The organism is Streptomyces sp. NPDC006140 (assembly GCF_040628815.1).
Classification (GTDB): Bacteria; Actinomycetota; Actinomycetes; order Streptomycetales; family Streptomycetaceae; genus Streptomyces.
In genome coordinates this window covers 225,875-278,811 of the sequence record NZ_JBEXTS010000011.1, presented here as the reverse complement: position 1 = coordinate 278,811, position 52,937 = coordinate 225,875, and the positions used below count along the sequence as shown (strand labels likewise).

At 70.7% G+C, this 52,937-nt stretch carries 68 protein-coding genes (2 of these 68 running past the window's edge); 12 read left to right on the top strand and 56 right to left on the bottom strand.

Features of this window, described 5'->3' with window-relative positions; genetic code table 11:
• Positions 1-549, bottom strand: partial view of a polysaccharide deacetylase family protein gene (locus tag ABZ386_RS27725; RefSeq protein ID WP_351337500.1) — the 5' portion only. It extends 168 nt beyond the left edge of the window; the window shows 549 of its 717 coding nt (coding positions 1-549); the start codon lies at positions 547-549; the stop codon falls past the left edge of the window.
• The gene (locus ABZ386_RS27720) at positions 546-1,424 is read right to left on the bottom strand and encodes a polysaccharide deacetylase family protein (protein ID WP_355715505.1); all 879 of its coding nucleotides are present in this window, start codon (positions 1,422-1,424) and stop codon (positions 546-548) included. Before ABZ386_RS27720 ends, ABZ386_RS27725 begins: the two co-directional genes overlap by 4 nt.
• Positions 1,425-1,587: 163 nt before the next feature.
• Between ABZ386_RS27720 and ABZ386_RS27715 the strand changes: the two genes are divergently transcribed.
• Positions 1,588-2,748 (top strand): SAM-dependent methyltransferase, encoded by a 1,161-nt coding sequence (locus ABZ386_RS27715; protein WP_356614475.1) that lies wholly within the window; start codon positions 1,588-1,590, stop codon positions 2,746-2,748.
• Positions 2,749-2,773: 25 nt separating this feature from the next.
• On the opposite strand, the gene ABZ386_RS27710 is transcribed toward ABZ386_RS27715, so the two are convergent.
• The 5 genes from ABZ386_RS27710 to ABZ386_RS27690 all read right to left on the bottom strand — a co-directional run bounded on the left by ABZ386_RS27710 (position 2,774) and on the right by ABZ386_RS27690 (position 8,375).
• Positions 2,774-3,997: an RNA polymerase sigma factor gene (locus ABZ386_RS27710; protein WP_358966322.1), complete on the bottom strand. Its 1,224-nt coding sequence runs from the start codon at positions 3,995-3,997 to the stop codon at positions 2,774-2,776.
• A gap of 260 nt (positions 3,998-4,257) precedes the next feature.
• Positions 4,258-4,614 (bottom strand): YciI family protein, encoded by a 357-nt coding sequence (locus tag ABZ386_RS27705; protein WP_351337509.1) that lies wholly within the window; start codon positions 4,612-4,614, stop codon positions 4,258-4,260.
• A 129-nt stretch (positions 4,615-4,743) separates the two neighbouring features.
• The gene (locus ABZ386_RS27700) at positions 4,744-5,799 is read right to left on the bottom strand and encodes an LCP family protein (RefSeq protein WP_356672955.1); all 1,056 of its coding nucleotides are present in this window, start codon (positions 5,797-5,799) and stop codon (positions 4,744-4,746) included.
• Positions 5,800-5,870: 71 nt separating this feature from the next.
• A complete protein-coding gene (locus ABZ386_RS27695; protein WP_358966270.1) occupies positions 5,871-7,223 on the bottom strand; it encodes an endo-1,4-beta-xylanase in 1,353 nt (450 codons plus the stop codon).
• Positions 7,224-7,316: 93 nt separating this feature from the next.
• Positions 7,317-8,375 (bottom strand): LacI family DNA-binding transcriptional regulator, encoded by a 1,059-nt coding sequence (locus ABZ386_RS27690; protein WP_351337518.1) that lies wholly within the window; start codon positions 8,373-8,375, stop codon positions 7,317-7,319.
• A 184-nt stretch (positions 8,376-8,559) separates the two neighbouring features.
• Here ABZ386_RS27690 and ABZ386_RS27685 point away from each other — a divergent pair, with 184 nt between their 5' ends.
• Together ABZ386_RS27685 and ABZ386_RS27680 are read left to right on the top strand one after the other, a co-directional pair.
• Positions 8,560-10,881 (top strand): glycoside hydrolase family 3 N-terminal domain-containing protein, encoded by a 2,322-nt coding sequence (locus tag ABZ386_RS27685; RefSeq protein WP_351337521.1) that lies wholly within the window; start codon positions 8,560-8,562, stop codon positions 10,879-10,881.
• Positions 10,882-10,891: 10 nt separating this feature from the next.
• Complete coding sequence (locus tag ABZ386_RS27680) at positions 10,892-11,428, top strand: hypothetical protein (protein WP_358966267.1); 537 nt, start codon at positions 10,892-10,894, stop codon at positions 11,426-11,428.
• On the opposite strand, the gene ABZ386_RS27675 is transcribed toward ABZ386_RS27680, so the two are convergent.
• Genes ABZ386_RS27675 through tsaB form a run of 4 tightly spaced genes read right to left on the bottom strand, consistent with a single transcriptional unit; the run spans position 11,379 to position 13,867 of the window.
• On the bottom strand, positions 11,379-11,636 hold the full coding sequence (locus ABZ386_RS27675; RefSeq protein WP_351337525.1) for a hypothetical protein: 258 nt from the start codon (positions 11,634-11,636) through the stop codon (positions 11,379-11,381). The genes ABZ386_RS27680 and ABZ386_RS27675 overlap by 50 nt on opposite strands.
• Entirely contained in the window at positions 11,633-12,718 is a 1,086-nt protein-coding gene (gene tsaD / locus ABZ386_RS27670) for a tRNA (adenosine(37)-N6)-threonylcarbamoyltransferase complex transferase subunit TsaD (protein WP_351337527.1), read from the bottom strand. Before tsaD ends, ABZ386_RS27675 begins: the two co-directional genes overlap by 4 nt.
• Entirely contained in the window at positions 12,711-13,184 is a 474-nt protein-coding gene (gene rimI / locus ABZ386_RS27665; RefSeq protein WP_114257557.1) for a ribosomal protein S18-alanine N-acetyltransferase, read from the bottom strand. The genes tsaD and rimI overlap by 8 nt, the downstream gene beginning before the upstream one ends.
• Before the next feature lie 29 nt (positions 13,185-13,213).
• The gene (tsaB, locus tag ABZ386_RS27660) at positions 13,214-13,867 is read right to left on the bottom strand and encodes a tRNA (adenosine(37)-N6)-threonylcarbamoyltransferase complex dimerization subunit type 1 TsaB (RefSeq protein WP_356501413.1); all 654 of its coding nucleotides are present in this window, start codon (positions 13,865-13,867) and stop codon (positions 13,214-13,216) included.
• 113 nt (positions 13,868-13,980) lie between these two features.
• Between tsaB and ABZ386_RS27655 the strand changes: the two genes are divergently transcribed.
• Positions 13,981-14,535 carry a hypothetical protein gene (locus ABZ386_RS27655; RefSeq protein WP_355715485.1) on the top strand — a complete coding sequence of 185 codons (555 nt, stop codon included), beginning with the start codon at positions 13,981-13,983 and terminating at the stop codon, positions 14,533-14,535.
• 30 nt (positions 14,536-14,565) lie between these two features.
• Here the strand turns inward: ABZ386_RS27655 and ABZ386_RS27650 are convergent, their stop codons facing one another.
• The 6 genes from ABZ386_RS27650 to ABZ386_RS27625 form a co-directional block, all read right to left on the bottom strand.
• Complete coding sequence (locus tag ABZ386_RS27650) at positions 14,566-14,763, bottom strand: hypothetical protein (protein WP_355715482.1); 198 nt, start codon at positions 14,761-14,763, stop codon at positions 14,566-14,568.
• Between the two features lie 164 nt (positions 14,764-14,927).
• The gene (gene tsaE, locus ABZ386_RS27645) at positions 14,928-15,446 is read right to left on the bottom strand and encodes a tRNA (adenosine(37)-N6)-threonylcarbamoyltransferase complex ATPase subunit type 1 TsaE (RefSeq protein WP_114254805.1); all 519 of its coding nucleotides are present in this window, start codon (positions 15,444-15,446) and stop codon (positions 14,928-14,930) included.
• Complete coding sequence (locus ABZ386_RS27640) at positions 15,415-16,671, bottom strand: alpha/beta hydrolase (protein WP_114254804.1); 1,257 nt, start codon at positions 16,669-16,671, stop codon at positions 15,415-15,417. Before ABZ386_RS27640 ends, tsaE begins: the two co-directional genes overlap by 32 nt.
• A gap of 129 nt (positions 16,672-16,800) precedes the next feature.
• Positions 16,801-17,967 carry an alanine racemase gene (alr, locus tag ABZ386_RS27635; protein WP_351337540.1) on the bottom strand — a complete coding sequence of 389 codons (1,167 nt, stop codon included), beginning with the start codon at positions 17,965-17,967 and terminating at the stop codon, positions 16,801-16,803.
• Positions 17,968-18,028: 61 nt separating this feature from the next.
• Entirely contained in the window at positions 18,029-18,916 is an 888-nt protein-coding gene (locus ABZ386_RS27630) for a L,D-transpeptidase family protein (RefSeq protein ID WP_356614487.1), read from the bottom strand.
• Between the two features lie 562 nt (positions 18,917-19,478).
• Positions 19,479-20,927 (bottom strand): NAD(P)H-hydrate dehydratase, encoded by a 1,449-nt coding sequence (locus tag ABZ386_RS27625; protein ID WP_358966262.1) that lies wholly within the window; start codon positions 20,925-20,927, stop codon positions 19,479-19,481.
• Between the two features lie 158 nt (positions 20,928-21,085).
• Here ABZ386_RS27625 and ABZ386_RS27620 point away from each other — a divergent pair, with 158 nt between their 5' ends.
• Both ABZ386_RS27620 and ABZ386_RS27615 read left to right on the top strand, forming a co-directional pair.
• Complete coding sequence (locus ABZ386_RS27620; protein WP_351337549.1) at positions 21,086-22,240, top strand: hypothetical protein; 1,155 nt, start codon at positions 21,086-21,088, stop codon at positions 22,238-22,240.
• 130 nt (positions 22,241-22,370) lie between these two features.
• The gene (locus ABZ386_RS27615; protein ID WP_351337552.1) at positions 22,371-22,643 is read left to right on the top strand and encodes a hypothetical protein; all 273 of its coding nucleotides are present in this window, start codon (positions 22,371-22,373) and stop codon (positions 22,641-22,643) included.
• A 41-nt stretch (positions 22,644-22,684) separates the two neighbouring features.
• Here the strand turns inward: ABZ386_RS27615 and ABZ386_RS27610 are convergent, their stop codons facing one another.
• On the bottom strand, positions 22,685-23,056 hold the full coding sequence (locus ABZ386_RS27610) for a holo-ACP synthase (RefSeq protein WP_114254800.1): 372 nt from the start codon (positions 23,054-23,056) through the stop codon (positions 22,685-22,687).
• Between the two features lie 75 nt (positions 23,057-23,131).
• Between ABZ386_RS27610 and ABZ386_RS27605 the strand changes: the two genes are divergently transcribed.
• Both ABZ386_RS27605 and ABZ386_RS27600 read left to right on the top strand, forming a co-directional pair.
• Positions 23,132-23,788, top strand: coding sequence for an ankyrin repeat domain-containing protein (locus ABZ386_RS27605; RefSeq protein WP_351337555.1), 657 nt, complete (start codon positions 23,132-23,134; stop codon positions 23,786-23,788).
• A 104-nt stretch (positions 23,789-23,892) separates the two neighbouring features.
• Positions 23,893-24,252: a hypothetical protein gene (locus ABZ386_RS27600; RefSeq protein ID WP_114254798.1), complete on the top strand. Its 360-nt coding sequence runs from the start codon at positions 23,893-23,895 to the stop codon at positions 24,250-24,252.
• Positions 24,253-24,358: 106 nt separating this feature from the next.
• On the opposite strand, the gene glmS is transcribed toward ABZ386_RS27600, so the two are convergent.
• The 3 genes from glmS to ABZ386_RS27585 form a co-directional block, all read right to left on the bottom strand.
• Positions 24,359-26,206, bottom strand: a complete 1,848-nt coding sequence (gene glmS / locus ABZ386_RS27595) for a glutamine--fructose-6-phosphate transaminase (isomerizing) (protein WP_351337559.1) — start codon at positions 26,204-26,206, stop codon at positions 24,359-24,361.
• A 98-nt stretch (positions 26,207-26,304) separates the two neighbouring features.
• Complete coding sequence (locus tag ABZ386_RS27590) at positions 26,305-27,114, bottom strand: ABC transporter permease (RefSeq protein WP_351337562.1); 810 nt, start codon at positions 27,112-27,114, stop codon at positions 26,305-26,307.
• Positions 27,111-28,124, bottom strand: coding sequence for an ATP-binding cassette domain-containing protein (locus ABZ386_RS27585; protein WP_351337564.1), 1,014 nt, complete (start codon positions 28,122-28,124; stop codon positions 27,111-27,113). The genes ABZ386_RS27590 and ABZ386_RS27585 overlap by 4 nt, the downstream gene beginning before the upstream one ends.
• Positions 28,125-28,296: 172 nt before the next feature.
• Between ABZ386_RS27585 and coaA the strand changes: the two genes are divergently transcribed.
• Both coaA and ABZ386_RS27575 read left to right on the top strand, forming a co-directional pair.
• Positions 28,297-29,286 carry a type I pantothenate kinase gene (gene coaA, locus ABZ386_RS27580; protein ID WP_351337567.1) on the top strand — a complete coding sequence of 330 codons (990 nt, stop codon included), beginning with the start codon at positions 28,297-28,299 and terminating at the stop codon, positions 29,284-29,286.
• 16 nt (positions 29,287-29,302) lie between these two features.
• Positions 29,303-30,235 carry a DUF389 domain-containing protein gene (locus ABZ386_RS27575; protein ID WP_358966260.1) on the top strand — a complete coding sequence of 311 codons (933 nt, stop codon included), beginning with the start codon at positions 29,303-29,305 and terminating at the stop codon, positions 30,233-30,235.
• Between the two features lie 101 nt (positions 30,236-30,336).
• On the opposite strand, the gene glmM is transcribed toward ABZ386_RS27575, so the two are convergent.
• The 4 genes from glmM to ABZ386_RS27555 form a co-directional block, all read right to left on the bottom strand.
• A complete protein-coding gene (gene glmM, locus ABZ386_RS27570; protein WP_351337573.1) occupies positions 30,337-31,695 on the bottom strand; it encodes a phosphoglucosamine mutase in 1,359 nt (452 codons plus the stop codon).
• Between the two features lie 165 nt (positions 31,696-31,860).
• Entirely contained in the window at positions 31,861-32,373 is a 513-nt protein-coding gene (gene rpsI, locus ABZ386_RS27565) for a 30S ribosomal protein S9 (protein ID WP_031118774.1), read from the bottom strand.
• 42 nt (positions 32,374-32,415) lie between these two features.
• The gene (rplM, locus tag ABZ386_RS27560) at positions 32,416-32,859 is read right to left on the bottom strand and encodes a 50S ribosomal protein L13 (RefSeq protein WP_019754543.1); all 444 of its coding nucleotides are present in this window, start codon (positions 32,857-32,859) and stop codon (positions 32,416-32,418) included.
• Positions 32,860-33,073: 214 nt separating this feature from the next.
• On the bottom strand, positions 33,074-33,385 hold the full coding sequence (locus tag ABZ386_RS27555) for a hypothetical protein (protein WP_358966257.1): 312 nt from the start codon (positions 33,383-33,385) through the stop codon (positions 33,074-33,076).
• Positions 33,386-33,459: 74 nt separating this feature from the next.
• Here ABZ386_RS27555 and ABZ386_RS27550 point away from each other — a divergent pair, with 74 nt between their 5' ends.
• On the top strand, positions 33,460-34,329 hold the full coding sequence (locus ABZ386_RS27550; RefSeq protein ID WP_358966254.1) for a hypothetical protein: 870 nt from the start codon (positions 33,460-33,462) through the stop codon (positions 34,327-34,329).
• A 25-nt stretch (positions 34,330-34,354) separates the two neighbouring features.
• On the opposite strand, the gene truA is transcribed toward ABZ386_RS27550, so the two are convergent.
• The 8 genes from truA to map all read right to left on the bottom strand — a co-directional run bounded on the left by truA (position 34,355) and on the right by map (position 39,769).
• Positions 34,355-35,209, bottom strand: a complete 855-nt coding sequence (truA, locus tag ABZ386_RS27545) for a tRNA pseudouridine(38-40) synthase TruA (protein ID WP_351337583.1) — start codon at positions 35,207-35,209, stop codon at positions 34,355-34,357.
• 141 nt (positions 35,210-35,350) lie between these two features.
• Positions 35,351-35,836, bottom strand: coding sequence for a 50S ribosomal protein L17 (gene rplQ / locus ABZ386_RS27540; RefSeq protein ID WP_351337586.1), 486 nt, complete (start codon positions 35,834-35,836; stop codon positions 35,351-35,353).
• 167 nt (positions 35,837-36,003) lie between these two features.
• On the bottom strand, positions 36,004-37,026 hold the full coding sequence (locus ABZ386_RS27535; protein ID WP_003966937.1) for a DNA-directed RNA polymerase subunit alpha: 1,023 nt from the start codon (positions 37,024-37,026) through the stop codon (positions 36,004-36,006).
• 254 nt (positions 37,027-37,280) lie between these two features.
• Positions 37,281-37,685: a 30S ribosomal protein S11 gene (gene rpsK, locus ABZ386_RS27530; protein WP_003956432.1), complete on the bottom strand. Its 405-nt coding sequence runs from the start codon at positions 37,683-37,685 to the stop codon at positions 37,281-37,283.
• Positions 37,686-37,749: 64 nt separating this feature from the next.
• On the bottom strand, positions 37,750-38,130 hold the full coding sequence (gene rpsM / locus ABZ386_RS27525; protein WP_010036675.1) for a 30S ribosomal protein S13: 381 nt from the start codon (positions 38,128-38,130) through the stop codon (positions 37,750-37,752).
• A gap of 194 nt (positions 38,131-38,324) precedes the next feature.
• A complete protein-coding gene (rpmJ, locus tag ABZ386_RS27520; RefSeq protein WP_003998809.1) occupies positions 38,325-38,438 on the bottom strand; it encodes a 50S ribosomal protein L36 in 114 nt (37 codons plus the stop codon).
• Between the two features lie 60 nt (positions 38,439-38,498).
• Positions 38,499-38,720 (bottom strand): translation initiation factor IF-1, encoded by a 222-nt coding sequence (gene infA / locus ABZ386_RS27515; RefSeq protein ID WP_003948620.1) that lies wholly within the window; start codon positions 38,718-38,720, stop codon positions 38,499-38,501.
• A 212-nt stretch (positions 38,721-38,932) separates the two neighbouring features.
• Positions 38,933-39,769: a type I methionyl aminopeptidase gene (map, locus tag ABZ386_RS27510; protein ID WP_351337590.1), complete on the bottom strand. Its 837-nt coding sequence runs from the start codon at positions 39,767-39,769 to the stop codon at positions 38,933-38,935.
• 290 nt (positions 39,770-40,059) lie between these two features.
• Here map and ABZ386_RS27505 point away from each other — a divergent pair, with 290 nt between their 5' ends.
• On the top strand, positions 40,060-40,446 hold the full coding sequence (locus ABZ386_RS27505) for a hypothetical protein (protein WP_351337592.1): 387 nt from the start codon (positions 40,060-40,062) through the stop codon (positions 40,444-40,446).
• 58 nt (positions 40,447-40,504) lie between these two features.
• On the opposite strand, the gene ABZ386_RS27500 is transcribed toward ABZ386_RS27505, so the two are convergent.
• The 23 genes from ABZ386_RS27500 to rplC all read right to left on the bottom strand — a co-directional run.
• Positions 40,505-41,596, bottom strand: coding sequence for a hypothetical protein (locus tag ABZ386_RS27500; RefSeq protein ID WP_358966251.1), 1,092 nt, complete (start codon positions 41,594-41,596; stop codon positions 40,505-40,507).
• 192 nt (positions 41,597-41,788) lie between these two features.
• Positions 41,789-42,439 carry an adenylate kinase gene (locus tag ABZ386_RS27495; RefSeq protein ID WP_114254784.1) on the bottom strand — a complete coding sequence of 217 codons (651 nt, stop codon included), beginning with the start codon at positions 42,437-42,439 and terminating at the stop codon, positions 41,789-41,791.
• Entirely contained in the window at positions 42,439-43,752 is a 1,314-nt protein-coding gene (gene secY, locus ABZ386_RS27490) for a preprotein translocase subunit SecY (RefSeq protein WP_114254783.1), read from the bottom strand. Before secY ends, ABZ386_RS27495 begins: the two co-directional genes overlap by 1 nt.
• Before the next feature lie 235 nt (positions 43,753-43,987).
• Complete coding sequence (rplO, locus tag ABZ386_RS27485; RefSeq protein WP_114254782.1) at positions 43,988-44,443, bottom strand: 50S ribosomal protein L15; 456 nt, start codon at positions 44,441-44,443, stop codon at positions 43,988-43,990.
• A gap of 2 nt (positions 44,444-44,445) precedes the next feature.
• The gene (rpmD, locus tag ABZ386_RS27480; RefSeq protein WP_003974250.1) at positions 44,446-44,628 is read right to left on the bottom strand and encodes a 50S ribosomal protein L30; all 183 of its coding nucleotides are present in this window, start codon (positions 44,626-44,628) and stop codon (positions 44,446-44,448) included.
• A gap of 2 nt (positions 44,629-44,630) precedes the next feature.
• Positions 44,631-45,236 carry a 30S ribosomal protein S5 gene (gene rpsE / locus ABZ386_RS27475; RefSeq protein ID WP_004984517.1) on the bottom strand — a complete coding sequence of 202 codons (606 nt, stop codon included), beginning with the start codon at positions 45,234-45,236 and terminating at the stop codon, positions 44,631-44,633.
• Between the two features lie 67 nt (positions 45,237-45,303).
• Positions 45,304-45,687, bottom strand: coding sequence for a 50S ribosomal protein L18 (rplR, locus tag ABZ386_RS27470; protein ID WP_031118787.1), 384 nt, complete (start codon positions 45,685-45,687; stop codon positions 45,304-45,306).
• Positions 45,688-45,690: 3 nt separating this feature from the next.
• Complete coding sequence (gene rplF, locus ABZ386_RS27465; protein ID WP_114254781.1) at positions 45,691-46,230, bottom strand: 50S ribosomal protein L6; 540 nt, start codon at positions 46,228-46,230, stop codon at positions 45,691-45,693.
• 23 nt (positions 46,231-46,253) lie between these two features.
• Positions 46,254-46,652 (bottom strand): 30S ribosomal protein S8, encoded by a 399-nt coding sequence (rpsH, locus tag ABZ386_RS27460; protein WP_003992367.1) that lies wholly within the window; start codon positions 46,650-46,652, stop codon positions 46,254-46,256.
• A 213-nt stretch (positions 46,653-46,865) separates the two neighbouring features.
• Entirely contained in the window at positions 46,866-47,051 is a 186-nt protein-coding gene (locus tag ABZ386_RS27455; RefSeq protein ID WP_003956452.1) for a type Z 30S ribosomal protein S14, read from the bottom strand.
• A gap of 5 nt (positions 47,052-47,056) precedes the next feature.
• Positions 47,057-47,614 carry a 50S ribosomal protein L5 gene (rplE, locus tag ABZ386_RS27450; RefSeq protein WP_114254780.1) on the bottom strand — a complete coding sequence of 186 codons (558 nt, stop codon included), beginning with the start codon at positions 47,612-47,614 and terminating at the stop codon, positions 47,057-47,059.
• Entirely contained in the window at positions 47,614-47,937 is a 324-nt protein-coding gene (gene rplX / locus ABZ386_RS27445) for a 50S ribosomal protein L24 (protein ID WP_010036713.1), read from the bottom strand. The genes rplE and rplX overlap by 1 nt, the downstream gene beginning before the upstream one ends.
• Positions 47,938-47,939: 2 nt before the next feature.
• Positions 47,940-48,308 (bottom strand): 50S ribosomal protein L14, encoded by a 369-nt coding sequence (gene rplN / locus ABZ386_RS27440; RefSeq protein WP_003998823.1) that lies wholly within the window; start codon positions 48,306-48,308, stop codon positions 47,940-47,942.
• A gap of 96 nt (positions 48,309-48,404) precedes the next feature.
• Entirely contained in the window at positions 48,405-48,692 is a 288-nt protein-coding gene (rpsQ, locus tag ABZ386_RS27435) for a 30S ribosomal protein S17 (RefSeq protein ID WP_010036717.1), read from the bottom strand.
• Positions 48,689-48,913, bottom strand: coding sequence for a 50S ribosomal protein L29 (gene rpmC / locus ABZ386_RS27430; RefSeq protein WP_003974259.1), 225 nt, complete (start codon positions 48,911-48,913; stop codon positions 48,689-48,691). The genes rpsQ and rpmC overlap by 4 nt, the downstream gene beginning before the upstream one ends.
• Positions 48,913-49,332 carry a 50S ribosomal protein L16 gene (gene rplP / locus ABZ386_RS27425; protein ID WP_004984526.1) on the bottom strand — a complete coding sequence of 140 codons (420 nt, stop codon included), beginning with the start codon at positions 49,330-49,332 and terminating at the stop codon, positions 48,913-48,915. The genes rpmC and rplP overlap by 1 nt, the downstream gene beginning before the upstream one ends.
• 5 nt (positions 49,333-49,337) lie before the next feature.
• A complete protein-coding gene (rpsC, locus tag ABZ386_RS27420) occupies positions 49,338-50,165 on the bottom strand; it encodes a 30S ribosomal protein S3 (protein ID WP_358966248.1) in 828 nt (275 codons plus the stop codon).
• On the bottom strand, positions 50,165-50,512 hold the full coding sequence (gene rplV / locus ABZ386_RS27415; RefSeq protein WP_010036727.1) for a 50S ribosomal protein L22: 348 nt from the start codon (positions 50,510-50,512) through the stop codon (positions 50,165-50,167). Before rplV ends, rpsC begins: the two co-directional genes overlap by 1 nt.
• A 44-nt stretch (positions 50,513-50,556) precedes the next feature.
• Positions 50,557-50,838: a 30S ribosomal protein S19 gene (gene rpsS, locus ABZ386_RS27410; RefSeq protein ID WP_004984529.1), complete on the bottom strand. Its 282-nt coding sequence runs from the start codon at positions 50,836-50,838 to the stop codon at positions 50,557-50,559.
• 12 nt (positions 50,839-50,850) lie between these two features.
• Positions 50,851-51,687, bottom strand: a complete 837-nt coding sequence (rplB, locus tag ABZ386_RS27405) for a 50S ribosomal protein L2 (RefSeq protein WP_037669203.1) — start codon at positions 51,685-51,687, stop codon at positions 50,851-50,853.
• Between the two features lie 38 nt (positions 51,688-51,725).
• Positions 51,726-52,145, bottom strand: a complete 420-nt coding sequence (gene rplW / locus ABZ386_RS27400) for a 50S ribosomal protein L23 (protein ID WP_031118791.1) — start codon at positions 52,143-52,145, stop codon at positions 51,726-51,728.
• On the bottom strand, positions 52,145-52,801 hold the full coding sequence (gene rplD, locus ABZ386_RS27395) for a 50S ribosomal protein L4 (RefSeq protein ID WP_031118792.1): 657 nt from the start codon (positions 52,799-52,801) through the stop codon (positions 52,145-52,147). Before rplD ends, rplW begins: the two co-directional genes overlap by 1 nt.
• Positions 52,802-52,805: 4 nt before the next feature.
• Positions 52,806-52,937: the 3' portion of a 50S ribosomal protein L3 gene (gene rplC, locus ABZ386_RS27390; RefSeq protein ID WP_010036739.1), read on the bottom strand. Its footprint extends 513 nt past the window's final position; only the last 132 of its 645 coding nucleotides appear in the window; its start codon lies off the right edge, out of view — the gene reads right to left on this strand; it ends in the stop codon at positions 52,806-52,808.

Here is a 52,937-nt window from a genome sequence, read left to right as displayed (position 1 = left end):
GGCGCCCAGGGACGCCCGCCAGAGCACGACCGCCGTGATGCCGCAGTCGGCCGCGGCGCGCAGGGTCGTCGTGTCGTAGGTGCCGTAGGGCGGGCGGAAGAGGCGGGGGCGGATGCCGAAGCGGGAGCGGAGCTTGTGCTGCTGGCCGCAGATCTCGGCGCGCTGGCCGGCGTAGGGCAGGCCGCGCAGGGCGGGGTGGTCCAGGGTGTGGTTCTGGATGGACGCGCCGACCGCGCGCAGCCGGGCGAAGTGGCCGTAGCCGGGCCCCACGACACTGTCGGTGAGGAACATGCTGACCGGGAGCCGCCGTTCGCGGACGAGGCCGACGAAGCGGGGGTCGCGTTCGGCGCCGTCGTCGTAGGTGAGGAAGACGACCGGGTCGCGGGTGGGGACGTGGTCGACGACGGGCGGGAGGGGGTGGCTCGCCGCGGGGACCGGGTCCTGGGCCCGGCCGTCGGCCGTGTCCGGGCGCCCGTCCGCCGCGCCGGCGCAGCCCGCCAGCAGGACGACGCCCGCGCACAGCGCTGCGGCGGCCGGTCGCCGCCTCACAGGTAGTCCTCCAGCCGCCCCACCGCGTACCCCTCGGCCGTGACCTTGTTCAGGAAGCGGCGGATCATGTCCGGCATCGTGCCCTTCCACTGGCCGGGGCCCCGGAAGTGGGTGAGGACGATGTCGCCGGGACGCAGCTCCCGGTCCGCCTCGCGGTACTCCCAGCGGTCGGCGAAGACCTCCTCGTTCCAGAGCGGGACGTACGCGATGCCGCAGGCCTTGGCGGCGCGCAGGGTCGCCCGGTTGTAGCTGCCGTAGGGCGGGCGGAAGAGGCGGGGGCGCTTGCCGAACCGCTTCTCCATGTAGCGCTGCATGCCGCAGATCTCGCGCTTCTGCGCCCGGTACGACAGCCCCGGCAGATAGGGGTGGTGGAGGGTGTGGTTGTTCAGCACCACGCCCCTGGCCTGCATCTTCCGGAAGTAGCGGGGGTTGTCCTTCACGAGGTAGCCGCTGAGGAACGCGCTGTAGGGGACGTCCAGGTCGCTCATCATCCGCAGGAACGCCCGGTCCTTCTCGGCACCGTCGTCGATGGTGAGGAAGACGACCTTGTCCCGGGTGGGGATCCTGGTGAAGACGGGCGGGAGGTCCGACTCCCGGTGACCCGGCACCTCGAAGCCCTCGCGGGTCCTGATCCTGGGCTTGTCCTCGGGGGCCGGCGGGGCGGCCGGCGGGATGTCCTTCAGCCCCCAGCGGTGCGCGGCGGCGACCCGGGCGGCGTGCGCGGCGCCCAGCTTGGAGGCGTACGAGTCGAGCGCGCGGGCCGGGGGCGCGTCGAGGGGCTGCTGCCCGCCGGCCGGGGTGACCTGGTCGCTGCCGCCCTGCGCGCAGCCCGGGGCGATGGCGGCGAGGGCGAGCAGGGCGAGGCCGACCCGCACACGGCCAGATGCCCGGCTTTTGTCATTTCGTACGACTGCTCGCATGGTGCCGGATCCTCGCAGCCGGGCCCCGCGAACCCGCCCCGACACCGCGGCCGGCGGCCCGCCATCCACCGACTGGCCCACACGCCTCCCCCGTGCCGCCGTGGCCGACAATGAACCGGTGAACGACCTCGCCCTCCTCCTCACCCCAGCAGGCCGCGCCCTCCTCGACGAGGTGCGCGACACCGACCCGGCGCGGGAGCTGGCCGTCGCGACCCGGCTGCGCCGGGAACACCCCGCCGAGCTGGTGTCGGCGGCGCTCGGCCAGGCCCGGCTGCGGCAGCGGGCGGCGGCGAAGTTCGGGGCCGAGGACGCGGGGCGGATGTTCTTCACGCCGAACGGGGTGGAGCAGTCGACCCGGGCGAGCGTGGCCGCCTACCGGGCCCGGCGTATGGCGGAGCTGGGCGTGACCTCGGTCGCCGACCTGTGCAGCGGCATCGGCGGGGACGCGATCGCGCTGGCCCGCGCCGGGATCCGGGTACTGGCCGTGGACCGGGACCCGCTCACGGCCGCGGCGGCCCGGGCGAACGCCGACGCGCTGGGGCTCGCGGACCTGATCGAGGTCCGGGAGGCGGACGTCACGGAGGTGGACACGGCCGGCTACGACGCCGTCTTCGTCGACCCGGCCCGGCGCGGCGGCCGCGGCCGGATCTTCGACCCGGAGGCCTACTCGCCCCCGCTGTCCTGGGCGGTGTCGGCCGCGCTCCGGGCTCCGCACGCCGCGCTGAAGATCGCCCCGGGCATCCCGCACGAGGCGGTCCCCGAGGAGGCCGAGGCCGAGTGGATCTCCGACGGCGGGGACGTGAAGGAGGCGGTGCTGTGGTTCGGCACCGAGCCGGGCGCCGTACGCGCCACCCTGCTGCCCGGCCCGCGCACCCTGCTCTCCCGCGCCCTGCCCGACCCCGGCGTCCGCCCGCCCGGCCGCTACCTCTACGAGCCCGACGGCGCCGTCATCCGCGCCCACCTGGTCTCCGAGGTCGCCGACCGGGTCGACGGCGGCCTGCTCGACACGACCATCGCGTACGTCACGGCCGACACGCTGCACCCGACGCCGTACGCCACGGCCTACGAGATCACCGACCACCTCCCCTTCAACGTCAAGAAGCTGAAGGCCCTGCTGCGGGAGCGGGAGGTCGGCACCCTGACGGTGAAGAAGCGGGGCTCGGCGGTCGAGCCGGAGGAACTGCGCAAGAAGGTCAAGCCGCAGGGCCCGAACGCGGCGACGGTGTTCCTGACCCGGGTGGCGGGCGCACCGGCGATGCTGGTCGGGCACCCGGCCTGATGTTGTCGGGCACCCGGCCTGACGTTCAGGGCTGTTCCGCGGCCCGCCGCAGCAACAGCTCCCGCTCCCGCTCGTTCCTCGTGAGCGACGCCGCCCGTCGGAACTCCGCGCGGGCCTCCGTCGTGCGGCCGAGGCGGGCGAGGAGGTCGCCGCGCACGCTGGGGAGCAGGTGGTAGTCGCGCAGGGCGGGTTCGGCGGTCAGGGCGTCGACGATCCTCAGGGCCGGGCCCGGGCCTTCGGACATGGAGACGGCGACCGCGCGGTTCAGTTCCACGACCGGGGACGGGGAGCGGGCGGCCAGGAGGCCGTAGAGGGTGGCGATGCGGGACCAGTCGGTCTCCTCGTACGTGTACGCGTGGGCGTGGCAGGCGGCGATGGCGGCCTGGAGGAGGTACGGGCCCGGGGCGCCGGAGGCAGTGGCCTCGGCCCGGCCCAGTGCGGCGATGCCGCGGGCGATGAGCATGCGGTTCCAGCGGGAGCGGTTCTGGTCCTTGAGGAGGACCGGTTCGCCGGAGGGGCCCGTGCGGGCGGCCGTGCGGGACGCCTGGAACTCCAGGAGGGCGGTCAGGCCGTGCACCTCGGGCTCCTTGGGCATCAGGGCCGAGAGCACCCGGGCCAGCCGCAGGGCGTCCTCGCACAGGCCCGGGCGGAGCCAGTCGTCGCCGGCCGTGGCCGCGTAACCCTCGTTGAAGACGAGGTAGATGACGTCGAGGACCGAGCCGAGACGGGCCTCGCGGTCGGGGCCGTAGGGCACCTCGAAGGCGGTGTTCTTCGTGGCCAGGGTGCGTTTCGCGCGGACGATGCGCTGCGCGACGGTCGGCTCGGGGACCAGGAAGGCGCGGGCGATCTCGGCCGTGCTCAGGCCGCCGAGGAGACGCAGGGTGAGCGCGGTACGGGCCTCGGTGGACAGCACCGGGTGGCAGGCGGTGAAGACCAGGCGGAGCAGGTCGTCGTCGATGTCGTCCGGGTCGGCGGGCTCCTGCGGCGGGGCCGCGTCCGGCAGGGCCCGGCCGATCTCCGCCAGCTTGCGGGCGTAGTTCTCGCGGCGGCGGACCAGGTCGACGGCCCGGTTCCGGGCGGTGGCCATGAGCCAGGCGCCCGGGTTGTCGGGCACCCCGTCCCGGGGCCACTGCTCCAGGGCGGCGACGAGGGCGTCCTGCGCGAGTTCCTCGGCGATTCCGACGTCCCGGACGACCCGGGTGACACCGGCGATGATCCGGGGCGACTCCATACGGAAGACGGTCTCGATGGCACGGGCGGTCTCGGCGGCCTGGGATGTCTCGACGGCCTGGGCGGTCTCGGTGGCCTGAGGGGTCCCGGTGGCCTGGGGCGTCTCGACGGCCTGAGGGGTCTCGACAACCTGTGCGGTCCCGGCGGCCTGGGCAGTCTCGACAACCTGCGGGGTCTCGACGGCCCGGGTGGCCCGGGAGGCGCCGGGTCCGGGGGTGGGCTGCGGTGTCACAGCCCACCATCAGACACCCGTGGCGCCGCCCCGCCAAGCAGGACCGGTCAGCCCTCGGCGATCTGCCGGACCTCCGCGGTGATCGTCCAGTAGTCCTCGTGCAGGGACAGGAACCGCTTGGTCCACTCGATCGCCTCGGCCTTGTCCTTGCACTGGCTGATCGAGTAGCCGCCGATGACCTCCTTGGTCTCGGTGAACGGCCCATCGGTGACGGCCAGCCGACCGCCCTCCCAGGTCACCCGCGTGCCGTCGGAGGTCGGCGTGAGCCCGGCCGTGTCGAGCATGACCCCGGCCTTGGTGATCTCCTCCAGCAGCTTGCCCATGCGCTCCTGGAGCTCGGGGCTCGGGCCCTCGGCGGGGGCGTTCTTCTCGTCGATGCGGATCAGGGTGAGAAAGCGCGGCATGGTGACTCCTCGGGGCTCTCCGGAGCGGGCTTCTCCCCGCTCTCACCCCTGCGTCGATCGGGAGGCCCCCGGCTCGACACGCTCGCCGGATTTTTCTCGGAAACTTTTCCCGGCGGGCGTCCGCGCAGGTCAGCGCAGTGACTCCCACAGCTTCCGGGCCTCCGGCTGTTCCGCCACCACCCGGTTGGGGTCCGACGGCGCCCGTACCACCGGCATGGTCACCGTCCGCACGCTGCTCGCGGACAGTCCCCGCAGGCTCTGGCCGAACCGGGTCAGCTCGCTCAGGGAGTCCAGGCCCGTGTCGGTGGTGAGGCCGGCGGTCGCCGCGTCCGCGACCCGGTACAGCTTCGCCGGGTCGGTGAGCAGGTCCTGGGAGGCGATCTGCTCCAGCAGGGCCTTCACCAGCTTCTGCTGGAGCCCTATGCGGCCGAGGTCGCTGCCGTCGCCTATGCCGTGCCGGGTGCGGGCCAGGGCGAGGGCCTGGGTGCCGTCGAGGTGGTGGGTGCCCGCCTTCAGACGGAGATGGCTGTCCTCGTCGGCGATGTCCTCGTCCGTGGTGACGGTGACGCCGCCGAGGGCGTCGACCAGCTGGGCGAAACCGGAGAAGTCGATCTCCAGGTAGTGGTCCATGCGGACGTTCGTCAGCGACTCGACCGTCTTCACCGCGCAGACCGGTCCGCCCACCGCGTACGCGCTGTTGAACATGGAGTCGTAGGCGACGGCGGTCGACCCGCCGGACGGGCGCGGGCAGGACGGGCGGGTGACCAGGGTGTCGCGCGGGATGCTCACCACCGTCGCGCTGGTCCGCCCGGCGTCGAGGTGGACGACCATCGCCGTGTCCGAGCGGGCACCGGCGCTGTCGCCGCCGCCGAGCCGCCGGTTCTCCTTGCCGCTGCGCGAGTCCGAGCCCAGGACCAGGATGTTGAGGGCTCCACTGGGCAGCGCCGCGGCCGAGGGCGACGGGGCGCTCAGCGGCCTCGGCGGGCGGTTGTCGCCCAGCGCGTTGTCGATGTCGACGCCGGTGATGTTGCTGTTCAGGTGCCAGTAGGCCCAGCCCGCCGCCCCGATGCCCAGCACCAGGGCAGCCGCCAGGGCGAGGCCGGCGATCCGCAGCGCTCTCGACCGCCGGCCCGCCTCCCTGCCCTCGTCCCCGTTCCCGTCGCGTCCCGTCACGGGCAGGAACATAAGTCCGAATTATTACGAGCAGGGTCCCCCGGCCGATTTTCTTCGGAAATTCTCAGACTTCCCGGCCTCGGCTATCCCAGGGTCACCGTGGGCACCGGGTTGCTCCCGCTCCACGAGCCGTTGAAGCCGAACGTCACCGAACCGCCGTCCGGCACCGACCCGTTGTACGGGGCGTTCGCGCAACTCACCGTCGCGCCGGTCTGGGTGCAGCTCGCGTTCCAGGCCTGGGTGATCCGCTGCCCGGCCCCGAACGTCCAGTTCGCCTTCCACGACGACAGCGAGGCCCCCGAGCAGGCGATCCGCACCTGCCCCGTGAAGCCGGTGCTCCACTGGCTGGTGACGCTGTAGACGGCCGTGCAGGCGCCCGTGGGCGGCGGGGTCGTCGTCCCGCCGAGGGCTTCCGCGATGGCGTGGTACGCCGGTTTCGGCTGGTAGTTCTCGTCGTACGGGGTCGCCGCGCCCTGGCCGGGGAAGGTGTCCGGGATCCAGGAGTCGGAGTCGGTGAAGCCCCAGACGGTGACGCCGGTGCAGCGCGCGACCGCGACACAGGCGTTCATGACCGCCTTGTAGTCGGCGGCCTGCTGGGTCAGCTTCGCCTGCGTCGCCGGCAGTTGCATCCGGATGTCCAGCTCCGTGATGGCCACGTCCACGCCCAGGTCGGCGAAGCGCTGGATGTTCTGCTGCATCGTCGAGGGCACCTGCCCGACGATGAGATGGGCCTGCAGCCCGACCCCGTCGATCGGAACCCCGCGCTCCTTCAGGGACTTGACCAGGTTGTACAGGGCGGTGCTCTTCGCGTTGACGCCCTCCACGTTGTAGTCGTTGATGTACAGCTTGGCGCTCGGGTCGGCGGCCCGGGCCCAGGTCAGCGCCTGCGCGATGTAGTCCTGGCCGAGGGTGTTGTAGAAGAGGGTCTGCCGGTAGCTGCCGTCCTCGTTGAAGGGCTCGTTGACCACGTCCCAGGCGGCCAGCCGGCCCTTGTAGCGGCCGACTTCGGTCGCGATGTGGTCCTGGACGATCGCGCTGAGCTGGTCCCGGGTCCAGCTGCCGTTCGCCAGCCAGCCCGGGTTCTGCTGGTGCCAGAGCAGGGTGTGGCCGCGCACCTGCTGGTCGTGGGCCTCGGCGAAGTTCACGATCTGGTCGGCCTCGGCCCAGTCGTAGGTGCCCCGGCTCGGCTCCACGGAGCCCCACTTCATGGCGTTGCCGGGCGTGAGCCAGTTGAACTCGCGGCCGGCGATCTCGCCGTAGGTGCCGGTGAGTTTGGAGCCGGTGACCGCCGTGCCCATGGCCTTGCCCTTGGCCGCGGCGAGGTCGCGCAGCGGGGCGTCGGCGGCGTGCGAGGCCGGGGCCGTGAACAGCAGGGAGCCGGCCGTGACGACGCCGGCCAGCAGGGTGGTGAGCAAGCCCGATCTCAGCGATCTCATCGCGGTGCCTCCGAAAGTTTCGGTGGTGCAACCGATTGGCTTCGGTGCAGTGTGGAGGCGCCCGCATCACCCGTCAATACAGCAACTGGCCTTTCAGGCCGGGGCCGCCGTACTGCTGCGCACCACCAGGCTCGTCGCCAGCTCCACCCGGGTCGCCGCCGGGGCGTCCTCGTCCCGCCCGAGGTCCAGGACCAGCCGGGCCGCCGCCTCGGCCATCTCGGTCAGCGGCTGCCGTACGGTCGTCAGCGGCGGCCCGACCAGGGGAGCCACCGGCAGGTCGTCGAAGCCGACCACGCTCAGGTCCTCGGGGATGCGCAGCCCCAGCTCGCGCGCGGCCTCGTACAGCCCGAGCGCCTGCAGGTCGTTCCCGGCGAAGACGGCGGTCGGCCGGTCCGGGCGGCGCAGCAGCTCCAGGCCCAGCCGGTAGCCGGCCTCGTGGTGGAAGTCGCCGCCCGCGATGAGCGCGGGATCCACCGGCAGCCCGGCCGTCTCCAGCGCGGCCCGGTAGCCGTCGATCCGGGCGCGGCTGCACATCATCTGCGACGGCCCGCTGATCGCGCCGATCCTGCGGTGCCCCAGCTCGACCAGGTGCCGGGTGGCGGCGAGACCGCCCTGCCAGTTGGTGGCGCCGATCGACGGCACGTCGGCCCCCGGGTCGCCGGCCGGGTCCATCACCACGAACGGGATGGAGCGGCTGGTCAGCAGCGCGCGCTGCGACTCGTCGAGCCCCGACAGGACCAGGACCACGCCGTGCGGCCGGCGCGCGGCCACCTGGTCGGCCCAGGTCCGGCCGGGGGTGAGGCGCCCGGCGCTCTCCGACAGCACGACGCTCAGCCCGGCGTCCCGGGCCACGTTCTCCACGCCCCGGATCACCTCCAGCGCCCAGGCGCTCTCCAGCTCGTGGAAGACCAGGTCGATCAGCGGCGAGCGGGTCGCCTCGGCGCGGCGGCGCCGGTAGCCGTGGGCGCGCAGCAGCTCCTCGACGCGGGCCCGGGTGGCGGGGGCGACGTCGGCCCGGCCGTTGAGGACCTTCGAAACAGTCGGCGCCGACACGCCGGCCTCGCGGGCGATCTCGGCGAGCGTCGCCGTCTGCGCGGTGCGCCCCTGCGTCCGGGTTTGCGTCCGGCTTTCAACCGGCTCCGGGGATGTCATGGCGGCGATCGTATCCCTGCGGGCCCCCTTGACGAAGTCCTCCGGGCCCCATAGGTTCCCGGAACATTCGACGTGTATATCGAAACATTCGTAGAAACGGGTGCGGGAAGCGGCCGTCAGCACGGTTCACGCGCTCGTCAGCACCGTTCGTGAGAGGGCCGTCCGTCCACCCGACAGGAGCTTCATGACCACCGCGCCCTGGCGTGACCCCGCCCTGCCCGCCGCCGCCCGCGTCGACGACCTGCTCTCCCGGATGACCCTGGAGGAGAAGACCGCCCAGCTGTACGGCGTGTGGGTGGGCGCCTCGGCGGACGGCGGCGGAGTCGCTCCGCACCAGCACGACATGACCGCCGACCACTCCGACGAAGCATGGGCCGAGCTGATCACCCACGGCCTGGGTCAGCTCACGCGCTCCTTCGGCACCGCCCCCGTGGACCCGGCGCTGGGCGCGCAGGCTCTGGCCCGCGCCCAGCGCCGTATCACCGAGGCCGGCCGCTTCGGCATCCCGGCGATCGCGCACGAGGAGTGCCTGGCCGGCTTCACCGCCTGGCAGGCCACGGCCTATCCGGTCCCGCTGGCCTGGGGCGCCGCCTGGGACCCCCCGCTGGTCGAGGAGATGGCCCGCCGCATCGGCGACGACCTGCGCGCGTCCGGCGTCCACCAGGGCCTCGCGCCGGTCCTGGACGTCGTGCGCGATCCGCGCTGGGGCCGGGTGGAGGAGACCATCGGCGAGGACCCGTACCTGGTCGGCACGATCGCCACGGCCTACGTGCGGGGCCTGGAGTCGGCCGGGATCGTGGCCACGCTCAAGCACTTCGCCGGGTACGCCTCCTCGGCCGGAGCCCGCAACCTCGCCCCCGTACGGGCCGGCCTGCGCGAGTTCGCGGACGTCACGCTGCCCCCGTTCGAGATGGCGGTGCGCGAGGCCGGGCCCCGCTCGGTGATGGCCGCGTACACCGAGACGGACGGCGTCCCGGCCTCCGCCGACCCCGAGCTGCTCACCCGGCTCCTGCGCGAGGAGTGGGGCTTCACCGGCACGGTCGTCTCCGACTACTTCGGCATCGGCTTCCTGCACACCCTGCACCGCGTCGCCGGCACCCCGGCCGAGGCGGCCCACGCGGCGCTCGCGGCCGGCATCGACGTCGAGCTGCCCACGGTCAACTGCTACGGCCGGCCGCTGCTGGACGCCGTCCGCTCCGGGCAGGTCCCCGAGGAACTCGTGGACCGGGCGGCCCGCCGCGTGCTGCTCCAGAAGTGCGAACTGGGCCTGCTCGACGAGGACTGGAGCCCGGAACCGGCCGCCCCGGTCGAACTGGACTCCACGGGCAACCGGATCCTGGCCCGCCGCCTGGCCGAGGAGTCGGTGGTCCTGCTCGACAACCCCGACGCCCTGCTCCCGCTGGCCCCCGACACCCGGATCGCGGTGGTCGGCCCGCGGGCGGCCGACGCCCTCGCCATGCTGGGCTGCTACTCCTTCCCGTCCCACGTCCTCACCCACCACCCCGGGGTCCCGACGGGCATCGAGATCCCGACCGTCCTGGACGCCCTGCGCACCGAACTCCCCGACGCCAAGGTGACGTTCGCGCCGGGCTGCGACGTGACGGACCCGGACACCTCCGGCTTCGAGGAGGCCATCGCCCGGACCGCCGAGGCGGACGTGTGCGTGGCGGTCCTCGGCGACCGGGCGGGCCTGTTCGGCCGGGGCACCTCGGGCGAGGGCTGCGACGCGAGCGACCTCGCGCTGCCGGGCGTCCAGGGCGAGCTGCTGGACGCGCTGGTCGCGACGGGCGTGCCCGTGGTGCTGGTGCTGCTGACCGGCCGGCCGTACGCCCTCGGCCGGTGGGACGGCCGGCTGGGCGCGGTCGTCCAGGCCTTCTTCCCCGGGGAGGAGGGCGGCCCGGCGGTCGCGGGAGTGCTGTCGGGCCGCGTGAACCCCTCGGGCCGTCTGCCCGTGAGCGTCCCCCGGGTGCCCGGCGGCCAGCCCTGGACGTACCTCCAGCCGCCCCTCGGCCTCGCGGGCGAGGTCAGCAACCTCGACCCGACCCCGCTGTACCCCTTCGGCCACGGCCGCTCGTACACGACGTTCGCGTGGGAGGACGGCACGGGCGGCGAGGAGCCGGCGGAGATCGGCACGGACGGCTCGTACGACGTCTCGGTAACCGTCCGCAACACGGGCGACCGCGAGGGCGCGGAGGTCGTGCAGCTGTACCTGCACGACCCGGTGGCCTCCGTCACCCGGCCCGACGTGCGCCTGATCGGCTACCAGCGCGTGGAGCTGGCGCCGGGTGAGGCGAGCCGGGTGACCTTCCGGTTCCACACGGACCTCTCGGCGTTCACCGACCGTTCAGGTCGCAAGGTGGTCGAACCGGGCGCCCTGGAACTACGGTTGGCCGCGTCCAGCACGGACGTACGCCACACGGCGCACCTCACGCTCACGGGCCCGGTCCGGGTCACCGGGGGCGACCGGCGGCTGCGGTGCGAGGCGGAGGTGTCGGGGGCGGGGTGACCCTCAGGGGGTGGCGGTGGACAGGCTGGTGCACCACGAGTTGCGGGCCGTGCTGTCGGTTTTCGCGGCCCTGGCCGTCGCCCTGACGGCACTGGGTCTCGTGCGCGGGTTCTCCGCACCGGACAGGCCCGGCGCACTCGCGGGGTACTTCGGCGCCCTGCTCGCCCTCCTGGTCCTGTGGACCCTCCTGAAGGCGACCAGGATCAAGTGGTTCAGCCACGTGCGGGACTTCGAGAAGGCGGTACCGGTCGAGGACCTCGACGTGGTCCTGCCCGCCGACCGCTTCCTGCGCGACCAGCCGATCAGCCCGGGGCTCTTCGGGATGTACCTGGTCCTCGCGCTGCCCCTGTCCTTCTGGGAACCCTGGACGCTGGGCGTGCTCCTGTGGTCGGCCCTGGACTGGCTGGGCCAGGCCGCGCTGGTCGCCCACTGGGAGCGCCGCAACGGCCTGCTGCTGTGGCGGGGCCACGTCGGCGGCAGGCCGTGGGAACTCTCGGTCAGCCGACGCCCACCGACTCGAACCGCCACCGGTGCACGGCCCGCGTGACCAGCTCCCCGTCCGGCTCCGGCAGCTCGGGCAGCTCCGCGTCGTAGGGGGCGTCCCACCAGGTGATGACGAGGACCCGGTCCTGGGGGGCGCGCAGGGTCTCGCGGCGCAGCGGCTCACCGGTGAGGTCCTGGGCGCGGGCCCAGGCGAGCAGGTCCTCGCCCCGGCCGGGCACCGCCCGCGCCTCCCACATCAGCGCGACGGTCACGAGTACAGGTTCTCCTTGCTGACCTCGTGCACGTGGTCGTGGCCCGGGACGTGCGGTTCCGTCACCGGCAGCGAGGAGTCCGCGGGCAGGTCCCAGCTCGACGCGGCCCGGTTGCGCGCGACCATCTCGGCGCCGAGCGCGGCGACCATCGCGCCGTTGTCCGTGCACAGCTTGGGCCGCGGCACCCGCAGCCGGATCCCGGCGGCCTCGCAGCGCTCCTGGGCGAGCGCGCGCAGCCGGGAGTTGGCGGCCACGCCGCCGCCGATCATCAGATGGTCGACGCCCTCGTCCTTGCAGGCCCGGACGGCCTTGCGGGTCAGCACGTCCACGACCGCCTCCTGGAAGGAGGCCGCCACGTCCCGCACCGGCACCTCCTCGCCCGCCGCCCGCTTGGCCTCGATCCAGCGGGCCACGGCCGTCTTCAGCCCGGAGAAGGAGAAGTCGTAGGCGGGGTCGCGGGGGCCGGTCAGGCCGCGCGGGAAGGCGATCGCGTCCGGGTCGCCCTCCTTGGCGTACCGGTCGATGACCGGGCCGCCGGGGAAGCCGAGGTTCAGCACCCGGGCGATCTTGTCGAAGGCCTCGCCGGCCGCGTCGTCGATGGTGGCGCCCATCGGGCGGACGTCGGAGGTGATGTCCGAGGACAGCAGCAGCGAGGAGTGGCCGCCGGAGACCAGCAGCGCCATCGTCGGCTCGGGCAGCGGGCCGTGCTCCAGCTGGTCCACGCAGATGTGCGAGGCGAGGTGGTTCACGCCGTAGAGGGGCTTGCCCAGCGCGTACGCGTACGCCTTCGCCGCGGAGACGCCGACCAGCAGGGCGCCGGCGAGTCCGGGCCCGGCCGTGACGGCGACGCCGTCGAGGTCGCGGGCGCTGACGCCCGCCTCCTTCAGCGCGCGGTCGATGGTCGGGACCATCGCCTCCAGGTGGGCGCGGCTCGCGACCTCCGGGACGACACCGCCGAAGCGGGCGTGCTCGTCGACGCTGGAGGCGACGGCGTCGGCCAGCAGGGTGGTGCCCCGGACGATGCCGACGCCGGTCTCGTCGCAGGAGGTCTCAATCCCCAGAACGAGGGGTTCGTCAGCCATGGATCTCGGTTCCTTGTACGGAGTTCTCGGGGGCGGTCAGGCGCATCACCAGGGCGTCCACGTTGCCCGGCTGGTAGTAACCCCGCCGGACACCGATGGGCTCGAACCCGAACCGCTCGTACAGTTTCTGCGCGCGGACGTTGTCCACGCGGCACTCCAGCATCACCTCGGCGCACTCGAAGGCGGTGGCCGCGCGCAGCAGTTCGGCGAGCAGCCGCGCGCCGAGGCCGGTGCCCCACAGGTCGCGGGCGACGGCGATGGTCTGCACGTCGGCCTGCTCACCGGAGGCGACCAGACCGGCGTAGCCGACGATCCGGGAGCCGGCCTCGGCGACCACGTACCGCCGGTTGGCCTCGGGCCCGCGGGCGTGGGCCAGCTCGGACCAGAACATGCCCCGCGACCAGGCGTCGTCGGGGAACAGGTCCCGCTCCAGCTCCAGCACGGGGTCGATGTCCCACCAGCGCATCTCACGCAGCACGCACGTCACGGCATCGGTCACTTGGGGGTGACCACCTTGTAGTTCTTGGGGACCTGGGCGTCGGGGCGGCGCAGGTAGAGCGGCCGGGGCGCGGGCAGCTCCTCGCCGGCCGCCAGTCGCTCCGCGGCCAGGCGGGCCAGGGCGGCGGCGGACACGTGCTCGGGTTCGTGCGCCTTGGGGAAGGTGTCCGGGTAGAGCAGCGCGCCCGCGCCGACCGCGGGCAGGCCCGCGACCTGCTCGGCGATGTCGGCCGGCCGGTCGACGGCCGGGTCGGTGAGGCGGGTGCGGGAGTCGGCGTAGCGGGCCCAGTACACCTCCTTGCGGCGGGCGTCGGTGGCGACGACGAACGGGCCCTCCAGGTCGGCGGCGTAGGCGAGGCCGTCCAGCGTGCACACGCCGTGCACGGGGACGCCGAGCGCGAGCCCGAAGGTGTCCGCGGTCATCAGGCCGACCCGCAGCCCGGTGTAGGGGCCCGGGCCGATCCCGGCGACGACGTCCGTGACGGCGTCCAGCTTCAGGCCTGCCTCGGCGAGGACCCGGTCGATCGCCGGCAGCAGCAGTTCCCCGTGCCGCCGGGCGTCCACCTGACTCGACGAGGCGATGACGTCCTCGCCGTCGTGCAGCGCGACGGTGACAGCGGGTGTGGCGGTATCCAGAGCGAGCAAGAGCACGCAAACAGCCTACGGCTCCCCGGGGCCCGTGTCGGACGTACCTGCCGGGCCGTCACCTGCTGCTACCGTCACCTTCCGTCACGACACGGACGTACGACGTGAGGTGGGTGCCGGTGGCAGTCAGCAGCTCGGGAATCGTGGCCGGGCTCACCGCCGCGGCCCTCGCGACGGTCGGCTACCTCGCCCACCGGGCCGCGGAGACCGTCCCGGCCGGTCTCGGCCGGGCGCAGGCGGACGTCTCACCGGCGGTCGGCGCCCCGAAGGCGCCCCGGGTGAAGCGGGACCCCGCCGCGCTGCCCGCGGAGTCCGGCAAGGGCGCGCGGGTCGTGTACTCGCTGCGCGGCGACCGCGTGTGGCTGGTCGGCGCGGACGAGACGGTCACCCGGACGTTCGAGGTCGACCCGAGCGTGGTGGACCCGGCCCCGGGCAGCTACACGGTCACGTCCCGCTCGAACGCGGTCACCGGTTCCGACGGCGTCCCGGTCGAGCACGTCGTGCGCTTCGCCAGCGTTGACGGCGTGGTCATCGGCTTCAGCGCGGCCGTGGACGGCTCGACCGCCGCGCCCGACCCGAAGGTGCGCACCGGCGGCATCCGCGAGTCCCGGGCGGACGGCGACGCGATGTGGACGTTCGCGACGATCGGCCGCAAGGTCGTGGTGGTGCGCTAGCGGCTCCGCGGTCGTGCGTCGGCGGCTCCGCTAGGCCGCCTCGCGGTGGTCCTCCACCGGTTCGGCGAAGTCCGGCCCGGCGAAGTCCGGTTCGGCGAGGTCCGGCTCGGGAGCGCGCGGCGGCGTGGAGATCAGCGCCGCGGCCTCGCCCGCCGCCAGCAGGTCCCGCATGGACACCCCGGCGACCGCGAACGACAGCGGCTGCCCCTTGCTCTCTGTAGCCGACATGGACGCCTCCTGAAAGGCCGGGGGCGGACGTAGTTAGGTACACCTAACTACGGACTGGGTACCATGTGACCACGCCCGCGACACCCAACGCAACATCTTGCCGACGTCTTGTCGGAACGTTCATCAAAAGACCGCACCGGGTGCCACCGTTCGGGCGGCAGGGCTCAGGCGGCGAGCACGCTCAGGTCCGCGGAGGCCCAGCGTTCCCCCAGACCGGTGACGGTCATGTGCCGGACCTCGTCGGTCGTGTCGCCCACCGCCCGGTGGATGACGACCTGGAGCCGCTCCTCGGTCAGCTCCTCGACCTTGCCCTCGCCCCACTCCACGACGACCACGGACTCGGGCAACGAGACGTCGAGATCGAGGTCCTCCATCTCGTCAAGACCGCCGGACAGCCGGTACGCGTCGACATGGACCAAGGGCGGCCCGTCACCGAGCGAGGGGTGCACCCGGGCGATCACGAACGTCGGCGAGGTGACGGCCCCGCGCACGCCGAGCCCCTCGCCCAGGCCGCGCGTCAGCGTCGTCTTGCCCGCGCCGAGCTCCCCGCTCAGCATCACCAGGTCGCCCGCGCGCAGCAGTTTCGCGAGCCGGCGGCCCAGCTCCCGCATCTGCTCGGGGGACGTGACGACGATCTGGACGGATCCGGGCTCAGCCGGGTTGTGCGGTGCTGCTGCTTCCATAGCCCTTCACGGTAGCCCCTGCGGGCACGGCACCCGTGCGGGTGAGCAGGTCGGCGAGCCGGTCGGTGACCACTTCCGGGTGTTCCAGCATCACCAGGTGCCCCGCGTCCGGCACCAGCACCAGCTCCGCGTCCGGCAGCAGATCGGCGATCGCCTCGCTGTGCTCACTCGGCGTGACCAGGTCCTGCACGCCGGCCAGGACGAGGACCGGCATGTCCGCGAAGTACGCGAGCGCCTCGGTCTTGTCGTGGTCGTTGAACGCCGGGTAGTACTCGGCGACCACGTCGATCGGCGTGCTCTCGATCATCCGCTCGGCGAACCGGGCCACGGCCGGGTCGACGTCCCGGGACGCGAAGGAGTACCGCTTGATGATCCCGGCGAACAGGTCCGCGGTGGCCCGGCGGCCCTTCTCCACCAGCTCGGCCCGCTGCCCCAGCGCCTTCAGCACCCCGGGCAGCACCCGCCGCACCGCGTTGACACCGGCGACGGGCAGCCCGTAGTTGACCTCGCCGAGCCGCCCCGAGGACGTCCCCACGAAGGCGACCCCGACGACCCGCTCGCGGACCAGCTCGGGGTACTGGTCGGCCAGCGCCATCACCGTCATGCCGCCCATGGAGTGCCCCACGAGCACGATGGGCCCCTCGGGCACGGCCGCGTCGATGACGGCCTTCAGGTCGCGGCCCAGCTGCTCGATGGTGACCGGCTCGTCGTCCCGGTTCTGGGCGACGCCCCGCCCGGAGCGGCCGTGGCTGCGCTGGTCCCAGTGCACGGTCCGCACGACGCCCCGCAGGGCCGCCCGCTGGAAGTGCCAGGAGTCCTGGCTGAGGCAGTAGCCGTGGCTGAAGACGACCGTGACGGGCGCGGGTGCCTTGCGGCCGAAGAGCCGCCGGCGGCGCGAGCCGATGGCCGGGGCGGCCTCCGGGTCGAGGTCGTCGACCTCGTAGTACAGCTCCGTGCCGTCGTCGGCGAACGCCTTGCCGGGCATGCCGCGCAGCGAGCCGTAGGGGCCCGCCGAGTCCAGCGCGAGCCGGGCCTTCTGGCGCATGCCCCGGCCGACGGTCATCCGCTCCAGGGCGACACCGGCGGCCGCGCCCGCGGCCACCACGCCTATCGCGACTCCGGCGATGCCGGTCGCCCGGCGCCAGCCTCCCGCGGCCGTCGCGGCGGAGGCCGCGACGGCCGCGGAGGCGACGTCCGCGACGACCTCCGCACTGCTCTCGCTCACGTACCGCTCCTCTTTCGCCGGGCTGCTGATCGGGTGACGCACTGGGTCGGATGATGCCGTGTGGCTGGTGTTGCCCGTGTTACCAGGGTGCCTGTCGTTCTTCTGGTGACCGGTTCTCCCCTGTGCGAGTTACCCGTCCTGTTCCTCATTCACATAGACGCGGGGAACGCGCGTTCCGATCCGGGTCACGATCTCGTAGGCGATGGTTCCGGCCGCCTGCGCCCAGTCCTCGGCGGTGGGCTCACCGCGGTCCCCGGGCCCGAAGAGGACCGCCTCGGCGCCCGGCGCGGGCTCGTCGCCGCCCAGGTCGACCACGAACTGGTCCATGGCGACCCGCCCGGCGATGGTGCGCCACTTGCCCTCGACCAGCACCGGGCCGGCCGAGGAGGCGTGCCGCGGGATGCCGTCGGCGTACCCCAGCGGGACGAGGCCGAGGGTGGTCGCGCCGGGCGTCACGTACCGGTGCCCGTAGCTGACGCCGTGCCCGCCCGGGACGTGCTTGACCAGGGCCAGCGAGGCGGACAGCGTCATCACCGGGCGCAGTCCGAAGTCGGCCGGGGTGCCCAGCTCGGGGCTGGGCGAGATGCCGTAGGTGGCGACGCCGGTGCGGACCAGGTCGAAGTGGCTCTCGGGGACGGTGAGCGTGGCCGGCGAGTTGGCGATGTGCCGGACCTCGGGGCGGACGCCCTGCCGCTCGGCGTACGCGACCATCTCGCGGAAGCGGTCGAGCTGGGCGGCGATGGAGGGGTGGCCGGGCTCGTCGGCACAGGCGAAGTGCGACCACAGTCCCGTGACGCGCAGCAGCCCCTCGGCCTCGGCGCGCAGCGCGGCGCGGACCAGCTCGGCCCAGTCGCCGGGCTGGCAGCCGCCCCGCCCGAGCCCCGTGTCGGCCTTGAGCTGCACGCGGGCGGGCCGGTCGGCTTCCCGGGCGGCCCGGGTGACCTCGTCCAGGGCCCACATCCCGCTGACGGACACGTCGAGGTCGGCCTCGATCGCCTCGCGCCAGGGCCCGCCGGGCGTCCACAGCCAGCACATGATGCGGCCCGGCAGCCCGGCGGCCCGCAGGGCGAGGGCCTCCTCGGGCGTGGCCGTGCCCAGCCAGCTCGCTCCCGCGGCGACGGCGGCGCGGGCGCACGGCACAGCCCCGTGGCCGTACGCCTCGGACTTCACCACGGCCATCAGGGCGGCGCCCGGCGCCTGGGCACGCAGGGCCCGCACATTGGCCCGCAGGGCGGCCAGGTCGATCTCGGCGCGGGCCCGCAGGGGCGCGGTCCGCGGGGCTGTTCTCTCGCTCATCGCGCCCAGTGTCTCAGAGGGCCCCGACAGCCCCGAGGCAGCGGGCCCGCCAGCAGGTCGCCTACGTCCCGGGCCGCCGCCCCCATACGAACACCCGGTCGCCTTTCTTCAGCACGCCCCACAGCCGCCGGGCGTCACCCACGGTGAGGTTGACGCAGCCCATCGAGCCGACGGCGGTGTGGAGGCTGCCGTAGACGCCGTGGAAGGCCTGCCCGCCGCTGAAGAACTGGGAGTAGGGCATCGGTGTGTTGTACAGCGTCGACCAGTGGTTCTTGTGCCGCCAGTAGATGGTGTGCCACCCGGCCCGCGTCCGGTACCCGGCCCGCCCGCTGCGGATCGGCACCGCCCCGAACACGACCGTCCTGCCCTTCTGCACCCACATCAGCTGCCGGCTGAGATCCACACAGGCCACGGGATGGTTCCGCACCGGGCACATCCCGGCGGCGTTCGGATTCGAGCGCGCCGACAGGTACCGCATCCGCGACCAGGTCACCGGCCCGGCGAACCCGATGGCCGGTTCGATCCCCTGCCGTACCTGGAACGCCCGGATGGCCCGGCAGTCCGCCGCCGACTGCCTCCCGTCCACCCGCAGCCCCAGCCACCGCTCGACCTGCCGCTGATACGGCCCGGCCTTCCGCGTACAGCTCACCCGCGCGACCGCCTCCCCCAACGGCACGTACTCGACGAGCGCGTACGTCCCCGGCACCGCGCTGCGCGGCTCGACGGCCTCCTCGTCGGCCGACGGCGTGTAGACGGCCGGCGGCAGCGCCTGGTCGGGCGTGTCCACGGACCAGGGCTGCGCCGGCCCCGGCGCGACCCCCGGGACCAGCTCACCCAGGGGCCCCGGAGCGGGCGGCACGGGAACGGCACCGGCGACCCCGACGGGCAGCGCGGCGACGAGGGCGAGCAGGACGGCGAGGCCACGGCTGGCGGTACGTCTACGGGTCATACGATCAGAAAAGCGCGGGCACCCAAAGCCGCCGGGTCGCCGCGCGGCGGGAGTCACCCGGAGGCATCAGCCACACACGAGCCCGCCCGTCGCCACGCCCGCCCGTCCCGCCCGGCGCCACGCTCTCCCGTCCCGCTCGGCCACATCCCTGCCCGTCCGGCGCCGCGCCCTCCCCGTCCCACTCAGCCACACGCGAGCCCGTCCGTCGCCGCGCTTCCCGTCCCATCTCAGCCACACGCGAGCCCGTCCGTCGCCGCGCTTCCCGTGCCACCCAGCCAAGCCACATCCCAGCCCACCCGACACCGCTGCGCTCCCGTCCCGCCCAGCCACACCCCAGCCCGTCCAGCGCCGCACCCTCCCGCCCCCGCTCAACCACAACCCACCCCGCCCGGCGCCGCACCCTCCCGCCCCGCCCAGCCAGATCCAGCCCGTCCGGCGCTTGAGGACGAGGCCGTTCAGGCCGAAGCGGGGGCCCGGGGGCGGCAGCCCCCGGACTCGGGACGGGAAGGGGCGGAGGGGGCGACCCACCCCCACAGCAACCCCCACCCACCCGCACGCGCACTCACCCCAGCACGTTCCGCCACGCCCGAGGAATCCCCTCCGCCACGTCATGCGCCCCCACCGGCGCCCCCTCCGCAGCCAACCGCCCCGCAAGCCCGTGCAGATACGCCCCCACACTCCCCGCGTCCACCGCCGACAGCCCCGCCGCCAGCAACGACCCGGCCAGCCCCGACAGCACGTCCCCGCTCCCCGCCGTGGCCAGCCAGGACGTCCCCGTCGGGTTCACCCGCACCGCCCCGCCCCCCGAGTCGGCGACCAGCGTCGTCGACCCCTTCAGCAGCACCGTCGCCCCGTACCGCCCCGCCAGCTCCCGCACCGCCGCCAGCCGGGCCCCCTCGACCTCCCCGCGCTCCACACCCAGCAGCGCCGCCGCCTCCCCGGCATGCGGCGTCATCAGCGTCGGCGCCCGGCGCCCCCGCACGGCTCCCGCGTCGGCGAGCCGCAACCCGTCCGCGTCGATCAGCACCGGCACCTCCGCCGCCAGCACCTCCCCCACCGTCGCCGCGTCGTCCCCGGCCCCCGGCCCGACGACCCACGCCTGCACCCGCCCCGCGTGCTTCGGCCCCTGTTCCGACACGAGCGTCTCGGGAAACCGCGCGATGACCGCGTCCGCGGCCGGCCCGACGTACCGCACGGCCCCGGCGCCGCCCCGCAGCGCCCCGGCGACCGCCAGCACCGCGGCCCCCGGGTACCGCGCCGACCCGGCGGCGATCCCGACGACCCCCCGCCGGTACTTGTCGCTCTCCGCCCGCGGCACCGGCAGCAGCCGGGCCACGTCCACGTGCTGCAACGCCTCCAGCTCCGGCTCGACGGGCAGCTCCAGCCCGATGTCGACCAGCCGGACCGAGCCCGCGTACTCCCGCGCCGGGTCGATGAGCAGCCCCGGCTTGTGCGTCCCGAACGTCACCGTCGCATCGGCCCGGACGGCGACGCCCCGCACCTCCCCGGTGTCGACGTCGACCCCGCTGGGCAGGTCGACGGCGACGACGGCGCCCCGCGTCCGCCCGGCGGCGGCGGCCAGCGGCACCGCGTCCGGCCGCAGCCCGCCCTTCCCGCCGATCCCGACGATGCCGTCGACGACGAGATCGGCCCCCTCGATCAACTCCTCGGCGCTCCGGCCGCCCGGGGCCTCACCGGCCGCCACGGCCCGCCCCCCGGCCCGCCGCAACGCCGCGAGCCCCGCCGCATGCGCCCGTTCCGGCGCGAGCAGCACCGCCGTGACCCCGGCACCGCGCCGGGCCAGCCGGGCCCCGGCGAACAGCGCGTCACCTCCGTTGTCCCCGCTGCCGACCAGCAGGACGACGCGGCTGCCGTACACCCGCCCCAGCAGATCGGCGCAGGCGGCGGCGAGCCCGGCGGCGGCGCGCTGCATCAGCGCCCCCTCCGGCAGCCGCGCCATCAGCTCCCGTTCGGCGGTCCTGACCGTCTCCACGCTGTACGCACTACGCATGCGGTCGAGTTTCCCGTACGACCGCCCGGCCACTCCCCCGCAGCTCGCGCAACTCCCGTCCGTGTCGCATCCATTGACGCTTTGCCGTCCCTTTGCCAGACTCCCGGCGCGCAGAAAGCGCTTGCACACCCCCCACGTTCGACGAAACCGAGGCCCCCATGGGACGCAGAGCCGCATTCCTCGCCGCCGCCGGTGCCACCGCCCTCCTCACCGCCGCCGGCACCCTGACCGCCCCCGCCACGGCCGCCCCGACGCGAGCGCTGGCCTGCGGGGACGGTTCGTACCAGGCCGAGGCCGTGCAGAGCGGCAGCAACTGGACCGCCCGGCGCGGCGGCAGCACGGTCTACACCGGCACCGACATGCGCGCCGCCGTCCAGGCGGCGGTCAACAGCCTCTCCGCCGGGCGCACGGCGAAGGAGCGGGTCGTGGTCCGCGGCTCGGGCTCGATCTCGGCGGGCTCCCGCATCTCGCTCCCGAGCTACACCGTCCTCGACGTCTGCGGCACCATCAACGTCACCGGCACCGGCTCGGGCGACCAGGCGCCGGTCTACTCGCGCGGCACGCGTGACGTCGAGGTCCAGAACCTCAAGCTGACCGGCACCCCGCTGTACGGCATCTTCCTGCGCAATGTCCAGAACGTCGTGCTCGGCCAGATCGACATGCGCCTCTCCCGCGGCCTGGGCGTCCGCATCGACAACCGCGGCGACACCAGCCAGTGGACGCGCAACGTCCGTATCGACAACGTCTACGTCTCCGGCGCGTCCAGCCACGCGGTCGAGACCTACGGCGTGGACGGCATCACCATCGGCACCGTCACCGCCCGCAACGTGGGCGAGTCGGGCCTCCTGCTCAACCAGACCATCAACGCGAACGTCACCAAGGTCGACGCGGAGAACGCGGGCACGGGCACCGGCTACGCCGCCTTCCGCATGGCCAACCGCAACGGCCGGGTGGGCAGCGGCTACCCCACCAACATCCGGGTCGGCGAGGTCATAGCGCGCGGCGGCGGACGCGGCGTGTTCTGCGTGTCGGAGAGCGGCGGGGCCGTCATCAACAAGGTGACGCTCTCCAACACCGGCAACAACTCGGTGCTGATCGAGAACTGCTACAACGTCAGCCTCGCGGCGCAGAGCGGCACGATCACGGGCGGCGGCGAACTGCGGCTGGCCGCGCGCTCGGAGTTCCCGAACAACAAGGACATCACCATCCAGAACCTGACGGTCACCAACTCGGCCATCAGGGAGAGCCCCTGCGGCGAGAACACGACGTTCCGCAACATCACCCGGGTGAACAGCAGCCAGTCGATCTGCTGACCCGGCTCCCCGAAGCCCCCGCCACCCGGCAACTACCCGCCCGGCGGGGGCCTCGGGCCCCTGGACCGCACCCCTGGGCGTATGATCGAGCCGTGTTTTGAACTCGTTCAAAAAGGGGGATCGGCAGAACATGACCAGCGCGACAGCACCCAAGGACACAGACAGCCCCGCCACCGCCCTCGGCCCCACGGCCCTCGTCCTCGGCGCCTTCTCCGCGGCCGGCACCTGGGCGTTCCTCATCCCCTGGACGGTGCTCGCCGGAGCGCTCGCCCTCACCTTCGGGACGATGGGCGTCCACTACGCCCGCCAGGGCACGGGCCGCATGTGGCCGGCGGCTGCCGGCGCGACCCTGGGCACGGCGGGCCTCCTCGGCACGATCCTGCTCGTGTGGGGCATGGCCTAGGGGGTGCCCGCCGGGCAGGCCCCACCCGCGGCGCGGGCCGCTCACCCCTCCGCGATCACGACGGCGGAGGCCACCCCCGCGTCATGGCTCAGCGACACGTGCCAGGACCGCACCCCCAGCTCGGCGGCCCGGGCTGCGACGGTTCCGCGCACCCGCAGCCGGGGCTGCCCGCTGTCCTCGACGAACACCTCGGCGTCCGTCCACAGCAACCCGGCGGGAGCGCCGAGCGCCTTGGCCAGCGCCTCCTTGGCGGCGAACCGCGCGGCCAGCGAGGCGACACCCCGCCGCTCCCCGCTGGGCAGCAGCAACTCCCGCTCCACGAACAGTCGCTCGGCCAGCGCGGGCGTACGCTCCAGTGACGCCGCGAACCGGTCGATCTCGGCGACGTCGATCCCGACCCCGATGATGCTCATGCCCAGCACCCTACGGTCCGACCGGGGCGTTCCCCGCCCGCACCACCTCCCCGCCTGCCGCCTAGCATGATCGGCATGGAATGGGACGGCCTCACCGACCGTGAGCGCTACAACGACTGGTACCTGAAGGAGCGCGACCGGTTCGCGGACCTGGCCCGGGACGCCGACTGGGACGGCGTGTTCGCGGAGCTGGCGGAGCATCCCGAGCGGGTCAACCTCGCCCGCCCCGGCAACCGCAGCGGATTCGCGCCGCTGCACCAGGCCGCCTGGCACGGCGCCGGCATCGGGGTCGTCTCCCGGCTGATCGCGCACGGCGCCTGGCGCACACAGCGCACCCGGGACGGTCGGCTCCCGGTGGACATCGCACGGGAGCGGGGCCACACGCAGCTGCTGGAACTGCTGGAGCCGGTCGCGGTCCGCCAACTCCCCGCCCCCGCCGACGCGTTGGAGCGCCACTTCCACGCGATGCTGCGGGAGCGTACCGGCAGCTGCTTCGACGAGATCGAGCACCTCCTGCCACCGCTGGCCCCTCTGACGGAGGGCATGGACGTGCGGATCTTCTTCCGGGTGGTCGGCATGATGGGCGGCTTCCACTACCGCCTGCACGCGGACATGGTGCATGTGCACGGTAGTTCGCGGATGGACTCTTACCTCGGGGACTTCTACCAGGTGACCCCGGACGGCTGGACCAAGCTCCCCTTCAGTCCGAAGCCACCGCTGCCCTGGACCTAGCCGCATACCGAGCCCCCGATCTTGAACTCCCCCTCCCCCTTGTACAGTTCGCGATGACCGCGATGTGCAAAACGGCATCGCACACGCAACGGGAGGAAACAGCTTTGAAGTTGAAGTCTCTGGGCACCGCACTGACCACTGCGGCCCTCGTGGCTACAACCCTCACCGGCACCGTCGCCACCGCCGGCACCGCCGCCGCGGCGACGAAGCCGGACTGCAGCAGCGCGCTGGTCAACGTGAAGCCGAAGGAAACCGTCAACCTCCGCAGCGCGCCGAAGACGAGCGCCACGGCTCTCGGCACCTGGGGCAAGGGCAAGAAGGGCGGGATCTGCTTCGGCGACCGCAAGCCCACCACAGGTGGCAGCTACACGGCCTGCGGCAAGAAGAGCAACAAGTGGTACTTCGGCGGTCCCAACAGCACCAGCAAGGAAGGCTGGGTCCCGGCGACCTGCCTGCCCATCTGAGCCGGAGCACCTGACGGCCTGACCGGCTGACCAAGGGGGCGAACGGAACCGAGCCGTTCGCCCCCTGTTCACGCGCCGGGCACAGCAGGGCGCTCGCTTCCCCACTTCACTCCACGGTCACCGACTTGGCCAGGTTCCGAGGCTGATCCACCTCGTTCCCCCGCGCCGTCGCCAGTTCGCACGCGAACACCTGCAACGGCACCGTGGCCACCAGCGGCTGCAGCAGGGTCGGCGTGACCGGGATCCGGATCAGATGATCCGCGTAGGGCACGACCGCCTCGTCGCCCTCCTCGGCGATGACGATCGTCCGCGCGCCGCGCGCCCGGATCTCCTGGATGTTGGACACGATCTTGTCGTGCAGCACCGACCGCCCGCGCGGCGACGGCACGACCACGACGACCGGCAGGTCCTCCTCGATCAGCGCGATCGGCCCGTGCTTCAGTTCCCCCGCCGCGAACCCCTCGGCGTGCATGTAGGCGAGTTCCTTGAGCTTCAGCGCGCCCTCCAGGGCGACGGGGTAGCCGACGTGCCGCCCGAGGAACAGCACCGTGTTCTTCGAGGCCAGCGTGCGCGCCAGCTCCCGCACCGGCTCCATGGTGCCCAGCACCTGCTCCACCGCGCCGGAGATCGAGGACAGGTCCCGGATCACGGCCCGGATCTCGTCGCCCCACTTGGTGCCCCGCACCTGGCCGAGGTACAGCGCGACCAGGTAGCAGGCCACGAGCTGTGTGAGGAACGCCTTGGTGGAGGCGACGGCGACCTCCGGCCCGGCGTGCGTGTAGAGCACCGCGTCGGACTCGCGCGGGATCGTCGAGCCGTTGGTGTTGCAGATGGCCAGCACCTTGGAGCCCTGCTCGCGGGCGTGCCGCAGCGCCATCAGCGTGTCCATGGTCTCGCCGGACTGGGAGATGGCGATGACCAGCGTCTGCGCGTCCAGGATCGGGTCCCGGTAGCGGAACTCACTGGCCAGCTCCACCTCGCACGGGATGCGCGTCCAGTGCTCGATGGCGTACTTGGCGATCATCCCGGCGTGGAAGGCGGTGCCGCACGCGACGATGACGACCTTGTCGATCTCGCGCAGCACCCGCGGCGGGATCCGCACCTCGTCCAGGGTCAGCGAACCGGAGCCGTCGATCCGGCCCAGCAGGGTGTCGGCGACCGCCTTGGGCTGCTCGGCGATCTCCTTGAGCATGAAGTAGTCGTAGCCGCCCTTCTCCGCGGCCGAGGCGTCCCAGTCGACGTGGTACGAGCGGACGTCGGCCGGGCGGCCGTCGAAGCCCGTCACGGTCACGCCGTCCCGGCGCAGCTCCACGACCTGGTCCTGGCCCAGCTCGATCGCGGAGCGTGTGTGGGCGATGAACGCGGCGACGTCCGAGGCGAGGAAGGCCTCGCCCTCGCCGACGCCCACCACCAGCGGCGAGTTCCGCCGGGCGCCCACCACCACGTCGGGCTCGTCGGCGTGCACCGCGACCAGCGTGAACGCGCCCTCCAGCCGCCGGCACACCAGCCGCATCGCCTCGGCGAGGTCCGCGCAGGAGGAGAACTCCTCGGCGAGCAGATGGGCGACGACCTCGGTGTCGGTCTCGGAGGCCAGCGCGTGGCCGCGCTCCGCCAGCTCCGCCCGCAGCGCGGCGAAGTTCTCGATGATGCCGTTGTGGACGACCGCGACCCGGCCCGCGTTGTCGATGTGCGGGTGGGCGTTGGCGTCGGTCGGTCCGCCGTGGGTGGCCCACCGGGTGTGGCCGATGCCCGTCGCGCCCGTCGGCAGCGGCCTGCCGTCCAGTTCCTTCTCCAGGTTGAGGAGCTTGCCTGCCTTCTTGGCCGTCGCGAGCCCGCCGTCGGCCAGGACGGCGACACCCGCCGAGTCGTAGCCCCGGTACTCCAGCCGCTTCAGCCCGGCCATCACGACCTCGAGCGCCGACTGCGGCCCCACGTATCCCACGATTCCACACATGGAACGGCAGCTTAGGGTCGATTCCCGTGCCGAACCGGCCGTTGCGTGCCCGAAATCGGAAATTCCCACCGGGGTACGAACAGCTCGGTGCCCCGCTGTCAGACCTTCGCGCGATACGCCCTCATGGCCAGCGGGTAGAAGACGAGCGCGATGCCCGCCGCCCACACCAGCGACCACAGCACCGGCTCCGCCACCGGCCCGCCGAGCAGCAGCCCGCGGAACGCGTCGGACAGGTGCGTGACCGGGTTCACGTCGCTCCACGCCTGGAGCCAGCCCGGCATGGTGTCGACGACGACGAACGCGCTGCTGGTGAAGGTGATCGGGAAGATCAGCGTGAAGGCGAACGCCTGCACCTTCTCCGCGTCCCCGGCCAGCATCCCGATCAGCACCGCGCTCCAGGAGACGGCCGCCGCGAACACCACCACCAGCAGCACCCCGAGCAGGAACCCGCCGAAGCCGCCGGTGACCCGGAAGCCGAGCGCGAGTCCGAGGCCGATCATCAGCAGCATCGCCCACACGTGCTTGGCGAGGTCGGCGGTGATGCGCCCGACGAGCGGGGCGGAACGGGCGATGGGCAGGCTGCGCAGCCGGTCGAAGACGCCCTTGGTGAGGTCGGTGTTGAGGGCCATAGCCGTGTACATCGTCATGAACAGGGTGTTCTGGACGATGATCCCGGGCAGCGCGTACTTCAGGTACGCGTCGGGCGACCCGGCCATCTGCCCGCCCAGCACATAGGTGAACAGGAACACGAACATGATCGGCGTGATGCTGTAGTCGACCAGTTCGAGCGGGTTGTGCTTGACGGCGACCAGGCTCCGCCAGGCCATGGTGAAGGTCTGCCGCAGTCCGGCGAGGGCCGGCACCCGGCCCGACCCGGTGACCGGTGCCGTGAGGGTGGTGGCGGTCATGACCGGCTCACCGCCTTCTCCCGCTCGTCCTCGTCCTCGCCCCGGACGGCCGCGCCGCCGTCCTGCTCGGGCTCGCCCGGCTCCGCCCGGTGGCCGGTCAGAGCGAGGAAGACCTCGTCGAGCGAGGAGCGGCGCAGGGCCAGCTCTCCGACGGCGATCCCCTCCCGGTCCAGCGCGCGCACCACGGCCGGCATCAGCTCGGGGTCCTTCACCGGGGCGGTGACCGTCTCGCCCTCGATCCGGGCCTCGGCGCCGGCGGCCCCGGCCACCAGCGCGTGCGCCCGTTCGAGGTCCTGCCCGAGGATCGGCCGCAGCTCCAGCACCTGCCCGCCGACCTGCGCCTTCAGCCGGTCGGGCGTGCCCTCGGCGATCACCCGGCCCTTGTCGATCACCACGATGTCGTCGGCGAGCACATCGGCCTCGTTCAGGTACTGCGTGGTCAGCAGGGCGGTCGCCCCGTCCGCGACCAGGCCGCGCAGCAGGTCCCACAGCTCACCGCGGCTGTGCGGGTCGAGGCCGGTGGTCGGCTCGTCGAGGAAGAGGATGCTGGGCCGGCCGACCAGGCTCGCCGCCAGGTCCAGGCGCCGGCGCATACCGCCCGAGTAGGTCTTGGCCGCCCGCCCGGCCGCGTGCGTCAGCTGGAAACGCTCCAGCAGCTCACCCGCCCGCGCCTTCGCCTCCCGCCGCGGCAGCCCCAGCAGCCGGCCGATGAGCAGCAGGTTCTCCGTGCCGGTGAGGTTCTCGTCGACCGCCGCGTACTGCCCGGTCAGACCGACCAGGGAGCGCACCACCCCGGCCTCCCGGACCACGTCGTGCCCGGCCACCCGGGCCCGGCCCGCGTCGGGCCGCAGCAGCGTGGCGAAGATCCGCACGGCGGTGGTCTTCCCGGCGCCGTTGGGACCCAGCAGCCCGAGGACCGTGCCCTTGCGGGCCGCCAGATCGACACCGGCCAGCGCCTCGGTCTCCCGGAACCGTTTGACCAGGCCTTCCGCCTCTATCGCATACGTCATGGGTCACCCCTCGGGGTCCGTGGACCCCGGGCTGGGCCCACCCTTCCCACAACTGTGACGCACGCCACTGACATTCCTCCCTTTGGCCGGTTTTCTCCCCTGCCGAAGGGCCGAAAAGCCCGCGTGACGGATCCCACCTCACCGTCCGTTCGTACGCCCGTAACAATGGACTGTGATCTCTCCGGTCTCCTCGATGCCCCGGAGCGCCCACCGGCCCCGCCCGGAGGCGACTCCCTACGTCGACCTCACCCGAGCCGAGTGGAGCGCGCTGCGCGACAAGACGCCGCTGCCGCTGACGGCCGAGGAGGTCGAGAAGCTGCGCGGTCTCGGCGACGTGATCGACCTGGACGAGGTGCGGGACATCTACCTCCCGCTGTCCCGGCTCCTCAACCTCTACGTCGGCGCCACGGACGGCCTCAGAGGGGCGCTCAACACGTTCCTCGGCGAGCAGGGCTCCCAGTCCGGCACCCCGTTCGTCATAGGAGTCGCCGGCTCGGTCGCCGTGGGCAAGTCCACGGTCGCCCGTCTCCTGCAGGCCCTGCTCTCCCGCTGGCCCGAGCACCCGCGCGTCGAGCTGGTCACCACCGACGGCTTCCTGCTGCCCACCAAGGAGCTCCAGGCCCGCGGCCTGATGTCGCGAAAAGGTTTCCCCGAGTCCTACGACCGCCGGGCGCTGACCCGCTTCGTCGCCGACATCAAGGCCGGCAAGGACGAGGTCACCGCCCCCGTCTACTCCCACCTGATCTACGACATCGTCCCCGACAAGCGGCTCACGGTCCGCCGCCCCGACATCCTGATCGTCGAGGGCCTGAACGTCCTCCAGCCCGCCCTGCCCGGCAAGGACGGCCGCACCAGGGTCGGCCTCGCCGACTACTTCGACTTCAGCGTGTACGTCGACGCCCGCGTCGAGGACATCGAGCACTGGTACCTCAACCGCTTCCGCAAGCTGCGCGCCACCGCCTTCCAGAACCCGTCCTCGTACTTCCGCAAGTACACCCAGGTCTCCGAGGAGGAGGCCCTCGACTACGCCCGGACGATGTGGCGCACGATCAACCGGCCCAACCTGGTCGAGAACATCGCCCCCACCCGCGGCCGCGCCACGCTCGTGCTGCGCAAGGGCCCGGACCACAAGGTGCAGCGCCTGAGCCTGCGCAAACTGTGACCGTTACGCTGCCGCCATGCTGCATCTGCGCCTGATCACGCCGTCCGAGAAGACGGGTGACGTGGTCCGTCTGATCGAGGGGACGGTCGGTACCACGCATCTCGTCGTGCTGCCGGGCGCGGCCCGCGATCCCGACGGCGACGTCGTGATGTGCGACGTGGCCCGGGAGGCGGGCGACGAGCTCCTGGGCCGCCTGCGGGACCTGGACCTGGAGGACTGCGGCTCGATCGCCGTCGAGAACATCGACCTGTCGCTGTCGAAGCGGGCCGACAAGGCGGAGGCCGACGCGCCGGGCGAGGGCGCGGACGCGGTGCTGTGGGAGCACCTGACCGACGCCACCCACGAGGAATCGACGCTGTCGGTCACCTACCTGGCGTTCCTCACGCTGGCCACCATGATCGCGGCCTGCGGTGTGGTGCTGGACAACGCCATCCTGATCGTGGGCGCGATGGCGGTGGGCCCGGAGTTCGGCCCGCTCGCCGGCATCTGCACAGCGGTGGTGCAGCGCGCGCCCCGCCTGGCGCTGCGCTCGCTGACCGCCCTGCTGGTGGGCTTCGCCGTGGCGATGGCGGTGACGGTCGGCTTCAGCCACTTCATGGACGCGGTGAACCTGTTCACCGAGGGGAAGCTGGAGAGCGACCGCCCCAACACCGGCTTCATCTACGCCCCCGACTGGTTCTCCTTCGTCGTGGCGGTCCTGGCCGGCATCGCCGGCACCCTCTCCCTGACGTCGGCCAAGTCGGGCGCCCTGGTCGGCGTGGCCATCTCGGTGACCACCGTCCCGGCCGCGGCGAACGCGGCCGTGGCCCTCAGCTACGGCGACATGAAGCAGACCTGGGGCTCCACGGAACAACTCCTGCTCAACCTGCTGGGCATCATCCTCGCGGGCACGGCGACACTCGCCCTCCAGAAGTGGCTCTGGGCCAGGCAGCGCAAAGCCACACCCTGAGGGGCATCGCCGCCAGGGGCGCGGGGAACTGCGCGACAAGCCACACACCACCGGCAGCCCGCAGACACCCGCAGCCCCCGCCCCGAACCCGGAACGGCCGGCTAACCCAGCGCGGACTTCACCACATCGGCCAGCCGCCCCGCCACCGACCGAGCCTGCTCGATATCAGCCGCCTCGACCATCACCCGAACCAACGGCTCGGTCCCGGAGGACCGCAGCAGCACCCGCCCGGTCGACCCGAGCTCCCGCTCCGCGTCCGCGACCGCCGCCGCCAGCTCCGCGGACGTCTTCACCCGGGACTTGTCCACGTCCCGCACATTGATCAGCACCTGCGGCAGCCGCTCCATGACGGAGGCCAGCTCCCGCAGCGGACGCCCGCTCCCGGCGACCCGCGCCGCCAGCATCAGCCCGGTCAGCGTCCCGTCGCCGGTCGTCGCGTGGTCGAGGACGATCACGTGCCCGGACTGCTCGCCCCCGAGCGCGAACCCGTGCTCCTTCATCTCCTCCAGCACGTACCGGTCGCCCACGGCGGTCTGCACCAGCCGGATGCCCTCGCGCTCCATGGCCAGCTTGAAGCCCAGGTTGGACATCACGGTCGCCACGACCGTGTCGGACCGCAGCGCGGACTGCTCCCGCATCGCCAGGGCGAGCACGGCGAGGATCTGGTCCCCGTCCACCTCCTCGCCGGTGTGGTCCACGGCGAGGCACCGGTCGGCGTCACCGTCGTGCGCGATACCGAGGTCGGCCCCGTGCTCGACGACGGCGGCCTTGAGCAGGTCCAGGTGGGTCGAGCCGCACCCGTCGTTGATGTTGAGCCCGTCCGGCTCGGCCCCGATCGTGACGACCTCGGCACCGGCCCGCTGGAACGCCTCGGGCGAGACCCGGGCGGCGGCGCCGTGCGCCTCGTCCAGGACGACCTTCAGCCCGTCGAGCCGGTTCGGCAGGACACCCAGCAGATGCGCGACGTAGCGCTCGAAGCCCTCCTCGTACTCCCGCACGCGGCCCACCCCGGCCCCGGTCGGCCGGTCCCACGGGGCGCCGGTGCGGTGCTCCTCGTAGACGGACTCGATCCGGTCCTCCAGCTCGTCGGCGAGCTTGTGCCCACCGCGGGCGAAGAACTTGATGCCGTTGTCGGGCATGGCGTTGTGGCTCGCGGAGAGCATCACCCCGAGGTCGGCGCCGAGCGACCCGGTCAGGTACGCCACCGCCGGCGTCGGCAGCACACCGACCCGCAGGACGTCCACACCGGCGCTGGCGAGGCCCGCGACCACGGCGGCCTCCAGGAACTCCCCGGACGCGCGCGGGTCACGCCCGACGACCGCCGTCGGCCGGTGCCCCTCGAACGTGCCCGCCTCGGCCAGTACGTGCGCCGCGGCCACGGAGAGGCCCAGCGCCATCTCCGCCGTCAGATCCGCGTTGGCGACACCGCGCACGCCGTCCGTGCCGAAGAGTCGTCCCACTGTGCTGTCCTCCGAATTGCTGAAGAGAATGCGGCTCACATCCCCGAGTACCTCCCTGAGACTGTCCGGGAGCGGTCGGGGTTGTGTAAACGAACCGCCCCGGCAGCACAGTCCGTGCCGCCGGGGCGATCGTTGCGAAGCCAGTCGCCAGGACAGGCGACGTGTTTAGCGCTTGCTGTACTGCGGAGCCTTGCGGGCCTTCTTCAGACCGGCCTTCTTGCGCTCGACCGCACGGTCGTCGCGGCGGAGGAAGCCGGCCTTCTTCAGCGGACCGCGGTTGTTGTCCACGTCGGCCTCGTTCAGCGCGCGGGCGACACCGAGACGGAGCGCACCGGCCTGACCCGAGACACCGCCACCGGCGATGCGGGCGACGACGTCGTAGCGGCCCTCGAGCTCCAGCACCTTGAAGGGCTCGTTGACTTCCTGCTGGTGCACCTTGTTCGGGAAGTAGTCCTCGAGGGTGCGACCGTTGATCTTCCACTTGCCGGTGCCCGGGACGATCCGGACGCGGGCGATGGCGTTCTTGCGACGGCCCAGGCCGGCGGCCGGCTGGGGCTCGCCGAAGCGGGACGCCATGGACTCCGAGGTGTACTCGCCCTCGACGGGGACCTCGGACTCGGTGGTGTAGCTGTCGATGTCAAGCTCTTCGAGCGGCTGCTCGGCAGTGGTCTCGGCCACGATTCTCCTCAGATTCTCTTCAGTCTTAGGGGGTGGCCGGACTTACTGCGCGACCTGGGTGATCTCGTACGGCTGCGGCTGCTGCGCGCCGTGCGGGTGCTGGTCACCCTTGTAGACCTTCAGCTTCGAGAGCATCTGACGGCCCAGAGTGTTCTTGGGGAGCATGCCCTTGACGGCCTTCTCGATGGCCTTCTCGGGGTTCTTGTCGAGCAGCTCGTCGTAGCGGACGGAGCGCAGACCACCCGGGTAGCCGGAGTGGCGGTACGCCATCTTCTGGGTCCGCTTGTTGCCGGACAGGTGCACCTTGTCGGCGTTGATGATGATGACGAAGTCACCAGCGTCGACGTGCGGCGCGTAGATCGGCTTGTGCTTGCCCCGGAGAAGGGTCGCTGCGGTGGAGGCGAGACGGCCCAGGACGACGTCCTGAGCGTCAATGACGTGCCACTGGCGCGTCACATCGCCGGGCTTGGGGCTGTACGTACGCACGGTTCGTAGCCTTCGCTTCGAGTGAATGGTCCTGAACAGGTCACCGAAACGATCACGACAGCCTTGACCGCACTGCGGTGACGCAAACCGCGTGCTGGTCGCTGGTCATCGGCCCGGTGGACCGGTGTAAGGGCCCGTCCCGTGAGAATGAGCAAGCCAATACACAACGAACAAGCAGAATACCGGGGCGTTCGACAAGGGTCAAAACGCGGGATCACCGCCCGCGATCGACCACGGACAGGCACAGGGCGGCACACACCGTGACGGCTCTCCGCAGCGTCCGCCGCCGCACCGGCCGCACCCACGGAAACACCGACGACAGCACCACGTCGGCGCACACACGGGCACCCCACCGCAGCAGGGAACCGCCACCGCGCGGACGACGGGACGCCCCCACCACCCCGAGCAGCACCGACGGCCACACCCCGAGTCCGGCCGGCAGCCACACCGACAGGCACACCAGCAGCACCACGGCCGGCAGCAGTCGCCCCAACCACCCGCAGATGTCGCCTTTGCCCGTTGTCATGGGAGGAACGCTAGGGGCTCCGGGGTCGCTCGGGGCGGACCAGCACGCCCCATGTCCCGTCTAAGATGCGCCCCATGAGCTTTGGGCAGGGGGGACCTCAGTCCCAGTGGGATCCCTGGAAACCGCAGTCGCAGCAGCCGTGGAACAGCGGCGGCGGCCAGTCTCCGGACTGGGCCGCGCTCGCCGAGGCGTCCGAGGCCCGTAACAAACGACGCCGACTGCTGCTGGTCGGCGGCGGCGCGCTCGCCACCGTCGCGATCGGTGCCGCCGTCGCCGTGGCCGTGGTCTCGGCGGGCGGCGACGACCAGGCGAACAACCCTGCCTCCCTGCCCTCCCCGGCCATCCCGAGCGGCTCGGCCTCGGCCCCGTCGTTCGCCCCGACCAGCGCCCCGCCCCCGCTGGACCCGAAGGACTTCATCTCCAGCGCGAAGAAGGACAAGGCCCCGCTCAGCCCGGAGACCCTTTTCCCCGGCACTCAGCTGACCTTGGGCGAGACGGTGTACAAGAAGGGCCCCACCGCCGACACCAGGAACTGCGCCTCGGCGGCCGGCGGCACGCTCCCCAAGGCCCTCACCGGGAACGACTGCACCCGCCTGATACGTGCCACCTACTCCAAGGGCGGCATCGCCGTGACGGTCGGTGTGGCGGTCTTCGACACCGAGGCCCAGGCCGCCAAGGCCAGGAGCCAGACCAACAAGAGGAGCTTCGTCAAGTCGCTCTCGGGCGGCGGCGTGAAGCCCTTCTGCGAGTCCGGTTTCTGCCGTACGACCGGCAACTCCTACGGCCGCTACGCCTACTTCACCAACGCCGGCTTCACCAGCGGCAAGGATGTGACGCCCGGGGACACCGCGGTCTTCAAGGCGGGCAACGACCTGGTCCAGTTCACGTTCGACCGGATCCGCCTGCGCGGCGAGGCCCAGGCGTCGGCCGCGGCCGAACAGTAGGCGACCGCGGCCGGGCCGGGAGGCGTCAGCAGCACCCCGCCGACGGCAGCGACCGCTTGTTCCGCGCCTCCTTGCTGCGCGCGGCGAGCAGTTCGTCGGCCGGGTAGCCGACCTCCTCCAGCGTCAGGCCGTGCGGCCGTACGACGTGCACGGCGGAGTCCCGTACGCCGGCGTCGAGCACCTTCCGCGGCCAGTCGGCGGGCCGGTGCCCGTCGCCCACGAACAGCAGCGCCCCGATGAGCGAGCGCACCATGTTGTGGCAGAAGGCGTCGGCCCGCACGGTGGCCGTGACGATCCCGTCGTCCCCGCGCACCAGGCTCAGCTCCTGCAGCGTGCGGATGGTGGTGGCCCCCTCCCGCTTCTTGCAGTAGGCGGCGAAGTCGTGCTCCCCCAGCAGCCCGCGGGCGGCCTCGTTCATGGCGTCCACGTCGAGGGGCCAGTCGTGCCACAGCACATGGTTGCGCAGCAGCGGGTCGACGCCCCCGGGGTTGTCGGTGACCCGGTACGCGTATCGCCGCCACACCGCCGAGAAACGGGCGTTGAAGCCACTGGGCGCCTCCCTGAGGGCCCAGACCCGCACGTCCCGGGGCAGCCGCCCGGCGAGCCTCTTCAGAAGCTTCTGGTGGTGCTCGGCCCACACCTCACGCGGCAGGTCCACGTGCGCGACCTGCCCCCGCGCGTGCACCCCGGCGTCGGTGCGCCCCGCCACGGTCAGCTCGTACGTCTCCCGCGACCGCGTCACGGTCCGCAGGGCGTCCTCGATCTCCCCCTGCACGGTCCGCCGCCCCCCGGCCTGCTTGGCCCACCCGGAGAACTCGCTCCCGTCGTACGACAGATCGAGACGGACACGAACGTAACCAGCCGCTGCTTCATCACTCACGTACAGATCCTCTCAGCAACACAAAAGCGGGCCCGTCCCCAAAAAGGAACGGACCCGCCAACGCCCTCTCAGGGGCGCGGGGAACTGCGCGAACAACCACGACGAAGCCGCGGCCGCCGACCCACAATCCCCGGCAGACGCTTAGGCGTCCTTCGACTCCTCGGCGTCCTCGGCCTTGGTCGTGTCGACCTGAGCCTCGGCAGCCTCGGCGTCCTTGGCGGCACGCTTCGTCGCGGCCTCGGCCTCGCCGGTCGCCTCCTGCGCCACCGTCAGACCCTCGACCAGCTCGATGACGGCCATGGGCGCGTTGTCGCCACGGCGGTTACCGATCTTGGTGATGCGGGTGTAGCCACCCGGACGGTTCTCGTAGCGCGGGCCGATCTCGGTGAAGAGCGTGTGGACGACGCTCTTGTCCGTGATGACCTGGAGCACCTGACGGCGGTTGTGAAGGTCGCCCTTCTTCGCCTTGGTGACCAGACGCTCGGCGTACGGACGCAGCTTGCGCGCCTTCGCCTCGGTGGTGGTGATACGACCGTGCTCGAACAGCGACTTCGCGAGGTTCGCGAGCATCAGCTTCTCGTGCGCGGCGCTGCCGCCCATACGGGCACCCTTGGTGGGCTTCGGCATGGTGTTTCTCCTAGGTGTCTGCCCCGGCCGTATCAGGTACCGGGGTCAGTATCCGAGCAGGCGGTCGCCTGTCGGAGATCCGGGGTGCGCCCCGGAAGGGGCGCGGGGAACTGCGCGATCGAGCACAGCGCACCCGCACCCGAGTACGGACCCGAAGGCCCGAGCTCTTAGTACTGCTCGGTCTCCACGAAGCCCGCGTCCGCGTCGTCGTCCGCACCGAACGCGTCCGCCGCAGCGGTCGGGTCGAAGCCGGGAGGCGAGTCCTTGAGCGCGAGGCCCATGCCCGCCAGCTTCGCCTTGACCTCGTCGATCGACTTGGCACCGAAGTTGCGGATGTCGAGCAGGTCCGCCTCGGACCGCGCCACGAGCTCACCCACGGAGTGGATGCCCTCGCGCTTGAGGCAGTTGTACGACCGAACGGTGAGCTCCAGCTCCTCGATCGGCAGCGCCAGATCGGCGGCGAGGGCGGCGTCCGTCGGGGACGGGCCCATGTCGATGCCCTCGGCGTCGATGTTCAGCTCGCGGGCGAGACCGAACAGCTCGACCAGGGTCTTACCGGCCGACGCCATGGCGTCACGCGGGCGCATGGCCTGCTTGGTCTCGACGTCGACGATCAGCTTGTCGAAGTCGGTCCGCTGCTCGACACGCGTGGCCTCGACCTTGTACGTGACCTTGAGCACCGGCGAGTAGATCGAGTCGACCGGGATCCGGCCGATCTCCTGGCCGACCTGCTTGTTCTGCACGGCGGAGACGTAACCGCGGCCGCGCTCGACCGTCAGCTCCATCTCCAGCTTGCCCTTGCCGTTGAGCGTGGCGAGGACGAGGTCGGGGTTGTGCACCTCGACACCGGCCGGGGGCGCGATGTCGGCGGCGGTGACCAGACCCGGGCCCTGCTTGCGCAGGTACATCACGACCGGCTCGTCGTGCTCCGAGGAGACGACCAGCTGCTTGATGTTGAGGATCAGGTCGGTGACGTCCTCCTTGACGCCCGGCACGGTGGTGAACTCGTGCAGCACGCCGTCGATGCGGATGGACGTGACCGCCGCACCCGGGATCGAGGAGAGGAGGGTCCGGCGCAGGGAGTTGCCGAGGGTGTAGCCGAAGCCCGGCTCCAGCGGCTCGATCACGAACCGGGAGCGGAACTCGTCGACGACCTCTTCGGTCAACGAGGGACGCTGAGCGATCAGCATGTGTGGATCAGATCCTTCAGTCGGGGGCGCCCGCTATTTGACGCCCGACTTGAACCGCCCCCGACAGAAAGGGACGGGTACTGCAAGGGTACGGGCGATACGGCCCTTTTACGGAGCCGTACCGCCCGAAAACCGTGAACCCGAAGGCGACGCGTCAGACGCGACGGCGCTTCGGCGGACGGCAGCCGTGCTGCGACATTGCGGGGGGCGACCCCCGCACCCCCAGCAGGATGCCGACCGCGTGAGCCGATGCGTCAGACGCGACGGCGCTTCGGCGGACGGCAGCCGTTGTGCGGGGTCGGGGTGACGTCCTGGATGGAGCCGACCTCGAGGCCCGTGGCCTGCAGGGAGCGGATCGCGGTCTCACGACCGGAACCCGGGCCCTTGACGAACACGTCGACCTTGCGCATGCCGTGCTCCTGGGCGCGGCGGGCGGCCGACTCGGCGGCCATCTGCGCGGCGAACGGCGTGGACTTCCGGGAGCCCTTGAAGCCGACGTGGCCGGCGGAGGCCCAGGAGATCACGTTGCCGGACGGGTCCGTGATCGAGACGATCGTGTTGTTGAACGTGCTCTTGATGTGCGCGTGGCCGTGAGCGACGTTCTTCTTTTCCTTGCGGCGCACCTTCTTGGCAGCGCCCTGACGACCCTTGGGGGGCATCTATAACTCCTACGGGAGGTGGTCGGTCCTGCAGCGAAGACCGCTGACGAGCGTCCGCTGAGGACTACTTCTTGCCCGGCTTCTTCTTACCGGCGATGGCGCGACGCGGGCCCTTGCGGGTACGCGCGTTGGTGCTGGTGCGCTGACCGCGGACGGGCAGACCCCGACGGTGACGCAGACCCTGGTAGGTACCGATCTCGACCTTGCGGCGGATGTCGGCCTGGATCTCGCGACGGAGGTCACCCTCGGTCTTGATGTTGTTGTCGACGTACTCGCGGATCGCGACCAGCTGCTCCTCGGAGAGGTCACGAACACGGGTGTTCGGGTCCACGCCGGTGGCGGCCAGCGTCTGCTGGGAGAGGGTCCGGCCGATGCCGAACACGTAGGTGAGGGCGATCTCCACGCGCTTGTCGCGCGGGATGTCAACACCGGAAACGCGTGCCATTCAATGGCTCCAGTTACTTGTCGGAGGTCTTCCGCAGAACCGACTCCCAGCCGCCGTACCAGGTACGAACTGGGTCCCCGGCCTCCGAACCGGGGGTGTCAGACGAACAGCCGTCCGCCTGGATCCTGCGTATGAACATATTCAGCTTGCGTCGCGCGAAACTCTGCGATGGATGCAGAGGGATCGGTCGTGCGTCAGCCCTGGCGCTGCTTGTGGCGCGGGTTCTCGCAGATGACCATGACCCGGCCGTGACGGCGGATCACCCTGCACTTGTCGCAGATCTTCTTGACGCTCGGCTTGACCTTCATGGGATTGAGGTTCTCCGGGTCAGTGCCACCACCCCGCCGGAACGGGATGCGGGGCAAGATCTACTTGTAGCGGTAGACGATCCGGCCACGCGTCAGGTCGTACGGAGACAGCTCCACCACGACCCGGTCGTCAGGGAGGATGCGGATGTAGTGCATACGCATCTTGCCGCTGATGTGTGCCAGGACCTGGTGGCCGTTCTGGAGCTCGACCTTGAACATGGCGTTCGGCAGAGACTCGACGACAGTGCCCTCGATCTCGATGGCACCTTGCTTCTTGGCCACGCTTCGCCCTTCGAATCGACTACCTTGATCGACTCAGTGCGGGCCGCATGCAGACATGCGGATACACAAGAGCCGACGAGTCAGTCTACGTCAGGCCCCTCGGAAACACGAATCGAGAGAGTCTGCCCCGAGACGCAGGGCTTCAAGCGCCCCGACAGGGGCGCGGGGAACCGCGCGAGGAACCCCCACCGGCCCGCAGCCGCAGTCGCCACTCAGCCCAGCGGATCCGGAGCGGCGACGATCCCCAGCTCGGCGAGCTTCGCCTTCCCCCCGTCGGGAGCCGTCAGCACCAGCGGCCCCTCCTCCGTCAGAGCGACGGAGTGCTCCCAGTGCGACGACCACGTACCGTCCGTCGTGACGACCGTCCAGTCGTCCTGGAGGACCTCCGTCTTCGGCGTCCCCAGCGACACCATCGGCTCGATCGCGAGGCAGAACCCGGGCACCAGCTTCGGGCCCTTGCCGCGCCGCCGGTCGACGTAGTTCAGCAGGTGCGGGTCCATGTGCATCTCCGTGCCGATGCCGTGGCCGCCGTAGTCCTCGATGATCCCGTACTTGCCGCCGCCCGGCTTGGGCTGGCGGCGGATGTACGTCTCGATGGCCCGGGAGATGTCGACCAGCCGGTTGCCCTGCTTCATGGCCGCGATGCCGGCCCACATCGACTCCTCGGTCACCCGCGAGAGCTCGATCAGCTCCGGGGCGTGACCGGAGCCCACGAAGACCGTGATGGCCGCGTCGCCGTGCCACCCGTCCACGATCGCCCCGGCATCGATGGAAATGATGTCGCCGTTCTGCAGCACGGTCTCCCGGTCGGGAATGCCATGCACCACAACTTCATTCACCGACGTGCAGATATTGCCGGGAAAGCCCCCGTACCCCAGAAAATTGGGCTTCGCCCCGTGATCGGCCAGCACCTTCGCCGCGATCTCGTCCAGCTCCTTGGTGCTCACCCCGGGCTGCGCGGCCTCGGCGCAGGCCTTGTGCATGGCGGCAACGACAAGCCCCGCAGCCCGCATCTTCGCAATCTGCTCGGGATTCTTGATCTGCACCATCTGGGCTGCCGCCTCCTGCCGCGGGTTACGTCTATCCCCTACACGATACGCGTCCACGCGAGCCGAAGCCGGGGCGACGGCAAGCCAGGACATGCCTCGCACGGCCGGCCTCCGGTCGGCCCGCCACGGTCACGGGAGCCGAGTCACTCCTGCACCCTCAGCAACAAAAGTCGTTGACGAACACAACCGGCCACTCTAGCCTCGCAGTTGCCACCGGGCGCTGCCGGGTGGCAGCGCTCAGCCGCACACACTTCGGACCGGATACCCGGTCCCCAAAAACGGGGGTTCAAGTGATCAAGACAGCTCTGTCCCGCCTGGCCGTGGCCGGTGCCGCCGCCGCTCTGGTCGGTCTCACCGCGGCCTCGCCCGCCATGGCCGACGACGAGGGGCCCCTCTGGTACAGCAACCGGGGCACGGTGACCTTCAACGACGACGGTGACGACATCACGGTCTGCGACAAGCTGGCCGACGGCCACGGCGTCACGGGCTACCTGGAGCGACTCAACAGCTCCGGCACCGGTCTGGTGTGGGTCATCAAAGAAGAGGACGGCGGAGACGCCGGCTGCGACCGGTCCGACAACGGCTACGACATGATAGGCAACATCTCGCACGGTCTGGCCATCTGCTGGAACGGCACCGGCTCCTGCGTCCGCTCGAACTGGTACTTCGACGAGTAGGCCCGTTGCGCACCGAGAGGTTTCGAGACCTCTACGGTGACCTCGTAGCTCCGGCCGGTCAGCGCTTGGTGAAGACCGGGTTCCAGCGGCCGGCGTATTCGACCTGGGCCTTACGGAAGCCCGAGAGCGGTGTCACCTTGTCGCTGTCCAGGCCGACCAGGACCAGCTGGTTGCGGAACTCGCCCTTGCCGGGCTGGCACTGGCTGGGGTCACACCGCCAGGCGATGAGGTGGGTGTTGTCCGCCCACGCGAGAAGCTGCTGTCCGGGTACGACTGCGCTCTGCTTGCCGGTCTTCGCGTCCAGAACCGCGGAAACGATCTGGCCGTCCTTGCCCCCCGCGAAGCCGCCCGTCACGAGCTTTCCGTCCGGGGACGCAGTCACCGGCGGAAAGATCAGATCGGTCTTCTGCCGCGGAAGCGACTTCAGCCTGCCGTTCACGTCGTAGTAGTTCCGGCCCGGCTGGTCGAGCCGCTGCTCCCACAGCGTCTCGCCGTCACGGCTCCAGCTGAAGTCCTGACGCCCGGTGCCGGCCATGGCCGCAAGACTGTCCTTCTTGGCCGGCCGCTCACTGAATTGCGCCTGGCCTGAGTCGACGTCGATGACATAGAAGCCGGTACGGCTCTGCTTCGGCCCCGGCATCTCCCGACCATCGCCATCCTCCGACGCGCCCTGCACACGCACCGGCGCGTCCTTGAAGAGGCCGTCGGGGTTGTGGCTGTACGTCGTCGCCACCAGGCGCTTGCCGTCCGGCGAGAACTGCACACCGCCCACGCTCTTGTCGACCTTGATCCAGCGCTGGACCTTGCCCGTGGACAGGCTCATCAGGCCGATGCGGTTGACGGGCAGACCGCGCTCCAGCACCGCGGCCGTCTTCATCCCGGGAGCGACATCGAGCCAGGCCCAGCCGGTCTTCTCGTACCGCTTGGTCGCGGCGTTGTACAGACTCCACTCACGCCCGTTCACCGCATCCCCGTTCGGCTGCTGCACGAGCTTCGTCGTGTAGTACGCCGAGACGGCGACCTGGCCTGCGGCTATCAGCTGGCGCGGCGGGGACTGGTCCGGACGGGCCACCACGTCCGAGACCTCGGACTGCCCTTCCTGATCACCGCCCGTCAGGGCCAACGACACCCCGATGACTGCGGCGACCACGGCGACCGCGGCGACCGCCAGGCTGCGGCTCCTGCGGTGGAGCAGCGACGGCCGCTCCCGCTCGGCGGAATCGTCGGACCGTGACACCTGTTCGAGCTTGATGGCCGTACCTCCTCGGCAGAGCACTTTCGGGGTCCCCAAGAAGCAAGGCAGCGGCCCCCGGCGGGGGCCGCTGCCTTGCTTTGCGAGCTGTTACGAACCGGGAAGCGCCGACATGGCCCGCTTCGTGACGTCCGCCACCTTCCCCATCGCGGAGACCGTGGTCACCAGGCCCTGGGCCTTGTAGTAGTCGATGATCGGCTCGGTCTGCGTGTGGTAGACCTCCAGCCGCCGACGCACCGTGTCCTCATGATCGTCATCACGCTGGTAGAGTCCACCACCGCACACGTCGCACACGCCCTCCGCCGCGGGCGGGTTGTACGTGACGTGGAAGACGTGCGCCGAGTCGTTGCGGCAGATCCGCCGGCCGGCGATCCGCTTGACGACCTCCTCCTCGGGGACCTCCAGGTCCAGCACCGCGTCGATCTTCATGTCCGCTTCACGCAGCATCACGTCGAGCGCTTCCGCCTGGGCGACGTTCCGCGGGAAGCCGTCGAGGAGGAAGCCCCCGGCCGCGTCCGGCTGCTGCATACGGTCGCGCGCCATGCCGATGGTGACCTCGTCGGGCACCAGCTGTCCCGCGTCCATGTAGGACTTCGCACGCAGCCCGAGCTCTGTGCCCTGGCTGATGTTCGCGCGGAACAGGTCGCCCGTGGAGATGTGCGGGATCGACAGGTTCTTGGCGAGGAACGCGGCCTGCGTTCCCTTACCGGCACCCGGCGGCCCGACGAGGACGATACGCATCAGCGGAGGAACCCTTCGTAATTGCGCTGCTGGAGCTGGCTCTCGATCTGCTTCACCGTTTCGAGGCCGACACCCACGATGATCAGGATGCTGGTCCCGCCGAACGGGAAGTTCTGGTCCGCCTCGAAACCAGCCAACGCCATCGTCGGGACGAGAGCGATCAGCCCCAGATACAGCGAACCCGGCCAGGTGATCCGGTTGAGCACGTACGACAGGTACTCAGCGGTCGGTCGGCCAGCCCGGATGCCCGGGATGAAGCCACCATACTTCTTCATGTTGTCCGCGACTTCCTCGGGGTTGAACGAGATGGCCACGTAGAAGAAGGCGAAGAAGACGATCAGAAGGAAGTAGAGGGTGATGTGCGCCGGAGCATTCGGCTTCGCGAGGTTCTGTTCGATCCAGGTCTTCCAGTCGGCGCTGCCACCGGCGAACTGCGCGATCAGTGCCGGAATGTAGAGCAGCGACGAGGCAAAGATCACAGGGATGATGCCAGCCTGGTTGACCTTCAGCGGAATGTACGTCGACGTGCCGCCGTAGGACCTCCGGCCGATCATGCGCTTCGCGTACTGCACCGGAATACGCCGCTGGGCCTGCTCGACGAAGACGACGAGGCCGATCATCACCAGGCCGATGACACACACGATGCCGAACTCGATCCAGCCGCCGGCCAGGGTGCCCTGCGTCTTGATGGCCCACAGGCCGGACGGGAAGGTCGCGGCGATCGAGATGAACATCAGGATGGACATGCCGTTGCCGATGCCGCGGTCGGTGATGAGCTCACCGAGCCACATCACGGTCGCCGTACCGGCGGTCATGGTGATGACCATGGTGACGGTGACGAAGATCGACTGGTCGGGGACGATCTGGCTGGCCACCGGGCAGCCCTGGAAGAGGGCGCCGCTGCGGGCGGTGGCGACGAGGCCGGTGCCCTGGAGGATGGCGAGCGCCACGGTCAGATACCGGGTGTACTGCGTGATCTTCGCCGTACCGGACTGCCCCTCCTTCTTGAGAGCTTCCAGACGCGGGATCACCACGGTCAGCAGCTGAAGGATAATGCTCGCCGTGATGTACGGCATGATGCCGAGCGCAAAGATCGTGATCTGCAGCAGCGCGCCGCCACTGAACATGTTGATCAGGCCGAAGATGCCCGAGGTGGCATTCGCCTGGTCGACACAGACCTGGACGGCCCTGTAGTCGACGCCGGGGATCGGAATGTGCGTACCGATCCGGTAGATCACGATGATGCCGAGCGTGAAGAGCAGCTTCTTGCGCAGGTCGGGCGTCTTGAACGCCCGGGCGAACGCGGTGAGCACGGTGCCTCCTGCGACCCCCGCGCAACTGCGTCAAGGGTGACGGTCTTGAGGTTCGACGAATAGGTAACGGTCAACTGCCGCTGTGAGTGCCCGAAGTGAAGCACCCAGTGAAAAGTGGGCAGTGCAGGCCACCTTACCGGCGAGACTGCCGCCCTAGGAACGACCAACCGGGGATACCCCATTTGTGGAGTATCCCCGGTCGGGATCGCTCAGGTCATCGAGACGCCTGTGGTGTTCAGACGAGCTCGGTGACGGAACCGCCGGCGGCGGTGATCTTCTCCTTGGCGGAACCGGAGACGGCGTCGACCGTCACCTGCAGCGCCACGGAGACCTCGCCCTGGCCGAGCACCTTGACGAGGCTGTTCTTGCGAACGGCACCCTTGGCGACCAGGTCCTCGACCGTGACCTCCCCGCCCTCGGGGTAGAGGGAGGCGAGCTTGTCCAGGTTCACGACCTGGTACTCGGTCTTGAACGGGTTCTTGAAGCCCTTCAGCTTCGGGAGGCGCATGTGGAGGGGCATCTGGCCACCCTCGAAGCGCTCCGGAACCTGGTAACGGGCCTTCGTGCCCTTGGTACCACGACCGGCCGTCTTACCCTTCGACGCCTCACCACGACCGACACGGGTCTTGGCGGTCTTGGCGCCCGGGGCGGGACGGAGGTTGTGGATCTTGAGCGGGTTGTTCTCCGCCATGATCAGTCGACCTCCTCGACCGTCACGAGGTGGCGGACGGTGTGCACCATGCCGCGGAACTCGGGGCGGTCCTCCTTGACGACCTGCGTGTTGATCCCCTTGAGACCAAGGGAACGCAGGGTGTCACGGTGGTTCTGCTTGCTGCCGATGTAGGACTTCACCTGCGTGATCTTGAGCTGCGCCATGATCACACACCCGCCCCGGCACGAGCGCGCAGCAGAGCCGCGGGGGCGACGTCCTCCAGCGGCAGACCGCGGCGGGCCGCGATCTCCTCGGGACGCTGCAGGCCCTTCAGGGCCTCCACGGTCGCGTGCACGATGTTGATCGCGTTGTCGGAGCCGAGCGACTTCGACAGCACGTCGTGGATACCGGCGCACTCGAGCACGGCACGCACCGGACCACCGGCGATAACACCGGTACCCGGGGACGCGGGCTTGAGCAGCACGACGCCGGCAGCCTTCTCACCCTGGATGGGGTGCGGGATGGTGCCCTGGATGCGGGGGACCTTGAAGAAGTGCTTCTTGGCCTCCTCAACGCCCTTGGCGATGGCGGCCGGCACCTCCTTGGCCTTGCCGTATCCGACACCCACGGTGCCGTCACCGTCGCCCACCACGACCAGCGCGGTGAAGCTGAAGCGACGACCACCCTTCACAACCTTGGCGACGCGGTTGATCGCGACAACGCGCTCAACGTACGCGGTCTTCTCGGCGGCAGCTGCGCCGCCGTCACGGCCCTTCCGGTCCCGCCGCTCGCCGCCACCGGCACCGCCACCGCGGCGCTGGGGTCCAGCCATTGGAATTACCTCTCTCTGTCTCCGCTAGCTACGCAGCAACAATCAGTCGCTGCGCGAGGGGCAGGACTCAGAACTTGAGTCCGGCCTCGCGGGCGGCGTCCGCCAGGGCGGCGATGCGCCCCGCGTACTGGTTACCACCACGGTCGAACACGACGGCCTCGACACCGGCGGCCTTGGCGCGCTCGGCGACCAGGGCACCGACCTGCTTGGCCTGCGCGGACTTGTCGCCCTCGCCACCACGGATCGACGCGTCCAGGGTGGACGCCGACGCCAGGGTGTGGCCCTTCAGGTCGTCGATCACCTGCGCCACGATGTGGCGGTTGGAGCGGGTCACGACCAGACGGGGACGCTCCGCCGTACCGTTGATCCGCTTGCGGATCCGGATGTGACGGCGCTTGATCGCGGCGCGCTTGTAGGCGTCGCCCTTCAGGATCTTCTGCCCGTATGCCATGGCTTACTTACCCGCCTTTCCGACCTTGCGGCGGATGACTTCGCCCTCGTACTTGACGCCCTTGGCCTTGTACGGGTCGGGCTTGCGCAGCTTGCGGATGTTGGCCGCAACCTCGCCGACCTTCTGCTTGTCGATGCCCTCGACCGAGAAACGGGTCGGGGTCTCCACCTTGAAGGTGATGCCCTCGGGGGCCTCGACCAGGATCGGGTGGCTGTAGCCGAGGGAGAACTCCAGGTTGGAGCCCTTCGCCACGACGCGGTAACCGACACCGCTGATTTCGAGCTTCTTGACGTATCCCGTGGTCACACCGGTGATCATGTTCGCCACCAGCGTGCGGGACAGGCCGTGCAGGGCCTTGCTCTGCCGCTCGTCGTTCGGGCGGAGCACCTGGAGGGTGCCGTCCTCGCCCTTAGCGATGTCGATCGGCGCGACAACGGTGTGGGTCAGTTCGCCCTTGGGGCCCTTGACCGAGACCGTACGGCCGTCGATGGTGACGTCCACGCCGGCGGGAACCGGGATGGGGAGCTTGCCGATACGCGACATTGTGTCTCTCCTCCGTTCCCGAATTACCAGACGTAGGCGAGGACTTCCCCACCCACGCCCTTCTTCTGCGCCTGCTTGTCGGTCAGGAGGCCGTGGGACGTGGAGATGATGGCCACGCCCAGGCCGCCGAGAACCTTCGGCAGGTTGGTGGACTTCGCGTACACCCGGAGACCGGGCTTGGAGATCCGCTTGATGCCCGCGATGGAGCGCTCACGGTTGGGGCCGAACTTCAGCTCCAGGACGAGGTTCTTGCCGACCTCGGCGTCCTCGACCTTCCAGCCCGTGATGAAGCCCTCCTGCTGGAGGATCTCCGCGATGTGCGACTTGATCTTCGAGTGCGGCATCGCCACGGAGTCGTGGTACGCCGAGTTCGCGTTCCGCAGACGCGTCAGCATGTCTGCGATCGGATCAGTCATGGTCATGAATTGGCCTTCGGCCTCTCTCGCCGGGGTTTCCTGGTGCGCCATCCCTCTCCCCGATCCGAGACGGGACGGGTGCGGCGCGGTGGACCTACGGCGTAGTAAGTCTTAAGGGCGGCGGCAGACGCCCAACCCCACAAGCCTAAGGCATGTGAGTTGGACGTCCTGCCGCCCCAGATGCTTACCGAGAGCCCTGCGAATCCCTTTTTAGGGGGATTACCAGGAGCTCTTGGTCACGCCCGGCAGCTCGCCACGGTGAGCCATCTCACGAAGGCACACGCGGCACAGGCCGAACTTGCGGTACACGGAGTGCGGACGACCGCAGCGCTGGCAGCGGGTGTACGCACGCACGCCGAACTTGGGCTTGCGGGCAGCCTTCGCGATCAGAGCCTTCTTCGCCATCTCGCTCACGCCTCCTTGAAGGGGAAGCCGAGGTGACGGAGGAGCGCGCGGCCCTCAGCGTCGTTGGTCGCCGTGGTGACCACGGTGATGTCCATACCCCGGACGCGGTCGATCTTGTCCTGGTCGATCTCGTGGAACATGACCTGCTCCGTGAGACCGAAGGTGTAGTTGCCACGGCCGTCGAACTGCTTGGGGGACAGACCGCGGAAGTCGCGGATGCGCGGGAGCGCCAGCGACAGGGTGCGGTCCAGGAACTCCCACATGCGGTCGCCACGGAGCGTGACGTGGGCACCGATCGGCTGGCCCTCACGCAGCTTGAACTGCGCGATGGACTTGCGGGCCTTGGTGACGGCCGGCTTCTGACCGGTGATCGTGGTGAGGTCGCGGATGGCGCCCTCGATCAGCTTGGAGTCGCGGGCGGCGTCGCCCACACCCATGTTGACCACGATCTTGACGAGGCCGGGGATCTGCATGACGTTCTCGTACTTGAACTCGTCACGCAGCTTGCCCGCGATCTCCTCGCGGTACTTCTGCTTCAGGCGCGGAGTGGTGGTGGTCGTCATCAGATGTCCTCACCCGTCCGCTTGGCAACGCGGATCTTGTTGCCTTCGTCGTCGAAGCGGTAACCGACGCGGGTCACGACCTTCTTGCCGTCCTTCTCCACGACCAGCTGGACGTTGGAGACGTGGATCGGCGCCTCGGTGGTGACGATGCCGCCGGCCTGCGAACCGCGAGCCGTCGGACCGGCCTTGGTGTGCTTCTTGACCCGGTTGACACCCTCGACCAGGACACGGTCCTCACGGGGGAAGGCCGCGATGACCTTGCCCTGCTTGCCCTTGTCCTTACCGGTGATGACCTGGACCAGGTCGCCCTTCTTGATCTTCATGCTCACAGCACCTCCGGCGCGAGGGAGATGATCTTCATGAACTTCTTCTCGCGCAGCTCACGGCCCACCGGGCCGAAGATACGGGTGCCACGAGGGTCGCCGTCGTTCTTCAGAATGACGGCGGCGTTCTCGTCGAAGCGGATGTACGAGCCGTCCGGACGGCGGCGCTCCTTGACGGTGCGAACGATGACCGCCTTGACGACGTCACCCTTCTTCACGTTGCCACCGGGGATCGCGTCCTTGACGGTGGCGACGATGACGTCACCGATACCCGCGTAGCGGCGACCGGAGCCGCCGAGCACACGGATGCAGAGGATCTCCTTCGCACCCGTGTTGTCGGCGACACGCAGTCGCGACTCCTGCTGGATCACGTCTATCTCCTGATCGTCTGCCGGTTCCCCGGGGGCCGCTCACCGAGCGGCCCCCGGAGCCTGGCGGAACTGACCTGCGGGTTTGCCCCGCAGGAATTACTTGGCCTTCTCGAGGATCTCGACGACGCGCCAGCGCTTGGTCGCGGACAGCGGCCGGGTCTCCATGAGGAGGACGCGGTCGCCGACACCCGCGGCGTTCTGCTCGTCGTGGGCCTTGAGCTTGTTCGTACGACGGATGACCTTGCCGTACAGCGCGTGCTTGACGCGGTCCTCGACGGCGACGACGACGGTCTTGTCCATCTTGTCGCTGACGACCAGGCCCTCACGGGTCTTGCGGAAACCGCGGTCCGTCTTGGTCTCTTCAGTCACGTTGCTCTCGCTCATGCGCTCTCCACCGTCTCGATGCCCAGCTCGCGCTCACGCATCAGGGTGTAGATCCGCGCGATGTCCTTGCGGACGGCCTTGAGCCGACCGTGGTTCTCGAGCTGGCCCGTCGCCGCCTGGAAGCGGAGGTTGAACAGCTCTTCCTTGGCCTCGCGGAGCTTCGCCAGAAGCTCCTCGTTGCCCAGCTCGCGCAGCTCCGACGCCTTGGTACCGGCCGACATCACGCTTCACCTGCCTCGCGCTTGACGATCTTGCACTTCATCGGCAGCTTGTGAGCCGCACGGGTCAGGGCCTCGCGCGCGATCTTCTCGTTGGGGTACGACAGCTCGAACATCACGCGTCCGGGCTTGACGTTGGCCACCCACCACTCCGGCGAACCCTTACCGGAACCCATGCGGGTCTCGGCCGGCTTCTTGGTGAGGGGGCGGTCCGGGTAGATGTTGATCCAGACCTTGCCGCCACGCTTGATGTGACGGGTCATCGCGATACGAGCGGCCTCGATCTGACGGTTCGTCACGTACGCCGGGGTCAGCGCCTGGATGCCGTACTCGCCGAACGCAACCTGCGTGCCACCCTTGGACATGCCGTTGCGCTTGGGGTGGTGCTGCTTGCGGTGCTTGACCCTACGGGGGATCAGCATGACGGTCAGGCCTCCGTTCCGGTGCTCTCAGCCGGAGCGGCGGCGGGAGCCTCGGCCTTGTGGGCCTCGGCGCCGGCAGCCTGCTGCGGCTTGCGACCGCGCCCGCCACGCTCGCCACCGCGGCCACCACGGGCCGGGCGGTCGTTGCCACCACGGGCCGGGCGGTTGCCGGCGCGGGCAGCGGCGTTCTCGGCGCGGACCTCGGCGATGTTCTTGACGTCGCCCTTGTAGATCCAGACCTTCACGCCGATGCGGCCGAAGGTCGTCTTGGCCTCGAAGAAGCCGTAGTCCACGTTCGCGCGGAGCGTGTGCAGGGGCACGCGGCCCTCGCGGTAGAACTCCGAGCGGGACATCTCGGCGCCACCGAGGCGGCCACCGCACTGGATCTTGATGCCCTTGGCGCCGGCCTTCATCGCCGACTGCATGCTCTTACGCATGGCACGGCGGAAGGAGACGCGGGAGGAGAGCTGCTCGGCGACGGCCTGGGCGACCAGCTGAGCGTCGGTCTCGGGGTTCTTGACCTCGAGGATGTTCAGCTGGACCTGCTTGCCCGTGAGCTTCTCGAGGTCACCGCGGATGCGGTCGGCCTCGGCGCCACGGCGGCCGATGACGATGCCCGGACGAGCGGTGTGGATGTCCACACGCACACGGTCACGGGTGCGCTCGATCTCGACCTTGGAGATGCCGGCGCGCTCCATGCCGGACGTCATCATCCGGCGGATGGCGACGTCTTCCTTGACGTAGTCCTTGTACAGCTTGTCGGCGTACCAACGCGACTTGAAGTCGGTCGTGACACCGAGCCGGAACCCGTGCGGGTTTACCTTCTGGCCCATTACCGGGTTCCTTCCTTGCTGCTGACGACCACGGTGATGTGGCTGGTCCGCTTGCGGATCCGGTAGGCGCGGCCCTGGGCACGCGGACGGAACCGCTTCAGGGTCGGGCCCTCGTCGACGTAGGCCTCGGAGATGTAGAGGCTGTCGACATCGGTGTGGTCGTAGTTGTGCGCGGCGTTGGCGATGGCGCTGTCCAGCACCTTGCCGACCGGCACGCTCGCGGCCTGCGGGGCGAAACGCAGGACCGCCTGAGCCTCCGTGGCGTTCAGGCCACGGATGAGGTCCACCACACGGCGGGCCTTCATGGGCGTGACGCGGATGTACCGCGCCTGGGCCCTGGCTTCCATGGTTGTCCCTTCGATGTTTGTCATGGTCATTCGCACCCCGCTGACTAGCGGCGCTTCGACTTCCGGTCTTCCTTGACGTGGCCCCGGAAGGTGCGGGTCGGCGAGAACTCGCCGAGCTTGTGGCCGACCATCGACTCGGTGACAAACACCGGGATGTGGGTCTTGCCGTTGTGCACCGCGATCGTGTGGCCGAGCATCGCCGGGACGATCATCGAGCGGCGGGACCAGGTCTTGATGACGTTCTTGGTGCCGGCTTCGTTCTGGGCGTCCACCTTCTTGATCAGGTGGTCGTCGACGAAGGGCCCCTTCTTCAAGCTACGAGGCATCTCAACCCGTCCTTAGCGCTTCTTGTTCGTCTTGCGGCGGCGGACGATGTACTTGTTCGACGCCTTCTTGGGCGAACGAGTACGGCCTTCCTTCTTGCCCCACGGGGACACAGGGTGGCGACCACCGGAGGTCCGGCCCTCACCACCACCGTGCGGGTGGTCAACCGGGTTCATGACCACACCACGGACGGTCGGGCGGACGCCCAGCCACCGCTTGCGGCCCGCCTTGCCCCAGTTGATGTTGCTCTGCTCGGCGTTGCCGACCTCGCCCACAGTGGCGCGGCAGCGGACGTCGACCAGGCGGATCTCACCGGACGGCATGCGCAGGTGGGCCATCTGGCCCTCCTTCGCGAGCAGCTGCACCGAGGCGCCGGCGGAGCGGGCGAACTTGGCGCCGCCGCCCGGACGCAGCTCGATGGCGTGCAGCGTGGTACCGACCGGGATGTTGCGCAGGGCGAGGTTGTTGCCCGGCTTGATGTCGGCCCCGGGACCGTTCTCGACGCGGTCGCCCTGCGACAGGCCACGCGGCGCGAGGATGTAGCGCTTCTCGCCGTCCGCGTAGTGCAGGAGCGCGATGCGCGCGGTGCGGTTGGGGTCGTACTCGATGTGCGCGACCTTCGCCGGCACGCCGTCCTTGTCGTGACGACGGAAGTCGATCACGCGGTAGGCGCGCTTGTGGCCACCACCCTGGTGGCGGACGGTCACACGACCGGAGTTGTTACGGCCACCCTTGCTGTGCAGGGGGCGGACCAACGACTTCTCCGGCGTGGACCGCGTGACCTCGACGAAGTCGGCGACGCTGGCACCACGACGGCCAGGAGTCGTCGGCTTGTACTTGCGGATACCCATTTCTCAGTCCTCGTCCGATTCCGGACGATCCTGACCGCTTACGCGGTCGGACCGCCGAAGATGTCGATACGGTCGCCCTCGGCGAGGGTCACGATCGCGCGCTTGGTGGACGCACGCTGGCCGAAGCCGGTGCGGGTCCGCTTGCGCTTGCCCTGGCGGTTGATCGTGTTGACCCCGGTGACCTTGACCGAGAAGACCGACTGGACGGCCTCCTTGATCTGGGTCTTGTTGGCACGCGGGTCCACGACGAAGGTGTACTTGCCCTCGTCGAGCAGCGCGTAGCTCTTCTCGGAGACGACCGGCTTGAGCAGCACGTCACGGGGGTCCGTGAAGGACTTGCTCAGCGGGGTCTCGACGGTGTTCTTGCCCTCGGCGGCGTGGCGACGCGCCTTGGCGACGCGAGCGGCCTTGGCCTTCTTCGCCGCCTTGGAGGCGATTGCGGGGTGACGGATAGCCATCAGACCTCGCTCCCTTCGGTGTCATTGGCCTTCGGGCCCGACACGAAGGACTCGAAAGCGGCCTTGGTGAAGACCACGTCGTCCGAGACGAGAACGTCGTACGTGTTCAGCTGGCCCGGCTCCAGGATGTGGACCTGGGGCAGGTTGCGGGCGGACAGCCACGCGGCCTCGTCGGCGCGGTCGACGACCAGGAGCAGGTTCTTGCGCTCCGAGATCTTGCCGAACAGCGTCTTGGCGGCCTTCGTCGACGGGGTCTCGCCCTCGACGACGCCGGAGACGACGTGGATGCGGTTGTGGCGGGCCCGGTCGGTGAGGGCGTGACGCAGGGCGGCAGCCTTCATCTTCTTCGGGGTCCGCTGCGAGTAGTCACGCGGCACGGGACCGTGCACGACGCCACCACCGGCGAACTGCGGCGCGCGGGTCGAACCCTGACGGGCGCGACCGGTGCCCTTCTGGCGGTACGGCTTCTTGCCACCGCCGCGGACCTCGCCACGGGTCTTGGTCTTGTGCGTGCCCTGACGGGCAGCGGCCAGCTGCGCGACGACGACCTGGTGGATCAGCGGAATGCTGACCTTCTCGACGTCGAAGATCTCCGCGGGGAGCTCGACGGAACCGGCCTTGTCGCCCGCCGGCGAAAGGATGTCAACAGTGCTCATTACCTCAGGCCCCCTTGGCCGCGGTGCGGACCAGGACGAGGCCGCCGTTCGGACCGGGAACCGCGCCCTTGATGAGCAGCAGACCCTTCTCCGCGTCAACGGCGTGGACGGTCAGGTTCTGGGTGGTGACCCGCTC

Coding starts and splice junctions, on each gene's coding strand:
- ABZ386_RS27705 (WP_351337509.1), bottom strand. CDS start 4,614: ATGCCGCGCTTTCTCACCCTGATCCGCATCGACGAGAAGAACGCCCCC.
- ABZ386_RS27700 (WP_356672955.1), bottom strand. CDS start 5,799: ATGTTCCTGCCCGTGACGGGACGCGACGGGAACGGGGACGAGGGCAGG.
- ABZ386_RS27695 (WP_358966270.1), bottom strand. CDS start 7,223: ATGAGATCGCTGAGATCGGGCTTGCTCACCACCCTGCTGGCCGGCGTC.
- ABZ386_RS27690 (WP_351337518.1), bottom strand. CDS start 8,375: ATGACATCCCCGGAGCCGGTTGAAAGCCGGACGCAAACCCGGACGCAG.
- ABZ386_RS27685 (WP_351337521.1), top strand. CDS start 8,560: ATGACCACCGCGCCCTGGCGTGACCCCGCCCTGCCCGCCGCCGCCCGC.
- tsaD (WP_351337527.1), bottom strand. CDS start 12,718: ATGGCTGACGAACCCCTCGTTCTGGGGATTGAGACCTCCTGCGACGAG.
- rimI (WP_114257557.1), bottom strand. CDS start 13,184: ATGCGCTGGTGGGACATCGACCCCGTGCTGGAGCTGGAGCGGGACCTG.
- ABZ386_RS27650 (WP_355715482.1), bottom strand. CDS start 14,763: ATGTCGGCTACAGAGAGCAAGGGGCAGCCGCTGTCGTTCGCGGTCGCC.
- tsaE (WP_114254805.1), bottom strand. CDS start 15,446: ATGGAAGCAGCAGCACCGCACAACCCGGCTGAGCCCGGATCCGTCCAG.
- alr (WP_351337540.1), bottom strand. CDS start 17,967: ATGAGCGAGAGAACAGCCCCGCGGACCGCGCCCCTGCGGGCCCGCGCC.
- ABZ386_RS27630 (WP_356614487.1), bottom strand. CDS start 18,916: ATGACCCGTAGACGTACCGCCAGCCGTGGCCTCGCCGTCCTGCTCGCC.
- ABZ386_RS27625 (WP_358966262.1), bottom strand. CDS start 20,927: ATGCGTAGTGCGTACAGCGTGGAGACGGTCAGGACCGCCGAACGGGAG.
- ABZ386_RS27620 (WP_351337549.1), top strand. CDS start 21,086: ATGGGACGCAGAGCCGCATTCCTCGCCGCCGCCGGTGCCACCGCCCTC.
- ABZ386_RS27615 (WP_351337552.1), top strand. CDS start 22,371: ATGACCAGCGCGACAGCACCCAAGGACACAGACAGCCCCGCCACCGCC.
- ABZ386_RS27610 (WP_114254800.1), bottom strand. CDS start 23,056: ATGAGCATCATCGGGGTCGGGATCGACGTCGCCGAGATCGACCGGTTC.
- ABZ386_RS27605 (WP_351337555.1), top strand. CDS start 23,132: ATGGAATGGGACGGCCTCACCGACCGTGAGCGCTACAACGACTGGTAC.
- glmS (WP_351337559.1), bottom strand. CDS start 26,206: ATGTGTGGAATCGTGGGATACGTGGGGCCGCAGTCGGCGCTCGAGGTC.
- ABZ386_RS27590 (WP_351337562.1), bottom strand. CDS start 27,114: ATGACCGCCACCACCCTCACGGCACCGGTCACCGGGTCGGGCCGGGTG.
- ABZ386_RS27585 (WP_351337564.1), bottom strand. CDS start 28,124: ATGACGTATGCGATAGAGGCGGAAGGCCTGGTCAAACGGTTCCGGGAG.
- ABZ386_RS27575 (WP_358966260.1), top strand. CDS start 29,303: ATGCTGCATCTGCGCCTGATCACGCCGTCCGAGAAGACGGGTGACGTG.
- ABZ386_RS27555 (WP_358966257.1), bottom strand. CDS start 33,385: ATGACAACGGGCAAAGGCGACATCTGCGGGTGGTTGGGGCGACTGCTG.
- ABZ386_RS27550 (WP_358966254.1), top strand. CDS start 33,460: ATGAGCTTTGGGCAGGGGGGACCTCAGTCCCAGTGGGATCCCTGGAAA.
- rplQ (WP_351337586.1), bottom strand. CDS start 35,836: ATGCCGAAGCCCACCAAGGGTGCCCGTATGGGCGGCAGCGCCGCGCAC.
- ABZ386_RS27535 (WP_003966937.1), bottom strand. CDS start 37,026: ATGCTGATCGCTCAGCGTCCCTCGTTGACCGAAGAGGTCGTCGACGAG.
- rpsK (WP_003956432.1), bottom strand. CDS start 37,685: ATGCCCCCCAAGGGTCGTCAGGGCGCTGCCAAGAAGGTGCGCCGCAAG.
- rpsM (WP_010036675.1), bottom strand. CDS start 38,130: ATGGCACGCGTTTCCGGTGTTGACATCCCGCGCGACAAGCGCGTGGAG.
- rpmJ (WP_003998809.1), bottom strand. CDS start 38,438: ATGAAGGTCAAGCCGAGCGTCAAGAAGATCTGCGACAAGTGCAGGGTG.
- map (WP_351337590.1), bottom strand. CDS start 39,769: ATGGTGCAGATCAAGAATCCCGAGCAGATTGCGAAGATGCGGGCTGCG.
- ABZ386_RS27495 (WP_114254784.1), bottom strand. CDS start 42,439: ATGCGTATCGTCCTCGTCGGGCCGCCGGGTGCCGGTAAGGGAACGCAG.
- rplO (WP_114254782.1), bottom strand. CDS start 44,443: ATGGCGGAGAACAACCCGCTCAAGATCCACAACCTCCGTCCCGCCCCG.
- rpmD (WP_003974250.1), bottom strand. CDS start 44,628: ATGGCGCAGCTCAAGATCACGCAGGTGAAGTCCTACATCGGCAGCAAG.
- rpsE (WP_004984517.1), bottom strand. CDS start 45,236: ATGGCTGGACCCCAGCGCCGCGGTGGCGGTGCCGGTGGCGGCGAGCGG.
- rplR (WP_031118787.1), bottom strand. CDS start 45,687: ATGGCATACGGGCAGAAGATCCTGAAGGGCGACGCCTACAAGCGCGCC.
- rplF (WP_114254781.1), bottom strand. CDS start 46,230: ATGTCGCGTATCGGCAAGCTCCCCATCCCGGTTCCCGCCGGCGTGGAC.
- rpsH (WP_003992367.1), bottom strand. CDS start 46,652: ATGACCATGACTGATCCGATCGCAGACATGCTGACGCGTCTGCGGAAC.
- ABZ386_RS27455 (WP_003956452.1), bottom strand. CDS start 47,051: ATGGCGAAGAAGGCTCTGATCGCGAAGGCTGCCCGCAAGCCCAAGTTC.
- rplE (WP_114254780.1), bottom strand. CDS start 47,614: ATGACGACCACCACCACTCCGCGCCTGAAGCAGAAGTACCGCGAGGAG.
- rplX (WP_010036713.1), bottom strand. CDS start 47,937: ATGAAGATCAAGAAGGGCGACCTGGTCCAGGTCATCACCGGTAAGGAC.
- rpsQ (WP_010036717.1), bottom strand. CDS start 48,692: ATGAGCGAGAGCAACGTGACTGAAGAGACCAAGACGGACCGCGGTTTC.
- rpmC (WP_003974259.1), bottom strand. CDS start 48,913: ATGTCGGCCGGTACCAAGGCGTCGGAGCTGCGCGAGCTGGGCAACGAG.
- rplP (WP_004984526.1), bottom strand. CDS start 49,332: ATGCTGATCCCCCGTAGGGTCAAGCACCGCAAGCAGCACCACCCCAAG.
- rpsC (WP_358966248.1), bottom strand. CDS start 50,165: ATGGGCCAGAAGGTAAACCCGCACGGGTTCCGGCTCGGTGTCACGACC.
- rplV (WP_010036727.1), bottom strand. CDS start 50,512: ATGGAAGCCAGGGCCCAGGCGCGGTACATCCGCGTCACGCCCATGAAG.
- rpsS (WP_004984529.1), bottom strand. CDS start 50,838: ATGCCTCGTAGCTTGAAGAAGGGGCCCTTCGTCGACGACCACCTGATC.
- rplB (WP_037669203.1), bottom strand. CDS start 51,687: ATGGGTATCCGCAAGTACAAGCCGACGACTCCTGGCCGTCGTGGTGCC.
- rplW (WP_031118791.1), bottom strand. CDS start 52,145: ATGGCTATCCGTCACCCCGCAATCGCCTCCAAGGCGGCGAAGAAGGCC.
- rplD (WP_031118792.1), bottom strand. CDS start 52,801: ATGAGCACTGTTGACATCCTTTCGCCGGCGGGCGACAAGGCCGGTTCC.